The following is a 57,671-nucleotide window of genomic DNA, read 5'->3' as shown; positions in this document are numbered from 1 at the left end:
AAAGAGTAAATTAAGAAACGAATAGCATAAGCCCCAAAAGTAAATTGTAAAATAATAATAGCTAAATTAAAGTAAGCTCCAAATGTTTTTTTTAGGACATATAAAAAAATTGGATATCCTGCAGATCTTAGAATAATCATGTTTAGATAACCAGAAGAATCTTTAAAAGTAAGTATCGGCTTATTTACCACAAAAAGGAATACTGCAATTAAAATAGAAATTATAATATATTTGAATTGCTTTTCTGTTACTTTGTAGTTATTGAACATTTGTAGCTAATTAGATTCGCTAAATTAACATTTGCTAATTTAGTTAAGCATAAATATAAAAGAATTTTTAATAATAGTATTAGATATTAAAATACAGACATTTTCAAAAAAGCATAGAGAACTTTGGGATCAATTTATTTCCCAAGCAAAAAATGCTACCTTTTTGTTTTATAGAGATTTTATGGAGTACCATCAAGATAGATTTGATGATTGTTCATTGATGATTTATAAAAACGAAAAACTAATTGCTGTTTTACCTGCTAATTTTGTAGATAATAAAGTCTATTCGCATCAAGGATTAACGTATGGAGGATTGGTTGTTTCAGAAAAACTAAAATTAAAAGATGTTGCAGCCTGTTTAAAAGTTGTTTTAAATTACTATAAAGAAAAAGGTTTTCAAACACTACAATTAAAGCAATTTCCTTCTATTTATAGTCTAGTACCTAATGATGAAATGCAATATCTAATGTTTGTTTTACAAGCAGAATTAATAAAAAGAGATACCCTTTCGGTTTTAAACTTAAAACAGAAACCAAAACTATCTAAAGATAGAATAGCAGGAAATAAACGAGCATTAAAACAAAACTTGGTGGTTAAAGAGGTTGAAACATTTGATGCCTTTTGGAATACCATTCTAATTCCAAATTTAAAGGTAAAGCATGAAGCACAACCTGTTCATAGTTTAGAAGAAATTAAATATTTAAAAAATAAGTTTCCGGATAAAATTAGACAATTCAATGTATATAAAGACGACGAGATTGTTGCAGGAACTACTATTTTTGAAACAAAACATGTTGCACATTCGCAATATATTTCTGGTAATGCAGATAAAAACACAATTGGAAGCTTAGATTTTTTACACCTTTATTTAATTAATGATATTTTTAAAAATAAGTTGTACTTCGATTTTGGAATCTCTAATGAAAATCAAGGAAAAAACATAAACCAAGGATTACAATATTGGAAAGAAGGATTCGGAGCAAGAACGATTACACAAGACTTCTATCAAATTGATTTGGATAATTGGAATAAATTAGATACCATTTTTATATGATTAAGTTTCTAGATTTACATAAAATGAATGCGCGTTTTGAAACGGAGTTTCAAGAACAATTCAAACTTTTTTTAGATTCAGGTTATTATATTTTAGGAAAGGAAGTTGCTGCTTTTGAAACCAATTACGCTAATTACTGTGGCACAAAATATTGTGTTGGTGTAAGTAATGGTTTAGATGCTCTAATTTTAATTTTTAAGGCATACAAAGAACTAGGGCTATTACAAGATGATGATGAAGTTATTGTTCCTGCTAACACATATATAGCAAGTATTTTATCTGTTTTTCATACAGGATTAAAACCTGTTTTTGTGGAGCCAGATATAGCTACCTATAATATTTCGGTTAGCGAAATAGAAAAAAATATTACGCCTAAAACAAAAGTAATTCTAGCAGTGCATTTATACGGACAACTAGCAGATATGTCTAGTATTAATAGACTTGCAAAAAAACATAATTTATTAGTTATTGAAGATGCTGCACAAGCACATGGAGCCAAACACATTAATAAAGCAGGAAATCTTAGTGATGCTGCAGCTTTTAGTTTTTATCCTAGTAAAAATCTTGGAGCATTAGGTGATGGAGGAGCAGTAACAACTAATGATGCAGATTTAGCAGAAGTGTTAAAAAAACTTAGAAATTATGGTGCTTCAAAAAAATATTTAAACGATTTAAAAGGATTTAATAAAAGACTAGACGAAATTCAAGCCGCTTTTTTAAATATTAAGCTTCAAAAATTAGATGAAGATAATGCAAAACGTCGTGAAGTAGCAAAACGTTATATTTCAGAAATTAAGAATAAAAAAATAACGCTTCCATATTATGATAATTCTAAAAATCATGTATTTCATGTTTTTGTTATTTTAGTAGAAGATAGAACAAGTTTTATTAATTACTTAAAGGAGAATAAAATAGAAACGTTAATACATTATCCTGTAGCTCCTCATAAGCAAGAAGCATTAAAAGAATTTAAATCTTTAAAATTACCAATAACAGAGTTAATTCATAAAAACATTGTAAGTTTACCTATAAGTCCTGTTATTTCAAGACAGGAGGTTACCCAAATCATACAAACTATTAACGCGTATTAATTGAAAAACAAACAACTACTTTTTGAGGCACAAATTAATTTTGTAATAAATCTGTACCTAAAAAAAACAGTTAACTTAAACAGATGAGAACTTTATTAAAGTATATAAATAATAATGTTTTATTTAAAGTTGCTTCATTAAATTCTGTAGCAGTATTAACTAAAATAATCACAGGTTTTTTAACCTCTAAAGCTATTGCATATTTTGTTGGTGCAGAAGGAATGGCTTTAATTGGTAATATGCGTGATTTTTTGCGTTCTGCACAATCTATTTCTATACTTGGGCTTTATAATGGTGTTGTAAAATATATAGCAGAATTTAAAAACAAAACACTAGAGTTAAGTAGAACCTTATCTACAGCTTTTTATCTAGGTTTTATTTCTACTTTTTTGGTCTCCTTTTTTTGTTATTTTAATGCACAAAGCATTAATGACTACCTGTTTCCTATATATAATGACTATGCATATGTAGTAAAAATATTTGCTGTTGCATTGCCATTTTATACGTTAAATATGTTTTTGTTTTCCATTTTAAATGGGTTTTCAAAATATAAAATAATACTCATAATTAGTATTATAGGACAAGCTTTAGGTGCTATTGTAACAGTACTTTTAATTTGGTTAAATAAAATAGATGGAGCGCTTATAGCCATTGTAATAGCAGAGTCATTAGTTTTATTAATAACATTGGTTGGTATTTCTAATCAACGTAGTTTGGTGCCATTAATTAAGGTAAAAAATGTTAGATTTTCATCTATTAAGAAATTAAGCTCTTATTCTGTAATGGCATTGTTTTCAGCAATAGTTTTACCTTTAGTAGCAATTGTAGTTCGTACTTATATTATAGATAATGTTAGCCATCAAGCAGCAGGTTTTTGGGAAGCAATGAACAGAATTTCAAAATACTATTTAATGTTTGTAAGTTCATTATTAACTTTATATATACTACCACGTTTATCTGAAATTGATAACGTGAAAGAATTTAGAAAAGAAGTTTTCGGGTTTTACAAAACGATAATTCCCATTTTTGCAAGTGGTTTAATTATTGTCTATTTACTTAGATCTTATATTATTGCTATTATTTTTACAGCAGAATTTAAACCTGTTGAAGACTTGTTCTTTTGGCAATTATTAGGTGATTTTGTTAAGGTGTTGTCCTCTGTTATTGCTTATCAGTTTTTAGCAAAAAATATGTTTTGGCACTATATAATTATTGAGGCATTTTCAGTACTATTAATGTATTTAGCAAACATATATTTTATAGACTTGTATGGTGTTAAAGGAGCTACAATTGCACATTTTGTAACTTACGTTATTCATTATGCAATCATATTATTGATTTTTAGTAATTCCTTATTTGGAGTCATACCAGAAGATTATGAAGATAGTAACTAGTGTATTTTTCTTTTTTAAAAAGCTACATTATTCTTTTTATTCTAATAACAATAGAAAAAAAGGGAAGTATAAAGCGCATCAACCAGTAGTTATAAGAGGTAAAGGCGTTGTTAGTTTTGGTAAACAGGTTTCTTTTGGAGTTATTAATTCTCCTTATTATTACAATACCTATGCTTATATTGAAGCTAGAACCGAAAATTCAATAATAGAATTTGGAGAAAATGTGAATATTAATAATTCTTTTTCAGCTGTTTCTGAAAGAAAGATTGTTATTAAAAACAATGTTTTAGTTGGTTTTAACTGTGCAATTACTGATAGTAATTTTCATGATTTAAATCCAAAAAACAGAAAAATTACAGATCCAAATCCTGCAGAAGTGCGCATTGAAGATAATGTGTTTATTGGTAACAATGTTACCATTTTAAAAGGTGTTACAATTGGTAAAAATACTGTTGTTGCAGCTGGATCAATAGTAACTAAAAGCTTTCCTGAAAATGTTGTAATTGGTGGATCTCCAGCAAAAATTATTAGTCACTTAGATTAGTTAGTAACAGACCAAGTTTCTAAGTATTTTTTAGCTATTAAAACGTAATGATGTTCTTTTTCAATAAATGCTCTAGCATTTTTAGAGATTTCAGCAATTTTTTCAGGATGTAATATTAGCCATTCTAGTTTTTCAGCAATTTTTTCAGCATCAGGCAAAGCATTAATAGCAACTGTGTCTTCTTTTAAATTGTAATAATTAAGCCATTCTTTTTCTGCTCCAGTAAATACTACTTTTCCTTTTGCCATTGCTTCTAATGCATTATAGCCTTGGTCATAGGCAAATACTTGGTCAAGAAGGATATGGGCAGAATTATAAGATTTTATATATTTAGAATAAGGAAGACTTCGAGCTTCAATAATATCAATTTTAGAAGCATATTTACCTTTAATTATTTGTAAAGCTTCATCAAATATATCATTTCCTTTTTTGTAGTAATTCCTGTCATTTATGCCATGAAAAATCACAATCTTATTTGTAATATTTATGGGTTCTACTTTTATTTTATCTGTATTTATTGGGTTCGGTATTAAGCCAATATATTTATTGTGATTACGCATTGGTAAATGATAATCTAAGTCGCTTGAAATTACACCTTGAATGTTTTTAAAAACATAATCATGTAGTTTTTTAAAAGGCTTTGTTTTCCATTTTAATACATTCCAGTAATTAGTTTTAGAAACTTTATTGTTTTCATATGGAGTAAAAATGGAGTATCTAAACTTCTTGTTAAAAGCATAATTTACACTGATGTAATCGGTGCCACAAGACAATAAAAATACTTTTTTGTTGTGTTTGAAAATATGTTGTAATAAGGTGATCTCTAATTTCGGAATCGTACAAAAAGGGTTTTCATTTATTAATTGAACAACATCATAATTAATAAGCTTGCCTTTGTGTTTATTAATTTGTCTTTTAATACTTAAAGAAGTAATGTCTAGAGCTGTTAATTTATATATGGTTTTTTTAATAAATAGAAGGAAACCTTTACTGTATGAATTTTTAATATAAATATCAACAGGATAGTTTTTAAAGTCGTCACCAAAACCAATAATAGTAACTTGCATTCCAAGAGATTCTAATCCTTCTTTTAAAGAATTGTGTAATCTGCTATATTCTCCTAGTAATAAAATTTTCATTTACTATATTTGGATTCTAAATTATTTTCTTTTGCAAAATAACAATAAAAAAATTTGTATTGTAACATCTTCTCTTGGAAAAGGTGGAGCAGAGCAATCAACGGCTCTTTTATCTAAAATGCTTGTGCAAATTGGTTATCAAGTTCATTTAGTTACCATTTTAAATATTATTGATTATGATTATTCTGGGGAGCTTTTAAATTTAGGAAGGTTAAAAGACCAGAAGGATGGTTTTTTTGCTAGAATTAGTAGATTGAGTGTGTTTAAAAAGTACTTAAAGCAACATCAATTTGATTTTATAATAGATAATAGAACTAGAAATTCTTGGTTTAGAGAAACGGTTATTTCAAAAATAATTTACAGACCTTATAAAGTCATTTATGTTTTGAGGAGTTATAACCTTGATTACTATTTTCCTAAAAATAAAATATTAGCAAAGTTGTTATATAAAAATGCTTCATCAATTGTAAGTGTTTCTGAAGAAATTAAGCAGTTAGTAGAGAAAACGTATGGTTTTAAAAATGTATCAACAATATATAATCCAATTGAAAACAATCCACTGTGTTTAGATGAAATTGTTACATTAAATTACAATTATATTTTAGCTTATGGAAGATTGGATGAAGATGTAAAAAACTATACTCTTTTATTTGAAGCATATAAAATTTCATCACTTTCAAAAGAAAATATAAAACTAGTGCTTCTTGGTTCTGGTAAAGATTTATCGCTGTTGAAGCAAAAAGTTGACGAGTTAAAATTAGAAAAAAGTATTTATTTTATTCCATTTAATAACAAACCTCTAGAAATAGTTGTTAAAGCTAAATTTGTATGTTTAACTAGTAGGTTTGAAGGTTTTCCTCGCGTTCTAATAGAATCGCTATCTGTTGGAACTCCAGTCATTTCTGTAAATTGTAAATCAGGACCAAGTGAAATTATTACTAATAAAGACAATGGACTGTTAGTAGAAAATTATGATGTAAACGAGCTGGCAGATGCAATGAATAGTTTTATCTTTGATAAAAGGTTATATCAACACTGTAAAGCAAATGCAAAACAAAGTGTTGCTAAGTTTTCTGTAGAAGAAATTTCTAAAGATTGGAAAAAATTAATTGAAAGCAAATGAGTTACACAACGATAAAAAATATAAAAATTATTGATATACCTAAGCATACAGATGAAAGAGGTAACCTTGGAGTAATTGAAAAAGAGCTTATTCCTTTTGCAATCAAAAGAGTATATTATCTCTATGATGTGCCAAGTGATGCTTATAGAGGAGGTCATGCTCATAAAGAGCAATTAGAATTATTGGTTGCTTTAAGTGGTAGCTTTAACGTTATTTTAGATGATGGTGAGGTCAAGCATTCTATTACACTAAAAAAACCAAATAAAGGGTTGTTAATACCTACAGGGATTTGGCGTGAGCTTGAAGATTTTTCTTCAGGATCTGTTTGTTTAGTCTTAGCTTCAGGTGTTTTTGATGAAAGCGATTATATTCGCGATTACAAAGATTTTGAGTTATTTAAAAGGACTTAAATTAATATGAAATTTTCGTAATACATTTCGTGTCTGTATTAAAAAAAGTAAGAAGCTTTTATTGCAAACTAATAAAAAACGCTGTTTTGCATTTAAATTGCTTTTGTTTAAATGTTTTAAATACAAATGCATCTGCTTTTTATTTCCTACAAGTTTGTATTGTAATGCAATAGAAAATCTATTTAAATCTATATATTTTTTTAAGGAAGCATTGTTTTTTGCTGCAGCTTCATATACATCCAGATTTATAAAATTTCTTAAATTGGTGTTGCTATTCGATATTCTGTTATCTGCATGTAAATTATAAATAGCTGTTACATTATTATTAAAAGCAACAGGATGTTGTAGTGCTATTTTAATCCATAAATCGGTGTCTTCACCAGCACCTAGCGTAATGTTTTCATCAAAACCATTACAATCTTGTAAAATGTTTTTAGGTACCATTACAGCAGAAGTCCATGCTATACAGCTATACATGCTAGATTTAAAATAATCGCTAACAATACCATTAAATGCTTTTGGTATATCTATATAATGCGATTCTAAAGTGATTTTACCCATTTTTTTCACATAAGCATTTGCGTATAAACCACAATTAGGAAAATCTTCAGCTAGTTTTTTTAGTTGTTCTAAGTGATTAGGTAACCATAAATCATCGGCATCTAAAAAAGCAATATAATCTGCATTTGCTTTTTCAATTCCGTAATTTCTAGCATGAGAAACTCCTTGGTTTTTAATGGTAAAAATCTTTATTCTAGAATCGGTTAGCGAGTTTAAGCGTTCAATACTAGCGTCTGTAGAACCATCATTAACTATAATAAGTTCAAAGTCTTTAAAATTTTGTTTAAGAGCACTTTGTACTGTTTTAACAATAAAGTTTTCTTTATTGTATAATGGAATTATAATAGAGAATAATGGCATGTACTAGGTGTATAAAAAACAAAGGTAGCTTAATCTATATAAATCAAAAATGTATAACGAAGGTTTTTTTGAAAGTAAATTTTTTTCAAAAGAACCTTTAAAGTTTTTATAAATAAAAGCAAATAGATAATGAAGCTTTAAGCCTTTAAGTTTAAAAAAGACTCTTGTAATTAGTGTGTAATTTTTAGGTATTAAGTTTTGTTTTAAAAATAAATGTAAGGCATCCACAGACTCTATAGATTTTTTTAAAAACATGCTGCTTGTTTCTAAACCTAAATGATATGTTGGATTATTTATATGTTCTACCTTCATTTTTTTTAATTTTAAATGATAAGAAAACAAGGTGTCTTCATGTCTTAAATTAGGTATTTCTTCATCAAAAGTAACCTGGTTAAAAACTTCTTTTTTAATTAAAAAATTGAGTGTTAAAAAGCTTAAATAAGTATTTTCTTTTCTTTTGTTTGTAGCTAATGCTTCGCGTTCTCTACCATATACCCAACGTAATAAATGGTTGTTGTCTGGTTTTTTTTCATCGTACAAAATACCTCCATAAATTACTTGTGATGTTTTGCTAATAGACTTAAAATAAGTAGCAATAAAATCACTGTGTTTGGGTAGTACATCTGCATCTAAAAAAAGCAACCACTCAGACTTTGCGTCTTTAGCTAAAAGATTTCGTATAGCGCTTCTACCAATATTTTTTTCAAGCAAAAGATACTTTGTGTTATCTAGTTTGTTTATTTCTTTATTGGCCTTAATAATACTTGTATCTGTTGAGCCATCATCATAACATAAAATTTCAAAAGAAACATCAAGCTTTTTTATTTGCTTGTACACTTCGTTTACAAGTGCGCTTATGTTGTAGTTGTATGTTGGTATTAAAATGGAGAGCATGAATGCTTTTTAGAATTATTCAAAACTAACAATAAATTATCTAATCTGTTTGCTAATGGTATAGTAATTGTAATTTTGTTACTATGAAAAAAATATGTCTTAGCTTTTTATCTGTTTTCATTGTTGCTTTTACTTTTGCACAACAAGAGTTTCATGTATTTCCTAAAAACCATAAAATAACACCAGGAACTGCTACAGGAAACGGTTCTTTACAAAATCCATGGGATTTACAAACAGCCTTAACCCAATCTAGTAAAGTAGTTTCTGGAGGTGACACCATTTGGTTGCATGAAGGTGTTTATAATGGTAGATATAATAGTACGCTAAATTGTACTACTGCAAATAAATATATTACAGTAAGTGCATATCCAAACCATAGGGTTATTTTAAACGGAAATGTTTCTTCTATAAAAAAACAAGTAATAGAAATTAAAGGAAATAATTTAATATTCAAGAATTTTGAAATCACATCATTAAATGACTTTTCTAGAATAGAAACAGACAAAGATTTTTCAAGATGTGATGGGGTTAATCATACCTCTGGTGGTAATTGTAAGTTTATTAATTTAGTTATTTATAATAATCCGGGTTCAGGGTTTAATTCTTGGAAAAGAACTTCTAACGCAGAAATTAATGAGTGTATTATTTTTAATAATGGGTTTTTTACTAAAAAAAGAGGAGGGGGAGTTGGTATGTATGTTCAAAACTCTAGTGATAAAGAAAGACAGATATTTAATAATATTGTCTTTAACAATTATTATAAAGGAATTGAAGTTTGGTCTGCTAATAAGGATGCCAAAGAAGCTTATGTTAAAAATGTAACGCTATATAATAATGTGTTGTTTAACAATGGTTTACCCGCGGGGTCTTATAGGGATAACATTATTGTAGCTTCAGATGATGAAAATGAAGTTAATATTGCTAAAAATATTACTATAAGTAATAATGTTTTATATCATAATACAAACCTTACTAAGGAAATTGAAAATACAGAAGCTCCGTCATTAACATTGGGTTTTGATAAAAAAGCACCATTAGAGAATGCAATAATAAAGAATAATATTATTATTGGAAGAAAAAATGCATTGAGAGTGTTGTATGTTAAGTCTATGCAGTTTAATAATAATGTGGTTTATAGTGGTTACGTAAGGATTAATGAATCTACATTAGAACATATAATTGATGATAATTGGAATTTTAATAATAATAGCTATTATACTAGAAGAACAAAGCCAATACGTATAATAGGCTCAAGAGATTATTTGTTGAATGAATGGAAGTCTAAATACAAATTAGATGAAAATAGTGGAAGCTATAATTTTAAAGATTTCAACTTAGCCAACGTTTTAGATATAACAAAAAGCCAATATAAAACCAATAGTTTTAGAGTGGTGCTTTTTAATAAAGAGGAGCAGGATGTAGTGGTTGATTTCTTAGAATACCACATGGAAAAAGGAAGTAGTTACACCATTACAGATGTTGAAAATTTAAACACAGTTATAAAAACAGGAACGCTAGCTGAAGATGCTAAAATTACAGTGCCAATGCAAGCAGAAAACGCAATAGAAACTAAAACCTTAAATAATTTTGGTGTATTTATTATAGCGTTTACTAATGCCAAAAAGGCAACAACTACAACAACAAATAAAGAGGAAGAACCAAAAACAGAAAGTGGTTTGTCTCGCTTTTTTAAATGGTTGTTTTAACCCTTGCGTTGTACCACTTCATAAATCTGATTTTCATCACATTTTAACGTTTTACTTGGGTATTTTAATAACAAGGCATAATCATGGGTAGCCATTAAAATGGTATTTCCATTTTTATTAATTTCTTGTAAAACTTCCATAACCTCAATGCTGGTTTGCGGATCTAGATTTCCCGTTGGCTCATCTGCAAGAATCAATTCTGGATCATTTAATAAAGCTCTAGCAATTGCAACACGTTGTTGTTCTCCACCAGAAAGTTCATGCGGAAATTTAAAACCTTTAGTTTTCATGGCAACCTTATCTAAAACTTCATCAATTCTTGTTTTCATTTTAGACTTGTCTTTCCAGCCTGTAGCTTTTAAAACAAATAATAAATTGTCGTTAATGGTTCTATCTGTAAGTAGTTTGAAATCTTGAAAAACAACACCCAATTTTCTTCGTAAAAACGGAATGTCTTTTTCTTTTAATTTACGTAAATCATAATCTACAATATGTCCTTCGCCTTCTGTTAAAGCTAAATCTCCATAAAGAGTTTTCATAAAACTACTTTTTCCAGATCCCGTTTTTCCTATTAAATACACAAAGTCTCCTTTATTGACTTCTACATTAACATCAGAAAGCACTAAGTTGTTTCCTTGAAAAATAGAAACATCTTTTAATTGTAAAACAGGGTTTGACATAAAATTACATTGTTTTTAAGAGTTGTAAATGTATTATTAAAAAGTTAAAACATAAAAGTTATACTTTAAAAGTTTTCTTAAAGCTGTAGCTAATTTTTAAATATAATATATGGTTCTGCTTTGTAACTTACCTTATACGTGTTTAAGTTATTTTACTTGTTTGTAAAAATGAATCCATAAACAGTATGTAGATAAACATGGCCTATTTTTCATTCATTTTTAATAAGTCAGTGAATAATTATAACAAAATTCTAACGTTATCATTTACATATTGATTTATCTTTGATTCTTTAATAAAAAAAATAGTCCATGACTAAAAAAAATCTTCATTTATTCCTTTTAGCTATTGTTTGTAGTTTTCAGCTTATGGCACAAGAAACTGCTGTTTATACAAGTGATCTTGTAGACTACCAAAGAGCGTTAACACTATATAATAATCAGCAATATTTAGCAGCACAGTCTTTATTTAATCAAATAAAAAGAACTGCAAAAACAGATGTTTTACAGAGTGATTGTGCTTTTTATATAGCCAATTGTGCAGTGCGTTTAAATCAGCAAAATGCAGATCAGCTAATGGAAGATTTTGTAGCAGATTATCCTACAAGTACCAAACGTAATACAGCGTATGTAGATGTAGCAGATTATTATTTTGTTAATCAAAAATATGCCTATGCTAAAAAATGGTATGATAAGGTGGATGAAAGCGGATTAGCATCAGCCGAAAAAGAAAGATATAATTTTAATAATGGATATGTAGCTTTTGTAACCAAAGACTATAAAACAGCTAAAACCTATTTAAATCGTGTAGAAAACTCACAAAAATATGGGTCGCAAGCAAAGTATTACATTGGTTATATGGCATATGAAAGTGATGATTATGACAAAGCTAATCAGTATTTTGACCAAGTAGGAGATGACGAAAAATACAAAGAAAAACTCTCTTACTATCAAGCAGATTTACATTTTAAGCTTGGTAAGTTTGAAGAAGCTATAGCCTTAGCCAAAGAGCAATTACCAAATAGTGATACTAACGAAGTTTCACAACTTCATAAAATTATTGGTGAAAGCTATTTTAACTTACAAAAATATGCCGAAGCAATTCCGTTTTTAACCCAATATCAAGGAACCAATGGCAAATGGAATAATACCGATTATTACCAATTGGGTTATGCTTACTACAAACAAAAAGATTACGAAAAAGCTATAAAAGAGTTCAATAAAATTATTGGTGGTAATAATAGCGTAGCACAAAATGCATACTATCACTTAGGAGAGAGTTATGTAAATGTAGATAAAAAACAGGAAGCTTTAAATGCTTTTAAAAATGCTTCCGAAATGGATTACGATTTAAAAATTCAAGAAGACGCTTGGTTAAATTATGCAAAAATTAGTTATGAAATTGGTAATGCTTATCAATCTGTTCCGCAAGTACTAGCGACGTATTTAGATACATATCCAGATACAGCTTATCAAGAAGAAATTGAAACCTTATTAATAGACTCTTATATTACCTCAAAAAACTACAAAGAAGCTTTAAATCTTTTAGAAGGAAAAAAGAGCTATGAAAATAAAGTAGCATACCAAAAAGTAACTTTTTATAGAGGAATTGAATTATATAATGAAAACAAATTTCAAGAAGCAGAAGCGCTTTTTGATAAATCTTTAAAAGAACCACAAGATGCTACATACACTGCAAGAGCAACTTTTTGGAAAGCAGAAACCGATTTTAATCTTACCAATTATGAGGATGCTTTACTAGGTTTTAAACAGTTTGAACAACAAACAGCAGCAGCAAATACTCCAGAACAAAAAAATCTAGAGTATAATATAGCGTACACCTATTTTAAACAAAAAAATTATACGCAAGCAATACAATATTTCAATTCATTTATTGCTAAAAAAAAGGATGACACAATAAGATTAAATGATGCCTACCTACGTTTAGCAGATAGTTATTTTGTTTCTAGTCAGTACAACGATGCTATTCAAGCTTATAATAAAGCAATGAAGCTAGGAAAAATAGAAACCGATTATGCCTTTTTTCAAAAAGCTTTAAGTGCTGGTTATGCTGGAAATGATGCTACAAAAATTTCAGAATTAGAAGACTTTATTAACCAATACCCAACATCAAAATTAAGAGATGATGCCATGTATGCTCTAGGTAATTCGTATGTAAAAGCAGGAAATACCAACAAAGCAATGCAAACGTATGATCGATTAAATAACGAGTATAAAAATAGTTTGTTTGTACCAAAAACATTGCTTCGTCAAGGGTTAGTACATTATAATGCTAGCGAAAATAATCCTGCTTTAAGTAAGTTTAAAAAAGTAGCAGCAGATTTTCCTAACACAGCAGAAGCAAACCAAGCAGTTGCAACAGCGCGTTTAATTTATATTGATATAGGAAGAGTAGATGAGTATGCTTCTTGGGTACAAACCTTAGATTATATAGAGGTTACTAATGCAGATTTAGATAATACTAGTTATGAAGCTGCAGAAAAGAAATATTTAGATAATGATACAGATAATGCCATCAAGCAGTTTAATAGTTATTTAAATGAGTTTCCAAACGGATTACATGCTTTACAATCGCATTTTTATTTGGCGCAATTGTATTTTAAGAAAGATTTAAAAGAAACAGCAACACCACATTTTAAATATGTTACGCAAGCTTCGCAAAGTGAATTTACTGAAGAAGCCTTGTTGCGTTTGGCGCAAATTTATACCGAAAGCAAAAACTGGCAAGATGCCATTCCTGTACTAACAACACTAGAAACAGTAGCTAGTTTTCCGCAAAATGCTGTTTTTGCACAATCTAATTTAATGAAAGCCAATTATGAATTAGAAAACTATAGTCAAGCTGTGGCTTATGCCGAAAAAGTATTGTTACAAAACAGTTTAGATAATAAAATTAAAAGCGATGCACATGTAATTATAGCACGTTCTGCAATACAAACAGAAGATGAAGCTAAAGCAAAATTAGCCTATGCAGAAGTAGAGCTTACAGCAATAGGCGAAACAGCAGCAGAAGCTTTGTTTTACAATGCATATTTTAAAAATAAAGAAGGAAGCTATGCAGCTTCAAATACTGCTATTCAACGTTTAGCAAAAGATTATTCTGGTTATAAATATTATAGCGCAAAAGGTTTAGTGCTTATGGCAAAAAATTATTACGCTTTAGAAGACGCTTTTCAAGCAACTTATATTTTAGAAAGTGTAATCAAAAATTTTGCAACATTTGAAGATATCGTTGCAGAAGCTCAAACCGAATTAAGTAAAATAAAAGAAGAACAGGCAAAAACAAATTCTTCTATCGTTCCAGAAGATTAAATTTCTGCAAAAGCAGGAGTATTGTCTTTAAATAAGATAAAGTATAAGTCATGCTAAGCGAAGCCATAGCATCTTAAAGTTTAAAATAAATAGCAAAAATATGCGAAAGCAAAAAAATAAAATTTTAGTATTCTTTTTAATAATGGTATCTACCTTAGGGTTTTCTCAAGAAAGAGATCAAGATACCTTAAGTACAGATGTTATTCAAGTAGTAAAACCATATACTCCTACAATATCTGATGCTTTTAAGGTAAAAGAAGTGCCTTCTTTAGATGATGAAACTACAACAGCCAAAAAAGAAATAAAATATAATATTTTCTCTTTTCCTGTGGCTTCTACATTTACACCAGCAAAAGGTAAAGCTGCTGTAGTAGATAAAGAAAAACCTGCAAAATTATATGATAATTATGCCACACTAGCAGCAGGAATGTATACCTCTGTTTTAGGTGAGGTGTATTTAAATCATGCTATTAGTAGAACCGAAAGTGTTGGTGGTTATATTAGCCATCACTCTTCTCAAGGCGGAATTAGTGATGTGCTTTTAGATGATAATTTTTCAGATACTAAATTAAGTGCCAATTATGCTAGAAATGAACGCGACCTTTCTTACAACATAGAAGGTGGTTTTTTACATCAAAAATACAATTGGTATGGTTTACCACAAGGTGTATTTAGCCAAGAAGAAGCCGATGATATTGGTGATGTAGACCATACATTTTATGGCTTTAACCTTGGAGGAGATGTTACTTTTACAGGCGCTTATGTAAAAGAAGCAAGCGTTTTGTTTAGAAGATTTAGTGATAATAATAGCTCAGGCGAAAACAGGTTTTTATTACAAACAAATGGCGATATTTCTATTCAAGATTTAGACTTTAATGTAGCACTTAGAGTAGATTATTTAGGCGGAAAATTTGAAAGAAATTATTTTACAGACGAAGCATTAAATTACGGAAACTTTAATCTTGGTTTATCACCAACGTACCAATTAGTGCAAGACGATTTAACCCTAGATTTAGGAGTTTCTCTATTTTATTTAAACGATACAGAATATGGAGATAACAAGTTTTTTATCTATCCCAATATTAAAGCATCGTATAGAATGGTAGACGAAATATTAATTGCTTATGGAGGTATTCAAGGAGATTTAATACAAAATACGTATTATGATTTTGCACAAGAAAATCCTTTTGTGTCTCCAACTTTATTTATTACACCAACAGACCAGAAATACAATGTTTTTGTAGGTTTAAAAGGAATGGTGTCTAACGGAATAAGTTATAATATTAAAGGAAAATATATTGCAGAAAGTGATAAAGCAATGTTTAAAAATAACCTGGATGCATCAGGAGATGAAAATTATATGAATGGAAATTCGTTTGGTTTAGTCTATGATGATGTTTCTACTTTTGCCGTTTCAGGTGAAATAAATGCAGATATAAACAGAAATTTCACCTTAGGTGTAAAAGCAGAATATTTTGCATATAATGTTGATGAGGAAGCCGAAGCATGGAATCTACCAAGTTTAAAAGCAAATCTGTTTTTAGATTATCAAATAAATAAACAATGGTTTGCAGGAGCAAATCTGTTTTTTGTAGGCGAAAGAAAAGACCAAGAGATTGTGACTACGTTTCCTTTGGTAGCTTATCAAACAACTACTTTAAAAAGTTATTTTGATGCCAATGCGCATGCTGGTTATCATATTAATGAAAGACTTTCGGTATTTGCAAAAGCAAATAATATTGCTAATCAAGAATATAAAAGATGGCAAAACTATCCTGTTCAAGGATTTCAGTTTTTAGCAGGAGCAACCTATAAGTTTGATTTTTAATAACATTGTAACAAACGTAGAAACAAAATATTCTCTTAATAAAACAGAAATAAAGGGAAATAAACGGAAATAAAAGGAGTAATAAACAAAGCGTTCTTAAGAGAGCGCTTTTGTTATTTTTGTACATTACGTAATTAAAATTTTAATAGCATATTTCACAAAGTCTTAATATCTCAACAGACGATCTAGAACAAATAAAAAAGCATGAATAAATATTTTTCACTTCTTGGTATTCTACTAATTTTTTCCTGTAATAAAGGCAAACAACAAGTAGACTCTATAATTACCAATGCAAAAGTATATACTGTAAATACAAACTTTGAAACAGCAGAAGCATTTGCAATAAAGGATGGTAAGTTTGTAGCTGTTGGTACATCTAAAGACATTGAAAATAAATTTCAAGCAGACACTATAATAGATGCTAAAGAGCAAACTATTGTTCCAGGACTTATAGATGCACATTGTCATTTTTACGGATTAGGTTTGTTTGAGCAAACCGTAAATCTGGTTGGTACTACAAGTTTTGTAGATGTAGTAAAGCGCGTTACAGATTTTCAAAACCAAAAAAATAAACCATTTATTACTGGTCATGGTTGGGATCAAAACGATTGGGAAATAAAAGAATATCCAAACAAAGCTTTGTTAGATCGATTATTTCCAGATATTCCAGTTGCTTTAACAAGAATAGATGGTCATGCTATGTTATGTAACCAAGCAGCTTTAGACTTGGCTAAAATTACCAAAAACACAAAAGTAGCAGGAGGAGAAATACTACTTGAAAAAGGAGAGTTAACAGGTGTTTTAATAGATAATCCTATGGCTTTGGTAGAAGCTATTTACCCTAAACCAACAAGGCAAGCACAAATTACAGCATTACTAGATGCACAAGAAATTTGTACTAATTTAGGGCTTACCACAGTTTCAGATGCTGGTTTAAATAAAGAGGTCATTGAGTTGATCGATAGTTTACAACAAGCCAAAAAACTTAACACAAGAGTGTATGCTATGGTTAGTAATACCAAAGAAAATCTAGATTATTATTTACCAAAAGGAAAAATAAAAACCGAAAAATTAAACGTACAATCGGTTAAGGTATATGCAGATGGTGCTTTAGGATCTCGTGGTGCTGCTTTAAAGCAAGAATATTCAGATATGCACAATCATTTTGGCGCTATGGTTATTGGTCTTGAAGATTATAAAAAACTAGCAATACGAATAGAAAAAGCAGGCTATCAATTAAACACACATGCTATTGGTGATTCTGCTAATAGATTTGTATTAAATACCTATGAAAAAACATTACAAGGCAAAACAGACAGACGTTGGCGCGTAGAACATGCACAAGTGTTAACAGGAACTGATTTTAATTATTTTAAAAACGAAAATATTATTCCTTCTGTACAACCAACACATGCTACAAGTGATATGTATTGGGCCGAAGAACGCTTAGGTAAAGATAGAATACAAACAGCTTATGCGTATAAAACACTTTTAAATAAAAGCGGAAAAGTAGCCTTAGGAACCGATTTTCCTATAGAACAAGTAAGTCCGTTTTTAACTTTTTATGCAGCTGTTGCTAGGCAAGATGTAAAAGGTTTTCCTGAAAATGGGTTTAATAAAAAAGAAGCACTAAGCAGAGAAGAAGCTTTAAAAGGAATGACTATTTGGGCTGCTTTTGCAAATTTTGAAGAACATGAAAAAGGAAGCATAGAAGCAGGGAAGTTTGCAGATTTTATTATTTTAGACAAAGATATTATGCAAGTACCTGATGCTAAATTGCCTAATATAAAAGTGCAACAAACTTTTATTGATGGCGTGGCACAATAATTGCTATGTCTGTAAACATAAAACGTACTATTCTTTAAAGATGAAAAAAATATATACTCTAGTATTAGCAGTAATGGTATCTGCAACAACTTTTGCACAAGTAGATGCTTATAGTGAAGACGTAAAACAATGTATTAAAAGTAATGGTACCTATGCGTATTATGAAAACGTAGTAGAGCAAATGTTTAGCATGTTGCAAGAGCAATATGCAGCACAAAACGTTCCTGAATCTGTTTGGGTAGAATTAAAGAGTCTTAAAACAGAATCCTTAGAAGAGTTAAGTCAAATGGTGGTTTCTGCATATCGTGGTCATTTTACACATGAAGACGTAAAAAACATGAACGCCTTATATGCTACTAAAGCAGGACAAAATATGTTTAAAGATGCTAGTAAACTTACCGAAGGAGATAAGGTGGCTTTAACCGAGTTTTACCGAAGTGATACAGGACAAAAAATTACAGGCTCTCAAGATTCTATGAATGATGCCATGAGCAAAATATCAGAAATGTGGAGTAGTGGTTTTTATAGAACTATTGTAGATAAGTTAAGCGAAAAAGGGTTTAACCTATAGTCTTAATGAAATTAAAAATAATTTCTTTATTTACATTTCTATTTGCTTTTACAACGTATGCTTGTTCCTGTAGTTATGGTACTGTTTCTAGTAGGCTAAATGGTTTTGAAAATGTTTTTACTGCAAAAATTATTCAAGTTTTAGAATACCATGATAATACTTCAAGGGCTAAAAAGGTAAAAGTAGAAGTTCTAGAAAACTTTAATAACCAAGTAAACACAAATATTATTTGGTTCTCTAAATCGCTTCATGGTTGTCCTGTTCCTAATCCTGAAAAGAATTCAAAATGGCTTTTTTATATTGCAGAAGCACAAGATGGAAAGCTTTCTGTTGCGGCTTGTAATCCTTCTGTATCCTTTAAAAATGACAATGCTCCTGAAGAATTACAAAAAATAAGAATTGTAAAAGGGTTAATGCAAACGCAGGAAGAAACATTAAATTTTAATAATGTTTTAGAAATAAATTCTGCTTTTTTCACACCAGACTATAGTCGTTCTAAAAGATATGCTTTTGATGATGATTACGGACTGTACGTATTAAATTATCAAGAGAATACTGCAACTTTAAAATCTGTAGAAACCTTAAAAAGCCTAGGAGCAAGTTTAGATGAAAAAGTGCTAAACTATTATAATACCAAGTTTAAAATACAAAAATATGGTAGATTAAAATCTAATTTGAAAAATGCAGATTTTAAACTCACCATTGTAGTATGGAAAACTAAAGCGTAAGCTTTGCTAGATAATCAAAATGTTCTCCTTCTTGCAGTAATTTGCATTGTAAGCCAACAGAAGTACAAGCAGTAAGTAGCGTGTTAAAATCTAAATACAACCATTTCATTGGTTTTTCATTTTCGCCTTTATAGCTTAAAAAATAATCTAATTCGCCATAATAGTTCGCTGTAGTATCCATCCAAAATCCACCATCTTCATCTTCATACATATATTTAATGTCACTAGAGTCTATTAAAATTTGTCCTCCTGTATTTAAAATGCTTTTTAAATGCTTTAAATAGCTTGCTACTTGTTGTAATTCTTGAAAAATTCCGGTACCATTCATAAGCAATAAAATAGTATCAAAAGAGTCTGTTTCGTTTAAAATATCTTTTACTTCCGCATTTTTAACACCTCTTTTTTTACAAACTTCTATAGCACCTTCAGATATATCAATAGCTTTTACTTCAAAACCTTTTTCTTGTAAATACAAACTATGGCTTCCTGCTCCAGCGCCAACATCTAAAATTTTTCCGCTAGAAACTTGTAGCGCTTTTTGTTCTAGTTTAGGCATTTCTGTAAAACCTCTAAAAAGATACGGAATAGGTAATTTATCTTCGTCACTTATATTAGTTGCAGTAATAATGTCTTCTGTATAATTTCCGTTTTGGTAGTCTAATAAAGCTTTTCCAAATAAATCTTTTTCCATAAAATTGTCATTGCTAGATATTACACGAAGCATCTTAAAAAGCTGTCGAGGTTATCTGTTGTTATTTACTATTATTGATACACTAAGCACAGACAAAGTGTTTCAAAAAATATTACTTTTGTTCTATGGAAGAATTTTTAAAACAACTCCCAAAGTTGGCCAAAGATAAGCATAAGGAGAACAAAACCTTTTTTACAAAGCTAAAAAAGAAAACGCCTAAGAATTTAGATTATATCATGCAAGATTTACATGCTGAAGAATTTGAGCGTACAGACTGCTTAACTTGTGCTAATTGTTGCAAAACAACAGGTCCTTTATTTACAGATAAAGATGTAGATAGAATTGCAAAGCATTTTAAGCAAAAACCACAGCAGTTTATTGCCAACTATTTACGTGTAGATGAAGAAAATGATTACGTTTTACAATCGGTACCTTGTACTTTTTTAGGAGCAGATAACTATTGTTCTATTTATGATGTGAGACCAAAGGCATGTAGAGAATTTCCGCATACAGACCGAAAAAAGTTTCAGCAAATTTCAAACCTTACTATTAAAAATGTGGCTATCTGTCCTGCAGCTTTTAATATTGTAGAAGAAATGAAACGTAGAATAAAACTGTAAAAGCACAATTGCTAATTGTGGTATTTTACAGAACGAACTTACTTCTATATCTACAGAAATTCTATTCTATTTTACAGACAGAATAATTGCTAGTATTTGGTGAGAATTATTGCACATTTAATAGAAAAAACGGCAATACATTAAACGTAATTGAATACGGAAAATAAATGTGTAATAAATTCATAATGCAGAAGAATGTTTAGTGTTTGTAAAGCTTTTTAAGCGAATTAATGTCTTTTGTTTCAGACGGATAACATTTTATCTGTGATATTTGGTATTCAACGAATATTCATAACAATTACCAAATAAGGCACCTTTTTTTTGTAAATTAATATAATCTTTGAACGGAAATTTGATTAGTAGCTATTATCAAAATTCAATAAAATGATTAAAATTTACAACGTAATGAAAGAGGGGAAAGTTACGCTACTATGTTTATTTATGTTCTTAATGATAACTAGTTTATCGTTTGGTCAAAACACAGTATATTCTACAATTGCAAAAAATATAAACTCAGAAGCTAATAGTTTACAACACAATTTAAATAAAGCAGGTGATACGCTACATTTAAGTAGTGACTATAATTTATATAAAGTTGAGTTTATAGGAAACTATGAATCTAAGGTTTTTGAAGTAGAAAGAGGTAAGAAAAAAGCGAGCATACCTTTAGCATCTGTTCCTGTAGGAGAGTATACTATTGCTGCTTTTCAAATTGAAAGAAGTGATGATATATATCAATATCAAAAAACAATAGTTTTTAGAATTTCTAGACTTTTACCAATTGAAACACCTCTATTAGAAGAAGAATTAATTGCTGAGGTTGTACCAGAATCAGAACCAGAAGCTCTAGAAGAAAAAGAAACACTTAAACCAACAATTAAAAAGGAAGAACCTATAGTTAAAAAAGAAGAAGCGTTGGTTGCTGAGGTTACAGAACAAACTAAAAAAGAACCTCTAGTAAAAGAGAAAAAAGAAGCTCCTGTTACGCCTAAAAAAGAAGCCGTAAAAAAAGAGCGAATAAAAAAGCACAAGGCCAAAAAAGAAACCGTAAAAAAGCAAAAAGTAAAAAAGGAAGTAACTGCAAAAAAGAAAACAAGAGTTGCAACCAGTACGCCTAAGCCTGTAAAAAAACAGATAAAACCTGTAAAAAAGGTACAAGAAAAATCAGTGGTTAAAACCAAACCAGCTAAAGATACAAGAGTCACTGAAACTAAAAAACCTAGTTTAGACTCTACTGTATATAAAAGTTATAATCTTACAAATGCTAGAGGAGGACGTTATGTGGTTCAATCTCGTGCAGAGTATAGAGCACAAAACTTAAGACCAAACGGAGAACCATATAACTAGTATAAATTAGTCTCTAAGCAAAAAATAGATTTTGCAAATATTAAAAGCCTTTAGAAATTTTCTAGAGGCTTTTTACTTATACAGTAAATAGGCTTGACGCATCGTATTATAAGCAGCTAAACCTCTAACCCATGTTTTTTTAATTTCGTAAGCGGTGTGTTTTGTTTCAATTTGTTTTTGTAGTTCTTTTGTTCCTGCAAGTTTGGTGAAAAAGGTATTAAAAAAGGCATCTTTATTTGCTGTTGCTTGGTATGCTTCAATAATATAATTTAAGTCTAATCTACTTAAATCTTTACTCGTGCTTAAATCCATACCAAAGCAAACTTTGTTTTCGTGTTTTGGGTATTTAGAACCAGCATTAGGCTTAGGAGTAAAAGTATAGGTGTAATTAAACATTTTGGAGTCTAAAAAAGGGCTTCCAAAAATTTGAAACTGTTTGTCAGTTCCTCTTCCAGCACTAACGTTAGTACCTTCAAAAAAGCATAAGCTAGGATATAAGTTTATTGCCTTTGCATTAGGTAAGTTTGGTGATGGTTTAATAGGTAAATGATATGGCGTATCATGTGTGTAATTTTGCATGGCAATAACAGTAATGTTGCATTGTACACCATTTTCTAACCATTTTTGACCATTAATCATTTTAGCATACTCACCAATAGTCATTCCGTGAACCACAGGAACAGGATGCATACCAACAAAACTTTTGTGTTCCATTTCTAAAATAGGTCCATCAATATAATGACCATTTGGGTTTGGTCTATCTAAAATAAGAACAGGAATATTTGCTTCAGCACAAGCTTCCATAACATAATGTAAAGAAGAAATATAAGTGTAAAAACGAGCTCCTACATCTTGAATATCAAAAATTACAATATCTAAATCTTTTAGTTGTGCTGCAGAAGGCTTTTTGTTTTTTCCGTATAGCGAAACTATAGGTAAACCGGTTTTGGTGTCTATACCATCTTTAACCAATTCTCCAGCATCAGCAGTTCCTCTAAATCCATGCTCAGGAGCAAATACTTTTTTTACATCTACTTTTAATGCTACTAAGGAATCTACAAGATGTGTATACCTATTATTGCTAGGTGTTTTATGCAAATCGTCAATTTCACCTTGGTTATACTTAAAAATAACACTAGTCTGGTTGGCAACAATACCAACGCGTTTTTTACTAAGTAATGGTAAATATGCTTCTGTTTGGTTGGCACCAACAAGAATAGGCTTTTTGGTTGCTTTTTCGGTGTTAGGCTTCGCTTGCAGAAGGGTTTCCGCTTTAGAACTATCTGTAGAAGTAATAGTATCTTTTGTTTTTGAATTACTTCCGCAAGAAATTAATATAAAAACAAATAATAAAACTGTATTTTTGAAAACATTAAATTGCATAATCTAGTTTGAATTTCGAGTTTTTTATAGCTAAACGCATTATTAGTAGTAAAGCGTATAAAAGTAGCGTTTCGGCACCAATAATAAAAATTGGAATTGCTGCAATTGCTATTGGTATTATAGTAATGATGATTGCTGTAGCTACAGGTATTGGCTTGCAACAAAAAATTAGAGATAAAGTTTCTGCTTTTAATGGACATATAATTATTTCTAATTTTGGCACTAATAACTCTCAAGAAAGTGATAAACCCATTTCTACCAAACAAGATTTTTATCCTGTTTTTAAAAATGTAGATGGTATAAAAAACGTGCAAGCAGTAGCATCAAAATTCGGAATAATAAGAACCGAAACAGATTTTGAAGCCATTATTGTAAAAGGAGTAGGAGCAGATTATAATTGGGATTATTTTAAAGAGTTTTTAATAGAAGGTAGATTGCCAGATTACTCTAAAGAGCGAAACCAAGACGTGCTTATTTCTCAAAGTTTAGCAAAACGTATGCAGTTTCAGTTAGGCGATAAGTTTTCTACGTTCTTTAAAAAGCAAGATCCAAACGCTTTACCAACACAAATTCGTTATTCTATTGTCGGTATTTACAATTCAGGACTTAAAGAATTTGATGAAACCTATGTACTTGGAGATATACGTCACATACAACGCCTCAATAAATGGCAGCCAGATCAAGTAGGAAGTTTTGAGGTTTTACTAGATGACTACAACCAATTACAAGAAAAATACGTTGCAGTATTTCAAAACACACCTTCCTTATTAAATGCTGTAACTGTAGAACAAAAACACGCTTCTATTTTTGAGTGGATTGGCATTTTCGATAAAAACACCTATGGTATTATAGGCATCATGATTCTTGTAGCAGGAATAAACATGATAACTGCATTACTAGTTTTAATTCTTGAACGTACCAAAATGATTGGTATTTTTAAAGCACTAGGAAGCAATAACTGGAGCATCAGAAAAATGTTTTTATACAATGCCAGCTATATTATTTTAATAGGTCTTTTTTGGGGAAATCTTATAGGTTTGCTCTTGCTTTTTGCACAAAAATATGGCAAGTTTTTTCCTCTAGATCCTAGTGTGTATCACGTTAGCGAAGTACCTGTTTATATAAGTTTAGGCTATATTTTAGCCTTAAACATTGGTACATTTCTCCTTTGTTTACTCATGCTATTAATACCTTCATACATTATCACCAAAATTTCGCCAGTAAAAGCAATTCGTTTTGAATAATTAATTATGGCGTTTACTACTTCGCTTAAGCTATGTAGCACCACGCTTTCCGTTATATCTTTTTATAGTGCCTCAAAAAAGGATGCCACTGCAATCGCTAACGCAACCTAACCAGAAGCTTTATTTTTAATATTAAAATTTCGGCATACCTAACAAAATCAAGAAGTATAACTTTATAAACTAAAAGCTTCTATATTAGTTAAAAGGCTTTCGTAAAATAAAACCACCTTTTCTCTTTTCCCTTTTAACTTTTGCCTTAAATTTGCAAAGCAAAATGAAATTATGGAATACGCAAAAAACATACTAGAAACTATTGGTAACACACCATTAGTAAAACTAAATAAACTTACAGAAGATTTACCTTGTTTGGTACTTGCTAAATACGAAACATTTAATCCTGGAAATTCTGCAAAAGATAGAATGGCCTTGAAAATGATTGAAGATGCTGAAGCAGACGGAAGATTAAAACCAGGAGGAACTATTATTGAAGGTACCTCTGGAAATACAGGATTAGGATTAGCACTTGCTGCTATTATAAAAGGATACAAATGTATTTTTGTAATAAGTGATAAACAATCAAAAGAAAAATGTGATGTATTAAGAGCACATGGAGCAGAGGTAATTGTTTGTCCTACAGATGTAGAGCCAACAGATCCAAGATCCTACTATTCGGTTTCTAAACGTTTAGGAGAAGAAACGCCTAACTCTTGGTATGTAAACCAATATGATAACCCAAGTAATGCAAGAGCACATTATGAAAGTACAGGACCAGAAATTTGGAAACAAACAGATGGTAAGATTACACATTTTGTGGTTGGTGTAGGAACAGGAGGAACCATTTCAGGAATTAGTAAATACTTAAAAGAACAAAATCCTAATGTAAAAGTTTGGGGAATTGATACCTATGGTTCTGTATTTAAAAAATACCACGAAACAGGAATTTTTGACGAGAATGAAATTTATCCTTACGTAACCGAAGGTATTGGTGAAGATATTTTACCAAAAAATGTAGATTTTTCTCTTATTGATGGTTTTACTAAAGTTACAGATAAAGATGCAGCAGTATATACACAAAAACTAGCTTTAGAAGAAGGTATGTTTTTAGGTAATAGTGCTGGAGCAGCAATAAAAGGATTATTACAATTAAAAGATGAATTTAAAAAAGACGATGTTGTAGTGGTTCTTTTTCACGACCATGGAAGTCGTTACGTTGGTAAAATGTACAACAACGATTGGATGAAAGAAATGGGTTATATAGATTAACAATTACAGTAATTAAATAAAAAAACCTCCTAAAATATTAGGAGGTTTTTTTATGTGTAAATCTAAATGGGTTTATTTGTTATGGGTTTGTAGACCATAATGAAGCACCTTTTAACATGGCTCTTCTAGGTAGTTTTAATCCAGCAACAATAAGTTCTGCAAAATCCTCAGGTTGTAATACGCTGTCTTCAGAATCTTTACTAGCAATACCAAGTTCTATAGACATATCTGAAGCAATAGTACTGGGTGTTAATGTACAAACACGAATGTTGTTTTTACGTACTTCTTTCATTAAAGACTCCGACATACCAATAACCGCAAATTTAGAAGCAGAATATGCAGATGTAGTAGCGTTTCCTGATAATCCAGCAGTAGAAGAAATATTAAAAATATCTCCTTTGTTTTTTTCTATTAAGTATGGTAAAACCTCTTTGGTAACGTAATACATACCCATTACGTTGGTTTGTATAATTTGACTCCATTGTGTTACGTCCATATCGTTTAAAGTACCAAAAGCAGCAATTCCTGCATTGTTTACTAAAATATCTACAGTACCTAATTTTTCAATGATTGTTTTAATTCCTTCTTTTACTTCGTCATAATTACTAACATCAAAAACAGCATAAGTAGCATCAACGCCTAAGGTTTTTAACTCTGCTACTGTTTCTATTAAAGCAGCTTCAGTTCTACCAGTAATGGCAATGTCAATTCCTTCTTTAGCAAAAGCTATTGCAGTTGCTCTTCCAAGTCCTCTTCCTCCTCCAGTAATTATTGCTTTTTTGTTTTTTAGGTTTTTCATAGGTTGAATTTTGTGTTAAAAGTGTTGTATTTATGTCTACAAAAATAATGATGTATAGCTTGATAAACTAGATAAAAAGTAATTCTTAACAGCAAATTAATATATTTAGCTTAGCAATGCAGTAAGGCAATTTTATAAAGCTAATGTGAATTTAATTTATTTGCTCTCTTGTAGTATTTTTATAAAAAAGGACGCCATCAAATTATTTGTGCTTGCCTTGTTTTTTTGTCATGTAAATTGCATTATGTAAATTAGTTACATGCAAGAAGACTTTTTACATTATATCTGGAAATACAAAAAGTTTGCGCTAAGCAATTTAAAAACAACAGCGCAAGAGCCTGTTGCTATTTTGCAAATGGGTATGCATAACCATAACACAGGACCAGACTTTTTTAATGCACAAATTAAAATAGCAGACCAACTATGGGCTGGTAATGTAGAAATACATATAAAATCTAGCGATTGGTTTTTACATAACCATGAGCAAGATAAAAATTATGATAATGTAATTTTACATGTGGTTTGGCAACACGATACAGAAATTCATAGAAAAGACAATACCGTAATACCAACTTTAGTACTAAAAGATGTAGTTAGTAAAAGTGCATTGCAGAATTACCAAAAACTGTTTAGTAAAAAGCAAAAATGGATTAATTGCGAAAATGATTTTGCATCAGTAAACAGTTTTGTAGTTAGTAACTGGTTAGAGCGTTTGTACTTTGAACGCTTAGAACGAAAATCGGCAGACATTGCACAATTATTACAAAGTAGTAAAAACAATTGGGAAGCAGTGCTTTTTAAAATGCTAGCTAAAAACTTTGGATTAAAAGTAAATGGAGATGCTTTTTTAAGTCTTGCAAGTTCTATAGATTTTAATGTGATACAAAAACTACAAAGTAAGCAGCACAGTTTAGAAGCCTTACTTTTTGGTCAAGCAGATTTGTTGCAACTAGAGGTTCAAGATTTGTATTATCTAGAACTTAAAAAGGAATACCTATTTTTAAAGCAAAAGTTTGGCTTGTCTAGTCAAGCAGTAATACCATTACAATTTTTTAGATTACGTCCACCAAATTTTCCTACTATACGTATTTCGCAATTAGCAAATGTGTATAGTACACATACCAATTTGTTTTCAAAAGTAATACACGCACAAAATAAAGAAGATCTTTATGCTTTGTTTGCAGTGGGCACTTCCTCATATTGGGAAAACCATTTTACTTTTGGTAAAATAAGTAAAGCATCAAAAAAAATAATTACTAAAGCCTTTATAGATTTACTCATTATAAATACCATAGTGCCAATAAAATTTAGCTATGCCAAACAGCAAGGTAAAGACATAGATAGTGTTATTGTTAGTATTATAAATCAAATCTCTTCAGAAAAAAACAGTATTATAACTAAATTTCAAGAGCTTAATCTTGTAGCAACATCAGCCATGCAAAGTCAAGCATTGCTTCAGCTAAAAAAACAATATTGTGAAAAAAATAAATGCTTGCAATGTGCAATAGGCAATGCCTTGTTAACTAGTGTTGCGTAAAAAAGGGAAAAGTTAGGTTTTAGTGTCTAGTTTTTGGAATTTGAATTTTTTCTTAATAAAATTGGTAGTAATTAAGTAAATTGCAGTCATGAACATTTTCTATCGTATTCTTTTATATTTTCAAAAACACGGTTATTATGTGTGCCAACGTATTGCTGATAGATTGGGTATGCGTGCAAAAGTGGTAAGAACTTCATTTATATATTTAACATTTGTAACTTTAGGTTTTGGATTTGCTTTATACTTATTCTTAGCTTTCTGGATGAAAATAAAAGATATTGTATATACAAAACGAACTTCGGTTTTTGACCTATAATATATGATGAATACTTTTGTGAGAATTTTTAGATCTAGAATTTACACTGCAGTAGCTTTATTAGTTCTGTTACTGTTAATAGGTGTAATAGGATTTAAATATGTATCTCAATATTCCTGGATTGATGCCTTGTACATGACAGTTATTACTATTACAACTGTTGGTTTTGGTGAAGTCTATCCGCTAGATCCTGCATCCAAGATATTTACTATGTTATTAATTTTAACTAGTATAATCATTGTAGGTTATGCCTTAACTGTAATTACAGAGTATATTTTAAGCAGAAATAATTTGGAAGAATTAAAACAAAAAAAGATGCAAAAAACCATAGATGCGCTTACCAATCATATAATTATTTGTGGTTATGGAAGAAACGGAAAACAAGCAGCTAAAAAATTACTAGCGTATAATAAGCCATTTGTTGTTATTGAAAAAGATAAAGAGGTTATAGATAAATTTGAAACTTATGAAGTGCCTTTTGTTTTAGGAAACGCAAATGAAGATGAAACCTTATTAGAAGCAGGAATTGAAAGAGCAGAAACCCTAATATCTGCCTTGCCTAATGATGCAGATAATTTATTTGTAGTGCTTTCTGCTAGGCAAATTAACGCAACACTGCGTATAATTAGTAGAGCTTCAGAAGAAACATCATACAAAAAACTAAAATTTGCAGGAGCTAATAATGTTATACTTCCAGACAGAATTGGTGGAGACCACATGGCTTCTTTGGTAGTAGTGCCAGATCTTATAGAATTTATTGATAACTTAAATATTGTAGGTAGTTCTAATATTAATATTGAAGAAATTGCTGTAGAAAAACTATATGATACTAATACAAGTATAAAAACCATAAAAGACCTAGACTTAAGAAAACGAACAGGTTGTAATGTAATTGGCTATAAAAATGGTAAAGGAGAATATATTGTAAATCCCGAAGCCGAACGCAAATTAGAGGCTAATGCTAAGGTGATTGTGCTTGGTAGACCAGAACAAATTAAAGAATTAAATGCTATTTACAACTTGCATTAGTTCCCTATTTTAACAAGTTATGCTTTAAAAAACCATTTATTTTTAGCATATTGCTGACTTAATTCAAAAATTAACTAACTAATACTTATCATGAAGAAATATCTTCTTTCTATTTTTACATTCATTTTACCATTTATAAACTTTGCTCAAGAGAGTACTTCAGAAAAAATTGATTCCATTTTCAAAGATTATACAGGTTGGTTTGTAAATGCTATTTTTTACGAAATACCTTTTTCGGAAAATTTTCAAATTCCTTGGGTATTAATCGTTTTAATAGGAGGAGCATTATTCTTTACTGTATATTTTAAATTTATCAACTTTACTGGTTTTACTACTGCTTTACAAGTGGTAAAAGGGAAATATGAAGACATTGAAAAACATGGTGTAGATACACTTTATGGTGACCAAACACCAGGAGGAGATGTTTTTGAAACTATTAAAAACGAAGGCGCAGATGGTGAGGTTTCTCACTTTCAAGCTTTAACAGCAGCATTATCTGCAACAGTAGGTTTAGGTAATATTGCAGGAGTTGCAGTAGCTTTATCTATTGGAGGTCCAGGAGCTACATTTTGGATGATTATTGCAGGTCTTTTAGGTATGGCTTCTAAATTTGCAGAATGTACTTTAGGTGTAAAATATAGAGATGTTGGTGAAGACGGAACCGTTTATGGTGGACCAATGTATTACTTAACTAAAGGACTTAAAGAAAAAGGAGCAGGAGGTTTAGGTAAAGTACTAGCTGTATTGTTTGCTATTTTTGTAATTGGTGGTTCTTTTGGTGGAGGAAACATGTTTCAAGCAAACCAAGCAGCAGCACAGTTTACAAAACTTTTTGGCTTAACAGGTGATAACGCTGGATTGTATTTTGGTTTAGGTATGGCTGTTTTAGTAGCTATCGTTATTATTGGAGGTATTAAAAGAATTGCTTCGGTTACCGAAAAAATTGTGCCTTTTATGGCAGGTATTTATGTGTTAGCAGCACTTATTATTTTGTTTGCAAACTTTACACTTATTGATGATGCTTTTGCAGCTATTATTAGCGGAGCATTTACTCCTTTAGCAGGTTTAGGTGGTGTAATTGGTGTTATGATACAAGGTATTCGTCGTGGAGCTTTCTCTAATGAAGCAGGTGTAGGATCAGCTGCTATTGCACATGCTGCAGTACGTACTAAGTATCCAGCTTCTGAAGGTATTGTTGCTTTATTAGAGCCTTTTGTAGATACTGTAGTGATTTGTACAATGACTGCTTTAGTAATTGTAATTACTAATTTTGATGGAGGATTTATGGAGTATGGTGTAAAAGCTACAGAAGGTGTAGAACTTACTGCAACAGCTTTTGATACTGTTATTCCTCACTTTTCTATAGTATTAACCATAGCTGTTATTTTATTTGCTTTTAGTACTATGATTTCTTGGTCTTATTACGGTATGCAAGGATGGGTATTCTTATTTGGTAAAGGAAAAATTACAGATTTAGTATATAAATTCTTATTTTTAATATTTGTAGTAGTAGGTGCTTCTATTAGTTTAGGTGCTGTTATTGATTTTTCTGATGCTATGATTTTTGCAATGGTAGTACCAAATATTATTGGTGTAGTAATGCTATCTCCAGTAATTAGAAAAGAATTGAAAAAATACATGAATGCCATTAATAAAAAAGAAGAGGCTATAGAAGACGGAGCAGAAGATCACGTCGAGAAAATGTAAAAAACATATAATATGAATTTAAAATCCCATTTCCAGTTTACAAACAAACAGAGAAATGGGATTTTTCTGTTATTAGCCATAATTGTTACACTACAATGTGTTTATGCTTTTGTTATACCCAAAGTATTTACAAATACTTACAAAGAAGATATAGTTAATCAAAAACTATTAGAAGCGTTTAAAAAGGAGGCAGATTCGCTTCGTAAAGTAGAAATAGAAAAACGTAAGCCAAAAATATATCCTTTTAACCCTAATTATATAACCGATTATAAAGGCTTCACTTTAGGAATGACAAATCAAGAAATTGATAGATTGTTACAATTTAGAGAACAAGGTAAATGGATTAATTCTACCAAACAGTTTCAACAAGTCACTAAGGTTTCCGATTCGCTTTTAAATAAAATCTCTCCATTTTTTAAATTTCCTGAATGGGTTACTAGTGCTAAACCTAAAGCAAAATTTAAATCCAAAAACTATTCCAATACTCCAAAAACCTTTCAGCAAAAAATAGATTTAAACATTGCTTCGGCTAGTCAATTACAATCTGTCAATGGTATAGGTAAAGCACTTTCGGCTAGAATTGTAGCATACAGAAATAAACAACAAGGTTTTATAGCAGATGTCGAGTTGCAAGAAGTGTATGGTTTAAAACCAGAGGTTATCACAAGACTTACAAATGCGTTTACTGTAAAGACGCCAAAAGCAATAACTAAAGTAAGTTTAAATAAGGCAACAAGAGAGGAGTTAGTTACTGTGCCTTATATAGATTATGAGGTTGCGCATCAAATTTTAGAACAAAGAACGCTACGTGAAGGTTTTAATTCTGTTGATGAATTAACAAAAGTAAAAGGCTTTCCTGTTTATAAAATTGATATAATTAAATTATATTTGGCTATTAACTAGAATATAATAAATTCCTTAAGAATTATGAGCAATATGTACTTCACAGAAGAGCATCAATTATTTAGACAAAGTTTACAAGACTTCTTGAAAAAAGAAGTTGTACCACATATAGATAAATGGGAGAAAACAGGAACTGTAGAACGTTTTATCTGGAAGAAATTCGGAGATATGGGGTTCTTTGGTTTGGCATATCCTGAAGCCTATGGAGGATTAAACTTAGATTTATTTTATACTGTAATTTTATTAGAAGAATTACAAAAAGTAAATTCTGGTGGATTTGCAGCTAATATTTGGGCACATACCTATTTAGCAATGACACATGTAAATAAAGAAGGAAGCCATGAAATTAAAGAAAAATACTTAACACCAAGTATTACTGGAGACAAAATAGGTTGCCTTTGTATATCAGAACCTTTTGGAGGGTCTGATGTTGCAGCAATGCGTACTACAGCTGTTAAGCAAGGAGACTCTTATGTAATTAATGGTTCTAAAACATTTATTACTAATGGAGTGTATAGTGATTACTTAGTAGTAGCTGCCAAAACAGATGTAGATGCAGGACATAATGGTATGAGTATTTTTATTATGGATAGAGATACACCAGGAATTTCTGCAACCAAATTAGATAAACTAGGATGGAGAGCAAGTGATACTGCAGAAATAGCTTTTGATAATGTTACCATTCCTGCAAGTAATTTAATGGGTGAAGAAGGAAAAGGTTTTCCGTATATCATGCAGCATTTTGCTTTAGAGCGCTTAATTATGGGTATTAATGCACATGCTCGAGCAGAATATGCCTTAGAGTATGCTAGACAGTATATGAGTGAACGTATGGCTTTTGGAAAAACAATAGATAAGTTTCAAGCATTACGTCATAGCTTTGTAGACCTTTATGCAGATATGGAAATGTGTAGAGAGTATAACTATATGGTTGCAAATAGATTAAATAATGGAGAATATGTGGTAAAAGAAGCTACAATCTCTAAATTGAAATCTACAAAAATGGCAGATGAAGTAGCTTACCAATGTGTGCAGTTTTTAGGAGGCTATGGCTATATGGAAGAATATCCAATGGCACGACTTTTGCGTGATAGTAGACTAGGACCTATTGGTGGAGGAACAAGCGAAATACTTCGTGAAATTATTGCAAAGATGGTGATTGACAAAAAAGAGTATAAGCCAGCAGCAAAATAAAATAATTAGCTTTTTGGCGAAAATCAATACAATGGTTTTCGTCAAAATAGCTTCTATTAATAAAACATAAGCCATTAGTAAGCCAAAAGCTTCGTGTTTTAACGAATAGAACATGAAATTTTAGGGATTACTACTAAAATGTTTTTTCTTTATGCAATAACTGGAATTTTAGAAGTTTTAAAATCAATACTAATTTCTATTCCAAACCGTTAATCTATCAAAACCGTTCTAGACTTATTAAACTTATACTATGCAATTTAAAAACATCAAACAACTAGTTGTTGTAATATTACTTTTTTTAGGATTTACTAGTTATGCACAAACCGAACTTAAAAATACAGTTTTAGATACATTAGATTCTTTTCCTATAGCAAGTGCAAGTGTGTATATCAAAAACACTACCATTGGTACAGTAACTAATATTGATGGTAATTTTGTATTACAAGTGCCTAAAAAACATGAAAAGGATACCTTAATAATTTCTTCTATTGGGTATTCTACTTATAAAACACCTATACAAGATTTTGATGGTACAACACCTATCTTTTTATCTGAAGAGCAAGCATCATTAGATGAGGTAGTTTTAATAGCAGAACCTAGACCAAAAACAGGTAATGAAATTGTAGTAAAAGCAATTCAAAAATTAGAACGAAACCTTCCAGACTCTTCTTACATTCAAAAAGGGTTTTTAAGACATAAAGAACGAAATAAAAATGAGTTTAAGTGGCTAATAGAAAGTGCTATTTCTGTTTATGATTCTGGTTATGCCGTTAGTAGTGCCGACTATTTAAAAATAAATGTAGACCAAGTAAGAAAAAGTTATGATCTGCGTGATGTAGATAGTATTTTCTCTTATGCAGCATATAAAAACCAAAATTCGAGTAAAAAATTAAAGCCAAAAGATATAAGAAGAAGATCTGTTTCTAAAGAACAATTAGTAAAAGCTATTAAGTGGAACGATACTAGAGTAAACGGATTAGAAAATCTTTTTCAAGGAAAACTAAATTTACTGCGTAATGCAAATAACGCAAAAGCACTATTTGGGGATGATATTTTAAAAACACATCAATTTAAGTTAGATACTATACTTGTAGATAATGAACGTAAATTATATAAAATTAAAATTGAAGGCGCTAAAGAGTTTGTAGGTTTAGATACTAAAGGAATATTTAACGAAGGCTATCAACCTGAAGGTTGGCTATATATTTATTATGATAATTATGCATTTAAAAAAATAGAATATAATCTAGTAGCAGCTTCAGATGCTCAAAAAGTAAGAAGTAAAAGACTTTTTGATACACAAACCAATCATAAACTGGTAATAACATATATGGAGTATAAAAATAAAATGTACCCTAACTATATTTACTATGAAACTCCTAAGTTGGTAAATGTAGGTTTAAAACCAACTTCAAAAATTTCCAAAGAAGAAGAAGCGCGTTATAACAAAGAAGAACGTTACTACTATACAGTACAAGAAATTTTATTCTCAGAAATAATTTTAGATAAAGACGAAATTGCAACAATGCAAAACCAAAAATGGGACCCAGATATCTTTGCTCCAAAACCATATAATAAAGAATTCTGGAAAAGCTATAACGTATTATTAGAAAGCGAAGAAGATGAGCAGCTTATTCTAGATCTTAGTAGAAAGGCATCTTTGTTTGAACAATAATGCAGGTACTCTTCGTTAATTACAAACATCAATAAGACAAGTAAACTAAAATAAAAGTAAAAATATTAACTTTTGTTTTTTAATCTTAAATTCCTGACTATATTTGCAGCCTTAAAAAATCTAAAAGAGAGGAGGTTAAGAACTATGTTAAGAATTCCAGTAAACGAAGGAGAAAATATAGAAAGAGCGTTAAAACGTTATAAACGAAAGTTTGTTAAAACTACAGTTAAAAATCAACTGCAAGAACGTAAGCAATATACAAAACCTTCTATAGCACGTAGAGCACAAGTGCAAAAAGCACAATACGTTCAAGGTTTAAGAGATTTAGAAAATATTTAATATTCTATAAATACACCATATAAAATCCTATTGGCTACTAGCTAATAGGATTTTTTTTGCTTTAAAAATTAAATCCAATAAAACTTTAGTACATTTAACTATTAACTATTAACTATTAACTATTAACTGTAATAATGCCATTTCAATCCTTTCTAGACTATCTTCTGTTAGAAAAAAACTATTCTAAGCTAACGATAAAGGCTTATGCAAAAGACTTGTCAGACTTCTTAATATTCAATACAGACCAATTTGATCAAGAAGGTATAGAAGATGTTAACTATACACAAATAAGAAGTTGGATTGTTTCTATGGTAGAAAAAGAAATTTCAAACCGAAGTATAAATCGAAAAATTTCAGCATTAAACACCTATTATAGGTTTTTACTTAAAATAGGAGAAATTGAAAGTAATCCGTTAGCAAAGCACAGAGCATTAAAAACAAGTAAAAAAATACAGGTACCATTTTCAGAAGCAGAAATAACTATTGTTTTAGATGAACTTAACTTTCAAGAAGATTTTAATGGAATAAGAGATAAGTTAATTATAGAGTTGTTTTATTCTACAGGAATAAGAAGAATAGAATTAGTAGAGTTAAAACTAAATGATATAGATGTTTCAAACAATACATTAAAAGTATTAGGTAAACGCAATAAAGAAAGATATGTACCATTATTACAATCTGTAATAGAAACCATCAAAAAATATAAAGAAGTAAGAAATCAACTAGAAGAAATAACCGATAAAGACTATTTGTTTTTAACACAAAAAGGAGTTAAAATTTATGAAACACTTGTTTACCGTGTAATAAATGAGTATTTTAGTTTGGCATCTACTAAGGTAAAAAAGAGTCCGCATATACTAAGGCATTCATTTGCAACTCATTTACTAAATCAAGGTGCAGACCTAAATGCTGTTAAAGAATTACTTGGTCATACTAGTTTAGCTGCAACGCAAGTTTATACACATAATAGTATAGCAGAATTAAAAAAAGTGTATCTAAACACACATCCAAGAAGTAAAAAATAATGGCATAAATGTTTAACCAATAATAAATTAGAAGTATGAAAGTAAACATGCAATCCGTCAACTTCAATGCAGATCAAAAACTATTAGACTTTATCCAAAAACGAATGGATAAGCTAGATACCTTTTATGATAAAATAATAAAATCCGATGTTTTTTTAAAAGTTGAAAACACAAGTGATAAAGAAAATAAAATATTTGAAGCACGAGTAAGTGTTCCTGGAGATAGCTTTGTTGTAAAAAAACAATGTAAGTCCTTTGAAGAGGGGGCTGATATAGCAATTGCTTCGTTAGAAAGACAGTTGAAAAAGCGAAAAGAAAAGCTAAGATCTTACTCTTGATAAAAATATTTAAAAAAATATTTAAAAAATGTTTTGAATAATTAAATAAATATATACATTTGCAGTCCGTTAGAAATAGCGGGCTTTTTTTATAGCCATCGTGGCATAGAAAAAAAAGCCGATGTAGCTCAGCTGGCTAGAGCAGCTGATTTGTAATCAGCAGGTCGTGGGTTCGAGTCCCTCCATCGGCTCAAGTTCTTTAATAGAGTGAAATATTTATAATTGGGGAGATACTCAAGCGGCCAACGAGGACAGACTGTAACTCTGTTGTTTTTAACTTCGCAGGTTCGAATCCTGCTCTCCCCACTTTTTATTACTAAGCCAGTATGTGGTTTTAAGAAGTGTAATTGTAAATGTTTAGAATTTTAAATAATTGCGAGAGTAGCTCAGTTGGTAGAGCGTCAGCCTTCCAAGCTGAATGTCGCCGGTTCGAACCCGGTCTCTCGCTCTAATATTTAGCCGGTGTAGCTCAGGGGTAGAGCGTTTCCTTGGTAAGGAAGAGGTCACGGGTTCAATTCCCGTCATTGGCTCTTTAAAGCAGTAAAAGAATAATTGAACAATAATATAAATAAGATTAAAATAAATTAAACATGGCAAAGGCAACTTTCGATCGTTCAAAACCACACTTAAATATTGGTACTATTGGACACGTAGATCACGGTAAAACAACTTTAACTGCTGCTATTACTAAAGTATTAGCTGATGCAGGTTTTTCAGAAGCAAGATCATTTGATCAAATTGATAACGCACCTGAAGAAAAAGAAAGAGGTATCACAATTAATACTTCTCACGTAGAATATCAAACTGAAAATCGTCACTATGCACACGTAGATTGTCCAGGTCACGCCGATTATGTAAAGAACATGGTTACTGGTGCTGCGCAAATGGATGGTGCTATTTTAGTTGTAGCTGCGACTGATGGTCCTATGCCACAAACTCGTGAACATATCTTATTAGGTCGTCAAGTAGGAATTCCTCGTATCGTTGTTTTCTTAAACAAAGTAGATATGGTTGATGATGAAGAGCTTTTAGAATTAGTAGACATGGAAGTTAGAGATTTATTAAACTTCTACGAATACGATGGTGATAATGGACCTGTTGTATCTGGATCTGCTTTAGGAGCACTTAACGGTGAGAAAAAATGGGTAGATACTGTATTAGAATTAATGGCGCAAGTTGATGCTTGGATTCAAGAGCCAACTCGTGAGGTTGATAAAGACTTCTTAATGCCAATTGAAGATGTATTTTCAATTACTGGTCGTGGTACTGTAGCAACTGGTCGTATTGAGACTGGTATCGCTAACACTGGAGATCCTGTTGAAATCATTGGTATGGGGGCTGAGAAATTAACATCTACTATTACTGGTATCGAAATGTTCCGTCAAATATTAGATAGAGGTGAAGCTGGAGATAATGCTGGTATCTTATTAAGAGGTATTGAGAAATCTCAAATTTCTAGAGGTATGGTAATCTGTAAACCTGGATCTGTAACACCACACTCTAAATTTAAGGCTGAGGTTTATATCCTTAAAAAAGAAGAAGGTGGACGTCACACTCCATTCCATAATAACTACCGTCCACAGTTCTACGTACGTACAACTGATGTAACTGGAAACATTGCGCTTCCTGATGGAGTAGAAATGGTTATGCCTGGTGATAACTTAACTATTACTGTTGAGTTAATTCAACCAATTGCAATGAATGTTGGTCTTCGTTTCGCTATCCGTGAAGGAGGAAGAACAGTAGGAGCAGGTCAAGTAACTGAGATTTTAGACTAATTATTAGTTTATAAATAAAAAGTTAAGGTGTTCCGTTTTGGCGGAACGCCTTGACTTATATTTACGGGTTTAGCTCAGTTGGTAGAGCACTGGTCTCCAAAACCAGGTGTCGGGAGTTCGAGTCTCTCAACCCGTGCAAATACAAATATTATAATGGCAGGAATTGTAAATTATATAAAAGAATCATTTGAAGAATTGAAAAACAATGTGAGCTGGCCTACTTGGTCAGAAACACAAAGTTTAACTATTCTTGTAGCTGTGTTTTCTATTATTTTCTCATTAGCAATCTGGGGAATAGATACAGTTTTTAGTAAAGTTATTGGGTATTATTTTAATTTAATAAACGGATAATTTTAATATTTATGTCTGAAGGAATTGAGAAAAAGTGGTATGTTGTTAGAGCTGTAAGTGGTCAAGAAAACAAAATCAAAGCGTATATAGAGAATGAAATAGCTCGTTTAGGCTTACAAGATTATGTAGATCAAGTACTAGTTCCTACAGAAAAAGTGATTCAAATACGTAATGGTAAAAAGATAAGTAAAGAAAAAGTTTACTTTCCTGGATACATTATGGTTCAGGCTAATTTAAGTGGAGAGATTCCTCATATTATTAAATCTGTAACTAACGTTATTGGTTTTTTAGGGGAAACAAAAGGAGGAGAGCCTGTGCCGTTAAGACAATCTGAAGTTAACAGAATGTTAGGTAAGGTAGATGAATTAGAAGTAGATACAGACGTAAACGTTGCTATACCTTATACAATAGGAGAAACGGTAAAAGTTATAGACGGACCATTTAATGGTTTTGATGGAAGTATCGAAAAAATTAACGAAGAAAAACGTAAACTTGAAGTGATGGTAAAGATTTTTGGAAGAAAAACACCATTAGAATTAAGTTATATGCAAGTAGAAAAAGTATAATAATTGTTACATAAAGATAGATGTTTCTTTTGCTTCCAATAAAAGAAAACATCGACTAAATTATTTAAAATGGCAAAAGAGTTAGACAAAGTAGTTAAGTTACAAGTAAGGGGAGGTGCAGCGAATCCGTCGCCACCGGTTGGACCCGCTCTAGGTGCTGCTGGAGTTAATATCATGGAGTTCTGTAAGCAGTTTAATGCTAGAACACAAGATAAACCAGGTAAAGTATTACCTGTGGCAATTTCTGTTTACAAAGACAAATCATTTGAATTTGTAATCAAAACACCACCAGCTGCAGTACAATTATTAGAAGCGGCAAAAATCAAGAAGGGTTCAGGAGAACCAAACCGAAAAAAAGTAGCTAAAGTTTCTTGGGATCAAGTGAAAACTATTGCAGAAGACAAAATGGTAGATTTAAATGCATTTACAATTGAGTCAGCAATGAAGATGGTAGCTGGAACCGCAAGGTCAATGGGTATAACCGTGACTGGAAACGCGCCAAATTAATCTATAAAAGAAATTAAAAATGGCAAGATTAACAAAAAAGAAAAAAGAGGCTTTAGCAAAAATAGAAAAAGGTAGAATTTATTCTATTACTGAAGCTTCTGCATTAGTAAAAGAAATATCTAATGCAAAATTTGACGCATCTGTAGATATCGCTGTTCGTTTAGGAGTAGATCCTAGAAAAGCTAACCAAATGGTAAGAGGTGTTGTATCTCTTCCTCATGGTACAGGTAAAGACGTTAAAGTATTAGCATTAGTAACACCAGATAAAGAAGCAGAAGCTAAAGAAGCTGGTGCTGATTATGTAGGTTTAGATGAGTACCTTGACAAAATCAAAAGTGGTTGGACAGACGTTGACGTAATTATTACTATGCCAAGCGTTATGGGTAAATTAGGTCCTTTAGGACGTGTATTAGGGCCTCGTGGTTTAATGCCTAACCCAAAAACAGGTACAGTAACAATGGATATTGCAAAAGCCGTTACAGAAGTAAAAGCTGGTAAAATCGACTTTAAAGTAGATAAAACTGGTATCGTACACGCTGCAATTGGAAAAGCATCTTTTAGTGCTGATAAAATTGAAGGTAATGCAAACGAATTATTAACAACCTTAATGAAACTTAAACCAACTGCATCTAAAGGAGTTTATGTAAAAAGCATATTTATGTCTTCTACAATGAGTCCTAGTATAGCTGTAGATCCTAAAATTGGTTAATTAGTTAAAAACTTTTATTATGACAAGAGAAGAAAAATCACAAGTAATTGAAGAATTAACTGCGCAATTAGCTGATAATGCAAATATCTATTTAGCAGATATTTCTGGATTAAATGCAGATGCAACATCAAATTTACGTCGTGCTTGTTTTAAAGCAAACGTACAGTTAGCAGTTGTTAAAAATACATTACTTGAAAAAGCAATGGAAGCATCAGAAAGAGAATTTGGTGACCTTCCTACAGTTTTAAAAGGAAATACATCTGTGATGTATTCTGAAACTGGAAACGCTCCAGCTAAAGTAATTAAAGCTTTCAGAAAAAAATCAGAAAAGCCTTTATTAAAAGGTGCTTTTATTGAGGAAGCTATTTACATTGGTGATGAGCAATTAGATATGTTAGTAGACATCAAGTCGAAAGAAGAATTAATTGGAGATATCATTGGATTATTACAATCTCCAGCTAAAAACGTTGTATCAGCGCTTCAATCGAGTGGACAAACACTTACAGGTATCTTAAAAACATTATCTCAAAAAGAGGGATAATTTAAAAAGTACGCACTTTTACAATTATATATTAAATTACAAAATTATTAAAACGATAGAAAAATGGCAGAATTAAAAGATTTCGCAGAACAATTAGTTAACTTAACAGTAAAAGAAGTTAATGAATTAGCAACTATATTAAAAGACGAGTACGGTATTGAGCCTGCTGCTGCAGCTGTAGCTGTTGCTGCTGGACCTGCAGGTGGTGGAGACGCTGCTGAGGAGCAAACTGAATTTGACGTAATATTAAAAGCTGCTGGTGGTTCTAAATTAGCTGTTGTAAAATTAGTTAAAGAATTAACTGGATTAGGTTTAAAAGAAGCTAAAGGATTAGTTGATGATGCACCAAGTGCAATCAAAGAAGGAGTTTCTAAAGACGAAGCAGAAGGCTTAAAATCTTCATTAGAAGAAGCTGGAGCAGAGGTTGAGCTTAAGTAAGCTAAACAAGCAAACAACATAAAGGTTTAGGTCTAGAACACGCGTTCTAAGACCTAGACCATTTTGCGTATATAAACATGACGTATACGTTATATATTTTTTTTAATCAAAATTCCGTCCATTGATGTTAGCAAATAAAGCTGAAAGATTAAATTTCTCATCTATTGTAAATAGAACGGAGTATCCAGATTTTATGGATATTCAAATAAAATCCTTCCAGGATTTTTTCCAGTTAGAAACAAAATCTGAAGAAAGAGGAGACGAAGGTCTTTATAATACCTTTCTAGAAAACTTCCCAATAACAGACACACGTAATCAATTTGTATTAGAATTTTTAGATTACTTCATAGATCCGCCTAGATATTCTATTGAAGAATGTATCGAAAGAGGACTTACATATAGTGTACCATTAAAAGCAAGATTAAAGTTATATTGTACAGACCCTGAACATGAGGATTTCGAGACCATTGTTCAAGATGTGTACTTAGGTACAATACCTTACATGACACCTTCTGGTACTTTCTGTATTAATGGTGCAGAACGTGTTGTAGTTTCTCAATTACACCGTTCACCAGGTGTGTTTTTTGGGCAATCGTTCCATGCAAATGGTACTAAATTATACTCAGCAAGAGTAATACCATTTAAAGGTTCTTGGATTGAGTTCGCAACAGATATTAATCAGGTAATGTATGCTTACATTGATAGAAAGAAAAAATTACCTGTAACAACTTTATTTAGAGCAATTGGTTTTGAGCGCGATAAAGATATTCTTGAAATTTTTGATTTAGCAGAAGAAGTTAAAGTATCAAAATCTGGTCTAAAGAAAATTTTAGGAAGAAAACTTGCTGCACGTGTACTTAATACATGGCATGAAGATTTCGTAGATGAAGATACAGGAGAAGTTGTATCTATCGAGCGTAATGAAATAGTATTAGATCGTGATACTATTCTAGATAAAGATAATATTGAAGAAATTCTTGACGCTAATGTTAAAACTATTCTTTTACATAAAGAAAGTGCAGAACAAGGAGATTATGCTATAATTCATAATACACTTCAAAAAGATCCAACAAATTCTGAAAAAGAAGCTGTTGAACATATTTATAGACAACTACGTAATGCAGAGCCGCCAGATGAAGAAACTGCACGTGGTATTATAGATAAATTATTCTTTAGTGACCAACGTTACTCTTTAGGAGAAGTAGGTCGTTATAGAATGAACAAAAAATTACAGTTAGATATTGGTATGGATAAGCAGGTGCTTACCAAAGAAGATATCATAACTATTATAAAATATTTAATTGAGCTTATCAACTCTAAAGCAGAGATTGATGATATTGACCACTTATCTAACCGTCGTGTACGTACAGTTGGTGAGCAATTATCACAACAATTTGGTGTTGGTTTAGCTCGTATGGCACGTACTATTCGTGAGCGTATGAACGTTCGTGATAACGAGGTATTTACACCTATTGATTTAATTAATGCAAAGACTCTATCGTCTGTAATTAATTCTTTCTTTGGTACCAACCAGTTATCTCAATTTATGGATCAAACCAACCCTCTTGCAGAGATTACGCATAAGCGTCGTCTTTCCGCATTAGGACCAGGAGGTTTATCTCGTGAAAGAGCAGGATTCGAAGTACGTGATGTTCACTATACACACTACGGAAGACTTTGTCCTATTGAAACTCCAGAGGGACCAAATATTGGTTTAATATCATCACTTTCAGTATTTGCTAAAGTGAACTCTATGGGATTCATTGAAACACCATATAGAAAAGTAACAGATGGTGTTGTAGATATTAAGAGTAAACCAACTTATCTAAGTGCAGAAGAAGAGGAAGATAAGTTAATAGCACAAGCAACAGTAAAAGTTGATGATGCAGGAACGATTTTACATGATAAGGTAATTGCAAGAATGGAAGGTGACTTCCCAGTAATTGATCCTAAAGAATTACACTATACAGATGTAGCTCCTAATCAAATATCATCTATTTCGGCTTCATTAATTCCATTCTTAGAGCATGATGATGCAAATAGAGCCTTGATGGGATCTAACATGATGCGTCAAGCTGTACCATTATTACGTCCGCAAGCTCCTATTGTAGGAACAGGTTTAGAACGTCAAGTGGCTTCAGATTCTCGTGTACTTATTAATGCAGAAGGAAGTGGTGTTGTACAATATGTAGATTCATTAGAAATTGTAATAAAATACGATCGTACTGAAGATGAAGCAAAAGTAAGTTTCGATTCAGATACAAAAACATATCCATTAACTAAATTCAGAAAAACCAATCAAGGTACTTCTATTAACTTAAAACCTATTGTTAAAAAAGGAGATATAGTTAAAAAAGGTCAAGTGTTATCTGAAGGATATGCAACTCAAAAAGGAGAGCTTGCTTTAGGTAGAAACATGAAAGTAGCCTTCATGCCTTGGAAAGGGTATAACTTTGAGGATGCGATTGTAATTTCAGAAAAAGTAGTACGTGAAGATATCTTTACATCTATACATATAGATGAGTATTCTTTAGAAGTAAGAGATACAAAATTAGGTAATGAAGAGTTAACTAATGATATTCCTAACGTTTCTGAAGAAGCTACAAAAGATCTTGATGAAAACGGAATGATTCGTGTTGGAGCAGAAGTAAAACCAGGAGATATCCTTATCGGAAAAATTACTCCTAAAGGAGAATCTGACCCAACTCCAGAAGAAAAATTATTACGTGCCATCTTCGGTGATAAAGCAGGAGATGTAAAAGATGCTTCTTTAAAAGCTTCACCTTCATTACATGGTGTTGTAATTAATAAGAAGTTATTTTCAAGAGCTATAAAAGATAAACGTAAACGTGCTCAAGATAAAGAAGATATAGCGCAGTTAGAAGCTCTATATCAAAATAAATTTGACGATTTACAAAGTGTTTTAGTTGATAAATTATTTACCCTTGTTAATGGTAAAACAGCACAAGGTATATTTAATGATTTAGGTGAAGAAGTACTTCCAAAAGGAAAGAAATTTACACTTAAAATGTTAAATGCTGTAGATGACTATACACACTTAACTTCTGGTACTTGGACTACAGATGAAAAGACAAATAGTTTAATAGCAGACTTAATTCATAACTATAAAATTAAAGAAAACGATTTACAAGGTTCTTTAAGACGTGAAAAGTTTACTATTTCTGTAGGAGATGAATTACCAGCAGGAATTATCAAGTTAGCTAAAGTTTATATTGCTAAAAAGCGTAAACTTAAAGTTGGTGATAAAATGGCAGGACGACATGGTAACAAAGGTATTGTTGCACGTATTGTACGTCAAGAAGATATGCCATTCCTTGAAGACGGAACTCCAGTTGATATTGTCTTAAATCCACTTGGTGTACCATCTCGTATGAACATTGGTCAGATTTATGAAACTGTATTAGGTTGGGCTGGACAAAAATTAGATCGTAAATATGCTACTCCTATTTTTGATGGTGCAACTCTAGATCAAATTAATGGGTTTACAGATGAAGCTGGAATTCCTAGATTTGGTCATACTTACCTATATGATGGTGGTACAGGAGATCGTTTTGATCAACCTGCAACAGTTGGAGTTATCTATATGTTAAAACTAGGACATATGGTTGATGATAAAATGCACGCTCGTTCTATAGGACCATACTCTCTTATTACACAACAACCTCTTGGTGGTAAAGCACAATTTGGAGGTCAACGTTTTGGAGAAATGGAAGTTTGGGCTCTTGAAGCATATGGAGCATCAGCAACATTACGTGAAATATTGACAGTTAAATCTGATGATGTAATTGGTAGAGCTAAAACATACGAAGCAATTGTAAAAGGTGAACCAATGCCAGATCCAGGACTACCTGAATCATTCAATGTATTAATGCATGAATTAAAAGGTTTAGGATTAGACATTAGATTAGAGGAATAATAAAAATAGTATGCAGTCGCAGTATACCGTTAGCAATTAATAGCTAACTGTATACTGAGACTGAGACTGAATACTAAAAGAAATGGCAAGAAAACAAGATAAGAACACAGTAAAGAGATTTAATAAAATCTCCATTGGTTTAGCATCACCAGAATCTATTTTAGCAGAATCTAGAGGTGAAGTATTAAAGCCAGAAACTATAAATTATCGAACACATAAACCAGAACGTGACGGTTTATTCTGTGAGCGAATTTTTGGTCCTGTAAAGGATTACGAATGTGCTTGTGGTAAATATAAACGTATCAGATACAAAGGTATTGTATGTGATCGTTGTGGTGTAGAAGTAACAGAAAAGAAAGTACGTCGTGATAGAGTAGGACACATTAACTTAGTGGTTCCTGTTGCACACATTTGGTACTTCCGTTCTTTACCAAACAAAATTGGTTACCTTTTAGGTTTACCATCTAAGAAATTAGATATGATTATTTACTACGAACGTTACGTAGTAATTCAACCAGGTATTGCTAAAAATGCCGAAGGTGAACCATTACAAAAAATGGATTTCTTAACAGAAGAAGAATATTTAAACATTCTTGAAACACTTCCACAAGAAAACCAATACCTAGAAGATACAGATCCAAACAAGTTCCTAGCTAAAATGGGAGCAGAATGTTTAATCGAATTATTAGCTAGAATAGATTTAGAAACACTTTCTTATGAGTTACGTCATAAAGCAAATACTGAAACGTCTAAACAACGTAAAACAGAAGCTTTAAAACGTTTACAAGTTGTTGAAGCTTTACGTGAATCTAATGAAAATAGAGAAAATCGTCCAGAATGGATGATTATGAAAGTTGTGCCAATTATTCCGCCAGAATTAAGACCATTAGTGCCTTTAGATGGTGGACGTTTTGCAACTTCAGATTTAAATGATTTATATCGTCGTGTAATTATTAGAAATAACCGTCTTAAAAGATTGGTTGAAATAAAAGCACCAGAAGTTATTTTACGTAATGAAAAACGTATGTTACAAGAATCTGTAGATTCATTATTTGATAACACTCGTAAGTCATCTGCTGTAAAAACAGATTCTAACAGACCATTAAAATCATTATCAGATTCTCTTAAAGGTAAGCAAGGACGTTTCCGTCAAAACTTACTTGGTAAACGTGTAGATTATTCTGCTCGTTCTGTAATTGTTGTAGGTCCAGAATTAAAATTATATGAATGTGGATTGCCTAAAAATATGGCAGCAGAACTTTACAAACCTTTTGTAATTAGAAAATTAATTGAAAGAGGAATTGTAAAAACTGTAAAATCTGCAAAGAAAATTATAGATAAAAAAGAACCTGTAGTTTGGGATATTTTAGAGAATGTTTTAAAAGGACATCCAGTTCTTTTAAATCGTGCTCCTACGCTTCACAGACTTGGTATTCAAGCTTTCCAACCTAAATTAATTGAAGGTAAAGCAATTCAGTTACACCCATTAGTAACTACTGCATTTAATGCCGATTTTGATGGTGACCAGATGGCTGTTCACTTACCATTAGGTCCTGAAGCTATTCTTGAAGCTCAACTTTTAATGTTAGCTTCTCATAATATCTTAAACCCTGCAAATGGGTCTCCAGTAACTGTACCATCACAAGATATGGTACTTGGTCTTTACTATATGACCAAGTTAAGAACTTCAACAGAAGATGTTAAAGTAAAAGGAGAAGGTTTAACTTTTTACTCTGATGAAGAAGTAACAATAGCATACAATGAAAAACGTATTGACTTAAATGCTTCTATTAAAGTAAGAACATTAGATTTTAACGAAGAAGGAGAACTAGTTCCTCAAGTAATTGAAACTACTGTAGGACGTGTAATCTTTAATAAAAAGGTACCAGCAGCAGCAGGTTACATTAATGAAGTACTTACTAAAAAATCATTAAGAAATATTATTGGTGATATTTTAAAAGTTACTTCTGTACCAGAAACAGCTGCATTCTTAGATGAAATTAAAAGCTTAGGTTATAATTACGCATTTAAAGGTGGTTTATCTTTTAGTTTAGGAGATATTATTATTCCGCCAGAAAAACAAGGAATGATTGATAGCGCCAACGTAAAAGTTGATGGTATTATGGGTAACTATAACATGGGACTTATTACCAATAACGAACGTTATAACCAAGTTATTGATATCTGGACTTCTACCAATGCAGAATTGACAGAATTGTCAATGAAACGTATTCGTGAAGACCAACAAGGATTCAACTCGGTGTATATGATGCTTGATTCTGGAGCTCGTGGATCTAAAGAACAGATTCGTCAGCTTACTGGTATGCGTGGATTAATGGCAAAACCTAAAAAATCGAATGCAGGAGGAGGGGAAATTATTGAAAACCCGATTCTTTCTAACTTTAAAGAAGGTCTTTCTATTTTAGAATACTTTATATCAACACACGGTGCACGTAAAGGTCTTGCCGATACAGCACTTAAAACTGCCGATGCAGGTTACTTAACTCGTCGTCTGGTAGATGTGTCTCAAGATGTAATTGTTAATACTGAAGATTGTGGAACTTTAAGAGGTGTAGAAATTGAGCCATTAAAGAAAAACGATGAAATAGTTGAAACTTTAGAAGAAAGAATAGTAGGCCGTATTTCATTAAACGATATATATAACCCATTAACAGATGAGTTATTAGTTGGAGCTAATGAGTTAATTACTGATGAAATTGCAAAAGCAATAGGTAACTCACCAATTGATAAAGTAGATGCTCGTTCACCATTAAGTTGTGAAGCTAAAAGAGGTATTTGCGCTAAATGTTATGGTAGAAACCTTGCAACAGGTAAAATGGTGCAACGTGGTGAAGCAGTAGGAGTTGTGGCAGCACAATCTATTGGAGAACCAGGAACACAGTTAACATTACGTACTTTCCACGTAGGAGGTATTGCAGGTAACATTTCTGAAGAAAATAAACTTATTGTTAAGTTTGATGGTGTTGCAGAAATTGAAGATCTTAAAACTGTTAAAGGTGAAGATAGCGAAGGTAATACAGTAGATGTTGTAATCTCTCGTACATCAGAACTTAAACTAGTAGATAAGAAAACAGGAATTACTTTAAGTACAAACAATATACCTTATGGTTCTTTTGTTTACGTTAAAAACGGAGATAAATTAACTAAAGGAGATGTAGTTTGTCAATGGGATCCATACAATGGTGTAATTATTTCAGAATTTTCTGGAAAAGTACGTTATGAAAATATTGAACAAGGTATTACATACCAAGTAGAAATTGATGAGCAAACAGGTTTCCAAGAAAAAGTAATTTCAGAATCTAGAAACAAAAAACTTATTCCTACACTTCTTGTAGAAGATAGTAAAGGAGAAGTAATACGTTCATACAACTTACCAGTTGGCGCTCACATTATGATTGATGATGGAGAAAAGATTAAAGTTGGTAAGGTATTAGTGAAAATACCACGTAAATCTGCAAAAGCAGGGGATATTACTGGAGGTTTACCTCGTGTAACAGAGTTATTTGAAGCACGTAACCCTTCTAACCCAGCAGTTGTAAGTGCTATTGATGGTGTGGTATCTTTTGGTAAAATTAAAAGAGGTAATCGTGAGATTATTGTAGAGTCTAAATTAGGAGATATTAAAAAGTACCTAGTTAAATTATCAAACCAAATTCTTGTTCAAGAAAATGACTTTGTTAAAGCTGGTATGCCTTTATCTGATGGTTCTATAACACCTAACGATATTCTTAATATTAAAGGACCTTCTGCAGTACAACAATACTTAGTAAACGAAGTACAAGAAGTATATCGTTTACAAGGTGTAAAAATTAACGATAAGCACTTTGAGGTTGTTGTAAGACAAATGATGCGTAAAGTTAAAATTATTGACTCTGGAGATACTATTTTCTTAGAAGATCAACTAGTACATAAATCTGATTTCATTGAAGAAAATGATGAAATCTTTGGAATGAAAGTTGTTGAAAATGCTGGAGATTCTGCTACTTTAAAAGAAGGACAGATTGTTTCACCTCGCCAATTAAGAGATGAAAACTCTATCTTACGTAGAGAAGATAAAGCATTAGTAGAAGCTAGAGATGCTAAACCAGCAACTGCTACTCCTATCTTACAAGGTATTACAAGAGCATCATTACAAACAAAATCATTTATATCTGCAGCTTCTTTCCAAGAAACTACTAAGGTATTAAATGAGGCTGCTGTAGCTGGTAAAATAGATACTTTAGAAGGACTTAAAGAAAATGTAATTGTAGGACACAGAATTCCAGCAGGAACAGGAATGCGTAACTATGACAACATTATTGTAGGTTCTAAAGAAGAATTTGACCAAATGATGAAAGCAAAACAGGAGGTTAACTATAACTAATAGTTTTCATTTCTGCGCAGGCAGTAATCACTTAATTTGAAACGAAAGTTTTAATATAATAACAAAAAGTCCTGTTTTTTAACAGGACTTTTTATTTAAAATAAAATTAATAATACGGTTTCCGTTTCACGGAAACGAAAACAAGTTTACCATGGCAGAAGAGAAAAATAAAAAAACAGGACAAATCAATATAGAATTAGACGAAAAAATTGCAGAAGGAACCTATTCTAATCTTGCAATAATTAATCATTCTGTATCTGAGTTTGTAGTAGATTTTGTTAGTATAATGCCTGGAACACCTAAAAGTAAGGTGAAGTCTAGAATTATATTAACTCCACAACATGCAAAACGTTTAATGAAAGCTTTACATGATAATGTTGCTAAATTTGAAAGTATGCATGGTGAAATTAAAGATTATGAGCAACCTCCAATTCCTCTTAATTTTGGACCAACAGGAGAGGCTTAATCTATACTTAATGAGAAATATGATAGTGAAATAAAAAGGTTGCTACGCTATTACCATTTAGTAACTGTACACAACATTTTATTTCAGGTATAAACAAGATAAAAAAAGCGCAAAACTTAAGTTTTGCGCTTTTTTTTATTTTATAACCATTTTCTCTAGTTGTTTCGTGCCTTGTTTTATAAATTCAATAAAATAAAGCCCTTGTTTTAAATGGGGTAATTTTAGCTCGTTTCCGCTAAATGTAGACTTGGTATAAATAAGTTGTCCTAAATTGTTGTAAACCTTTATTTTAGTAGCTTCTAATGGCTTGTAAAAGGATACTGTTTGGTCTGTAACAGGATTGTTAAAAGTTATGTTAGTATCTATAGATTGTACATCTGTAATAGATAGTGTAGAACAAGTTTCAGAAAGGCTATTAACATTTTCAAGTATTTCTCCAGGAGTTAGATCTTTTCCTGAAAAAGCAGGATAAGATTTATGGTATTTTTCACCTCTAAATATACTATTCGATTCAAATATTTCTGCATTAGTAGCAAATTGGTTAAAAATTGTTTCACCTACAGGGTTTCTATACATCCAAACAATATCTCCATTTTGTGATATTTCTGAGAGTCTTCCTTTCTTAGTTTCACACAACAGAAGATTACCATTTTCTAAGGCATGTACTCCACTTTTCTTATTTTCATAAACGGTTTCACCTAGTATATCTCCACTCCAAGACCAAAAATAATCTGCTGGTAAAAATGAATTACTTTCTAACATATAGTCATTATTTAAATCCAATGAAGGAGATATAATATGTATAGAACTAAAGGTATTACTACCATCGCTATTGTTGTTAAATACCGTTATTTTATTTTCATTCACATAGTTTTGGCTAATCCATTTTGCATCATGTTGAGCATATAATTTTTGCTGTGCAGCTGTACCTTGTCTGTAAACCTGCGGATTTCCCCAACGCCATAAAAAATCACCTCCTTTATTTTGGTTTCCACCACTATGGCTTGCTGCTTCTGCTGTTGTTGTGCTATGGTCAATGATATATATTTCACTAAGTGTACGAGAAGAAAAAAGAATTTGATCTAATTGAGCATTGTAATCAATACTATTTAAATGCAACCAATTAGAATGGTCAATACTAGCATCAGTATAATTAAAATCTATTAATTGTGGATTGGTACTTACTGCGCCATAATTACTTTTAGTGCTATCGAAATCTTGTATTAAGTGGTCTGCAAAACGCCATTCCCAAACAATATTAATTGCATTGGTACCAACAGGTTGTATTTCTATAATCTTTTCTGAACTTAATGGGCCATTTAATAGTGCAGGATTTTTTCCTAGTGCTATTTGTTGTGCTTCGGTAAGCGTTTCTTTTACTAGATATAATATATTTCCGTTAGGAAGTGGTTCAATATCATGATGCTGGGTTATCCCGTTGCTAATAAGTAGGTTGTAACTCCATACTAGGTTGTCATCCCAATCTCTAATTTCAACTCCTGTAGCACCAACTCTTAAAAGATTACCGTTTTCTAGTAAATAGCAAGTGAATTTTGGTGTATCACTAAAGGTCCAAGTATTTATGCTTCTACCACAGTTATCTACTAAATAAACCGAATTGCTGCTTTCAGGAGTAAATAGTGTGTAACCATCATAGGCTTCGTTTGTATTTTCTAATAATCCTATTGTGTTTTGACTAAATAGAGAATTACTAAAAATAAATATTAAAATAAAAAAGGGTAATTTAATTTTCATAATTTTTTAAAATTTAAAAATATAGAATACAAAAATTTCTAAAAGCAAATCTCTTTGTTTTTTAATCGTAAATCATAAGTATAATTTATTTTAAAATTTATTTAAATAAAAATAAGTTATACGTGCTAAAAAAACGACTTATTTAAAAGGAGTTTAATACGTTTATTTTTAAAACCAATATATTTACCTTGCGTGAGATTAAATACGTTGTTAAATGGTTTTAAAATTAAAATTTATTTAAATTCACTAATAAAATGAAATTTTATACTAGGATATTTTTGTTGTGTCATTTGTAGTGAAAATGCAGAATCTGCTAAAAATACTAACTGATCACTTTTGTCTTTTGCTAAAAAGCGCTGTTTTACTCGTAAAAAGTCTTTGTATTCTTCACTCTTTATATCTTCGGTTTCTACCCAACATGCTTTAAAAACATTTAAGTTTTCATAGGTACATTTAGCACCATATTCATGTTCTAATCGATATTGTATTACTTCATATTGTAAGGCTCCTACTGTACCAATTACCTTTCTACCATTAAGTTCTAGTGTAAATAATTGCGCAACACCTTCATCCATTAATTGGTCAATTCCTTTATTTAATTGTTTCGATTTTAAAGGATCTGCATTATTAATATATCTAAAGTGTTCTGGAGAAAAACTTGGTACTCCTTTATAATTAAGTACTTCGCCTTCGGTTAAAGTATCCCCAATTTTAAATGTACCAGTATCTTGTAAACCAACAATATCTCCAGGATACGAAACATCTACAATTTCCTTTTTTTCAGCAAAAAAGGCATTTGGACTTGAAAACTTAACCTTTTTATTGTGTCTAACATGTAAATAAGGAGTGTTTCTTTTAAAAGAACCTGACACTATTTTTATAAAAGCTAACCTATTTCTGTGGTTAGGATCCATGTTAGCATGAATTTTAAATACAAAACCGGTAAAATTTTCTTCATCAGATCTAACCAAACGTTCTTCACTTTGTTTTGGTCTTGGTTTAGGTGCAATTTCAACAAAACAATCTAACAACTCTCTAACTCCAAAACTATTTAAGGCAGAACCAAAAAATACGGGTTGTAGTGTACCATCTAAATAGTCTTTGTTATTAAAACTTGGGTAAATACCTTCTACTAATTCTATTTCTTCTCTTAGAGTTTCTGCAGCTGTATCTCCTACTAATTCATTTAATTCATTAGAGTTTAAATCAGAAATTTCTATGGTTTCTTCAATATTTTTACGGCTATCACCACTAAATAAGTTTATATTCTTTTCCCATATATTATAGATACCTTTAAAGTCATATCCCATACCTATAGGAAAACTTAAAGGCGTTACTGTTAAGCCTAGTTTTTGTTCTATTTCATCAAGAAGTTCAAAAGCGTCTTTACCTTCACGATCCATTTTGTTTATAAAAACAATCATTGGTATATTTCGCATTCTACAAACTTCTACTAGCTTTTCTGTTTGCTCTTCAACCCCTTTTGCAACATCAATTACTACAATTACACTGTCAACAGCAGTTAAGGTTCTAAAAGTATCTTCTGCAAAATCCTTATGTCCAGGTGTGTCTAAAATATTAATTTTTATTCCATTGTATTCAAAAGCCAATACAGAGGTTGCTACAGATATTCCACGTTGTCTTTCAATTTCCATGAAATCACTAGTAGCTCCTTTCTTTATTTTATTGCTTTTAACAGCTCCAGCTTCTTGTATTGCACCACCAAAAAGAAGTAGTTTTTCTGTAAGTGTTGTTTTTCCCGCATCTGGATGTGATATAATTCCAAAGGTTCTCCTGCGATTTATTTCGTCTATAAATTTCATTAAAAATTAATTTTAGCAAATATAAAAGGAATACGTTGATTAGTTAAGTATAAAATAATTTATTTGAGGTTATTCATCCATTTGCCAAAAACCAGAATGTTTTTAATCGTTTTATTTAGCTACTTATCGGGTTTTATTATGCGTAAAATACCATTTAAGTCTATTTCTATTTTGAAAAAATACGTTTGAGGTGATTAGCCTTATATTTTTTGCTGTTTATCGAATAAAAACATATTAACTTTTGATTTGAGTTTTTATTTCTCTTAAGTGTATACTTATACCTCATTATTTAAATATTGAAAAATGATAGCTTAATATTTTAAAAGTAACACATTCTAAAAGTGTTAAATTATTTATTAATATAAGCTTAATACCAATACGTAATTTGTATTGGTTTTTGTTTTGAGATCTATATCGTTTTTTTAATAAAACTATTAAAAAAGTATAAAATAACTTTACCATTTATAACATGAAAATATCTACTCGATTTTCGATTTACTTAATTAAATTCAAAGATTTTTTATTTTTATTTTTATTGCTTTTTTGCATCATAAATGTAAATGCGCAATCATATCCAATTTTCCCTAATACCCAAGTATTAATTCAAGGTACAGACAATCAGCCTGGAGCAGTGTATTTGATAGAAGATGTACAGCTTGTGGCTAATGGAGGTCAATATGATGTAGATGCAATCTTAACCATTGTGTCTTTTACAGGAACACCAGTAGTTAATAGTGTAGATGATACTCAATTTGTACAAAATAGATTTGAACCTGTAATCACTTATGATACACCTGGTGATGCTGTACGTTGGAGAGTAGAGTTTATTGTAGCTGGTTCTGCAGATAATGATCTTTCAGAAGCAATCCCTTTTTCTTTAGATTCATATAGTCTTGAAATTATTGATTTAGATGCCGAAGAGTGGGCAGAAGTTATTGTTCCAGATAGTTATGAATTAGCAGGAACCTCACAACCTCAAACAATAATAACAGCAGGGCCAGGTGTAATACCTAACTCTATTCGTTTTACAAGTGCTAATGTTACAGATGCAGGTGTAAGCGAGCAAAATACAAGGTCTGTTGTTAAAATTAATTATACAAATGTTAGTGTAGTAGATTTTACGTTAGGTAGAGATAATAATAACCCATATACTACAAGAAATATTTCTGTAAGTTTTCTTGGGGAAGTAGTGTTTAATAATCCTGAGGTGGTAGAGGTCAATGAACCACCTGTAGTTCAAGATCAAACAGGAAGTACTGACCAAAATACACCTACTTCTTCTATAGATTTATTGTCAGGAGCTTCTGATCCTGAAAATAACATAGATGCATCAACAATTTTCCTTGTAGATCCAAATGATGCTACAAATTTTGGTGAACCTGGTAGAGATTTAACGATACCTAGTGAAGGAACTTATGTGGTTGATAATACTGGAAATGTAGTTTTTACACCAGTTGCCGGCTTTTCAGGTAATGCAATTGTCGATTTTACTGTAGAAGATGTCACCGGAGCAACATCTAATGTAGGAACTTTAACTGTAACAGTAGCAGCACCAGCAGTGGACCCTTGTGATGCTAATGCTTCAGGAAATCCAGATAATGATAATGATGGAGTTTCAGATAGTTGCGATTTAGATGATGATAATGATGGTATTTTAGATGAAGATGAAGGTGGACAGTTTTGTGTAGATGATTCTGATACAATAAATACTCCAGGTTATTCACTTAATACATTGTTTAATTCTTCGCAATCAGATAGCCCTGTTACTGTAAATAATTTGGCCAATGGCTTATTTAATTTTACAGCAACTTTAAATGGAGCTGCACAATGGCAAAATGAAAGTGGATCAGCGCCGAATAATGGTGGAGGTGTACAAATTAAAGATAATGAAGGTGTGTTAGTAGGTGATTATTTATATATGCAACCTATAAATACTAGCAATGCAGGTGTAAACTACGCTACTTATGAATTAACGTTCCCTAATCCAGTAACAAACTTTTCTTTTACATCTGCAGGTTTAAATGTAAGAGATACTTTTGAGATTACTGCATTTAATGGAACAACACCAGTTTCCATAACGACTTCAGATTTAAGTAGTTTTACTCCAGTAACAGGTTGGGAATTTTCTAACTTAGGTAATGGAGTTAAAGTAGTAGGTAATAATAATGACGGAGGAACCGATGTAGATACTAATAGTTTTACTACAACAATTAGTGGGGAAATAACAAGAGTATCTATTCGTTCTTATAAAAACAATAGTAGTACTTATGGTTCTACAGTAACAACAGCTATAACTACTCTTAGTTTTTGCTCAACAGGACCATTTTTAGATACAGATAATGATTCAATTCCTGATTATTTAGATGTAGATTCTGATAATGATGGTTGTCCTGATGCTTTAGAAGGTGGTGATGATATTGTTGCAGGAAATGTAAATGCCGATGGTACACTAGATGGTACTATTGATTCTACAACAGGTGTTCCAAATAATGTAAATACAATTAATGGTCAATCTGTAGGTAGTTCTGTAGATGCAACAGTTAATTCGTGTGTTGGTGACATCAGCGGAATTGTATTCGAAGATACCAACGGAAACGGAATTCAAGATGCAGGAGAAGCAGGAATCGAAGGTGTAAACGTAGTCATTACAGATGTAAATAATAACGAAACTACAGTTATCACAGGAACAGACGGAACTTGGACATTAAATGACATTCCAGTAGGAGAAGCAACCGTAGATGTTGATGAAAGTACCTTACCATCCGATATTACAAATACCTTAACTACTACAGGATCCGATCCAGAAACTATAATAGTAGCAGACGGAACAAATGCAACAGAAGATGATGGATATGCACCAGCAGTAGGAGATTTAAGTGGAGTTGTATTTGAAGATATCAACGGAAACGGAATTCAAGATGCAGATGAAGAAGGAATCGAAGGCGTAGATGTAGTAATTACAGATATTGACGGAAACGAAACAACTGTAACTACAGGAACAGACGGAACCTGGACAGCAACAGATCTTCCAATCGGAGCTGCAGATATTGATGTAGATGAAACTACCTTACCAGCAGATGTAAGTGATACTTTAACTACAACAGGATCTGATCCAGAAACAGTAACAGTACTAGAAGACGAAGAAACGGAAACAACTAATGATGGTTACGCACCAGTAACAGCAGAGTTAACCGGAATTGTATTCGAAGATACCAACGGAAACGGAATTCAAGATGCAGATGAAGCAGGAATCGAAGGCGTAAGCGTAGTCATTACAGATGTAAATAATAACGAAACTACTGTAACTACAGGAACAGACGGAACATGGACAGCAACAGACATTCCAGTAGGAGAAGCAACAGTAAATGTAGATGAAACTACCTTACCAGCAGATATTACAGATACCTTAACTACTACAGGTTCAGACCCAGAAACTATAATAGTAGCAGACGGAACAAATGCAACAGAAGATGATGGATATGCACCAGCAGTAGGAG

General features: G+C 31.2%; 47 protein-coding genes and 5 tRNA genes (1 of these 52 running past the window's edge). 42 read left to right on the top strand and 10 right to left on the bottom strand.

The window, feature by feature from the left end; translation table 11 throughout:
* Positions 1 to 269 carry the start of a hypothetical protein gene (locus ACFSSB_RS07485; RefSeq protein ID WP_379902680.1) on the bottom strand. Its footprint begins 1,024 nt before the window's first position, so 269 of the gene's 1,293 nt are visible here — the first part of the coding sequence; its start codon is at positions 267 to 269; its stop codon lies off the left edge, out of view.
* A gap of 181 nt (positions 270 to 450) precedes the next feature.
* Here ACFSSB_RS07485 and ACFSSB_RS07480 point away from each other — a divergent pair, with 181 nt between their 5' ends.
* From ACFSSB_RS07480 to ACFSSB_RS07465, 4 genes are all read left to right on the top strand, one after another.
* Positions 451 to 1,323 (top strand): GNAT family N-acetyltransferase, encoded by an 873-nt coding sequence (locus ACFSSB_RS07480; protein ID WP_379902677.1) that lies wholly within the window; start codon positions 451 to 453, stop codon positions 1,321 to 1,323.
* Complete coding sequence (locus tag ACFSSB_RS07475; protein ID WP_379902674.1) at positions 1,320 to 2,414, top strand: DegT/DnrJ/EryC1/StrS family aminotransferase; 1,095 nt, start codon at positions 1,320 to 1,322, stop codon at positions 2,412 to 2,414. The genes ACFSSB_RS07480 and ACFSSB_RS07475 overlap by 4 nt, the downstream gene beginning before the upstream one ends.
* 83 nt (positions 2,415 to 2,497) lie before the next feature.
* Positions 2,498 to 3,808 (top strand): O-antigen translocase, encoded by a 1,311-nt coding sequence (locus ACFSSB_RS07470; protein WP_379902671.1) that lies wholly within the window; start codon positions 2,498 to 2,500, stop codon positions 3,806 to 3,808.
* The gene (locus ACFSSB_RS07465; RefSeq protein ID WP_379902668.1) at positions 3,792 to 4,352 is read left to right on the top strand and encodes an acyltransferase; all 561 of its coding nucleotides are present in this window, start codon (positions 3,792 to 3,794) and stop codon (positions 4,350 to 4,352) included. Before ACFSSB_RS07470 ends, ACFSSB_RS07465 begins: the two co-directional genes overlap by 17 nt.
* Here ACFSSB_RS07465 and ACFSSB_RS07460 read toward each other — a convergent pair.
* A complete protein-coding gene (locus ACFSSB_RS07460) occupies positions 4,349 to 5,491 on the bottom strand; it encodes a glycosyltransferase (RefSeq protein WP_379902666.1) in 1,143 nt (380 codons plus the stop codon). The genes ACFSSB_RS07465 and ACFSSB_RS07460 overlap by 4 nt on opposite strands.
* 31 nt (positions 5,492 to 5,522) lie before the next feature.
* Between ACFSSB_RS07460 and ACFSSB_RS07455 the strand changes: the two genes are divergently transcribed.
* Together ACFSSB_RS07455 and ACFSSB_RS07450 are read left to right on the top strand one after the other, a co-directional pair.
* The gene (locus tag ACFSSB_RS07455) at positions 5,523 to 6,614 is read left to right on the top strand and encodes a glycosyltransferase (RefSeq protein ID WP_379902664.1); all 1,092 of its coding nucleotides are present in this window, start codon (positions 5,523 to 5,525) and stop codon (positions 6,612 to 6,614) included.
* Positions 6,611 to 7,024 carry a sugar 3,4-ketoisomerase gene (locus ACFSSB_RS07450; RefSeq protein ID WP_379902661.1) on the top strand — a complete coding sequence of 138 codons (414 nt, stop codon included), beginning with the start codon at positions 6,611 to 6,613 and terminating at the stop codon, positions 7,022 to 7,024. The genes ACFSSB_RS07455 and ACFSSB_RS07450 overlap by 4 nt, the downstream gene beginning before the upstream one ends.
* Here ACFSSB_RS07450 and ACFSSB_RS07445 read toward each other — a convergent pair.
* Both ACFSSB_RS07445 and ACFSSB_RS07440 read right to left on the bottom strand, forming a co-directional pair.
* The gene (locus ACFSSB_RS07445; RefSeq protein ID WP_379902658.1) at positions 7,007 to 7,945 is read right to left on the bottom strand and encodes a glycosyltransferase family 2 protein; all 939 of its coding nucleotides are present in this window, start codon (positions 7,943 to 7,945) and stop codon (positions 7,007 to 7,009) included. The two genes, ACFSSB_RS07450 and ACFSSB_RS07445, sit on opposite strands and share 18 nt — an antisense overlap.
* A gap of 3 nt (positions 7,946 to 7,948) precedes the next feature.
* Positions 7,949 to 8,839, bottom strand: a complete 891-nt coding sequence (locus ACFSSB_RS07440; RefSeq protein WP_379902656.1) for a glycosyltransferase family 2 protein — start codon at positions 8,837 to 8,839, stop codon at positions 7,949 to 7,951.
* Between the two features lie 83 nt (positions 8,840 to 8,922).
* On the opposite strand from ACFSSB_RS07440, the gene ACFSSB_RS07435 reads away from it, so the two are divergent.
* Complete coding sequence (locus ACFSSB_RS07435; RefSeq protein WP_379902653.1) at positions 8,923 to 10,545, top strand: hypothetical protein; 1,623 nt, start codon at positions 8,923 to 8,925, stop codon at positions 10,543 to 10,545.
* Here ACFSSB_RS07435 and ACFSSB_RS07430 read toward each other — a convergent pair.
* A complete protein-coding gene (locus ACFSSB_RS07430; protein WP_379902650.1) occupies positions 10,542 to 11,225 on the bottom strand; it encodes a cell division ATP-binding protein FtsE in 684 nt (227 codons plus the stop codon). The two genes, ACFSSB_RS07435 and ACFSSB_RS07430, sit on opposite strands and share 4 nt — an antisense overlap.
* A 309-nt stretch (positions 11,226 to 11,534) precedes the next feature.
* On the opposite strand from ACFSSB_RS07430, the gene ACFSSB_RS07425 reads away from it, so the two are divergent.
* The 5 genes from ACFSSB_RS07425 (at position 11,535) to ACFSSB_RS07405 (ending at position 19,509) form a co-directional block, all read left to right on the top strand.
* Positions 11,535 to 14,555, top strand: a complete 3,021-nt coding sequence (locus tag ACFSSB_RS07425; protein ID WP_379902646.1) for a tetratricopeptide repeat protein — start codon at positions 11,535 to 11,537, stop codon at positions 14,553 to 14,555.
* A gap of 100 nt (positions 14,556 to 14,655) precedes the next feature.
* On the top strand, positions 14,656 to 16,383 hold the full coding sequence (locus ACFSSB_RS07420) for a TonB-dependent receptor (RefSeq protein WP_379902644.1): 1,728 nt from the start codon (positions 14,656 to 14,658) through the stop codon (positions 16,381 to 16,383).
* A gap of 204 nt (positions 16,384 to 16,587) precedes the next feature.
* Positions 16,588 to 18,210, top strand: coding sequence for an amidohydrolase (locus ACFSSB_RS07415; RefSeq protein WP_379902641.1), 1,623 nt, complete (start codon positions 16,588 to 16,590; stop codon positions 18,208 to 18,210).
* A 40-nt stretch (positions 18,211 to 18,250) separates the two neighbouring features.
* Positions 18,251 to 18,781, top strand: a complete 531-nt coding sequence (locus ACFSSB_RS07410) for a DUF2059 domain-containing protein (protein ID WP_379902638.1) — start codon at positions 18,251 to 18,253, stop codon at positions 18,779 to 18,781.
* A 5-nt stretch (positions 18,782 to 18,786) separates the two neighbouring features.
* Entirely contained in the window at positions 18,787 to 19,509 is a 723-nt protein-coding gene (locus tag ACFSSB_RS07405; protein ID WP_379902636.1) for a hypothetical protein, read from the top strand.
* On the opposite strand, the gene ACFSSB_RS07400 is transcribed toward ACFSSB_RS07405, so the two are convergent.
* Complete coding sequence (locus ACFSSB_RS07400; protein WP_379902635.1) at positions 19,499 to 20,200, bottom strand: class I SAM-dependent methyltransferase; 702 nt, start codon at positions 20,198 to 20,200, stop codon at positions 19,499 to 19,501. The two genes, ACFSSB_RS07405 and ACFSSB_RS07400, sit on opposite strands and share 11 nt — an antisense overlap.
* A 125-nt stretch (positions 20,201 to 20,325) precedes the next feature.
* On the opposite strand from ACFSSB_RS07400, the gene ACFSSB_RS07395 reads away from it, so the two are divergent.
* Positions 20,326 to 20,820 (top strand): YkgJ family cysteine cluster protein, encoded by a 495-nt coding sequence (locus tag ACFSSB_RS07395; protein ID WP_379902633.1) that lies wholly within the window; start codon positions 20,326 to 20,328, stop codon positions 20,818 to 20,820.
* 384 nt (positions 20,821 to 21,204) lie between these two features.
* Positions 21,205 to 22,167, top strand: coding sequence for a hypothetical protein (locus tag ACFSSB_RS07390; RefSeq protein ID WP_379902631.1), 963 nt, complete (start codon positions 21,205 to 21,207; stop codon positions 22,165 to 22,167).
* Between the two features lie 72 nt (positions 22,168 to 22,239).
* Here the strand turns inward: ACFSSB_RS07390 and ACFSSB_RS07385 are convergent, their stop codons facing one another.
* The gene (locus ACFSSB_RS07385) at positions 22,240 to 23,550 is read right to left on the bottom strand and encodes an exo-beta-N-acetylmuramidase NamZ family protein (RefSeq protein ID WP_379902629.1); all 1,311 of its coding nucleotides are present in this window, start codon (positions 23,548 to 23,550) and stop codon (positions 22,240 to 22,242) included.
* Positions 23,551 to 23,558: 8 nt separating this feature from the next.
* Between ACFSSB_RS07385 and ACFSSB_RS07380 the strand changes: the two genes are divergently transcribed.
* Both ACFSSB_RS07380 and ACFSSB_RS07375 read left to right on the top strand, forming a co-directional pair.
* Positions 23,559 to 24,794 carry an ABC transporter permease gene (locus tag ACFSSB_RS07380; protein ID WP_379902626.1) on the top strand — a complete coding sequence of 412 codons (1,236 nt, stop codon included), beginning with the start codon at positions 23,559 to 23,561 and terminating at the stop codon, positions 24,792 to 24,794.
* A gap of 282 nt (positions 24,795 to 25,076) precedes the next feature.
* Positions 25,077 to 26,057, top strand: a complete 981-nt coding sequence (locus ACFSSB_RS07375) for a PLP-dependent cysteine synthase family protein (protein ID WP_379902624.1) — start codon at positions 25,077 to 25,079, stop codon at positions 26,055 to 26,057.
* Positions 26,058 to 26,136: 79 nt separating this feature from the next.
* On the opposite strand, the gene ACFSSB_RS07370 is transcribed toward ACFSSB_RS07375, so the two are convergent.
* On the bottom strand, positions 26,137 to 26,856 hold the full coding sequence (locus ACFSSB_RS07370; protein ID WP_379902622.1) for a 3-ketoacyl-ACP reductase: 720 nt from the start codon (positions 26,854 to 26,856) through the stop codon (positions 26,137 to 26,139).
* A gap of 259 nt (positions 26,857 to 27,115) precedes the next feature.
* Here ACFSSB_RS07370 and ACFSSB_RS07365 point away from each other — a divergent pair, with 259 nt between their 5' ends.
* The 25 genes from ACFSSB_RS07365 to ACFSSB_RS07245 all read left to right on the top strand — a co-directional run bounded on the left by ACFSSB_RS07365 (position 27,116) and on the right by ACFSSB_RS07245 (position 50,596).
* Entirely contained in the window at positions 27,116 to 28,393 is a 1,278-nt protein-coding gene (locus tag ACFSSB_RS07365) for a DUF2851 family protein (protein ID WP_379902620.1), read from the top strand.
* An 88-nt stretch (positions 28,394 to 28,481) separates the two neighbouring features.
* The gene (locus ACFSSB_RS07360) at positions 28,482 to 28,709 is read left to right on the top strand and encodes a PspC domain-containing protein (protein WP_215967236.1); all 228 of its coding nucleotides are present in this window, start codon (positions 28,482 to 28,484) and stop codon (positions 28,707 to 28,709) included.
* A gap of 6 nt (positions 28,710 to 28,715) precedes the next feature.
* Positions 28,716 to 29,738, top strand: a complete 1,023-nt coding sequence (locus ACFSSB_RS07355) for a potassium channel family protein (protein ID WP_379905663.1) — start codon at positions 28,716 to 28,718, stop codon at positions 29,736 to 29,738.
* 90 nt (positions 29,739 to 29,828) lie between these two features.
* A complete protein-coding gene (locus ACFSSB_RS07350; RefSeq protein ID WP_379902617.1) occupies positions 29,829 to 31,445 on the top strand; it encodes an alanine/glycine:cation symporter family protein in 1,617 nt (538 codons plus the stop codon).
* 12 nt (positions 31,446 to 31,457) lie between these two features.
* Complete coding sequence (locus tag ACFSSB_RS07345; protein ID WP_379902614.1) at positions 31,458 to 32,348, top strand: ComEA family DNA-binding protein; 891 nt, start codon at positions 31,458 to 31,460, stop codon at positions 32,346 to 32,348.
* A gap of 24 nt (positions 32,349 to 32,372) precedes the next feature.
* Positions 32,373 to 33,542, top strand: coding sequence for an acyl-CoA dehydrogenase family protein (locus ACFSSB_RS07340; protein WP_379902611.1), 1,170 nt, complete (start codon positions 32,373 to 32,375; stop codon positions 33,540 to 33,542).
* 250 nt (positions 33,543 to 33,792) lie between these two features.
* Positions 33,793 to 35,217 carry a carboxypeptidase-like regulatory domain-containing protein gene (locus tag ACFSSB_RS07335; RefSeq protein WP_379902608.1) on the top strand — a complete coding sequence of 475 codons (1,425 nt, stop codon included), beginning with the start codon at positions 33,793 to 33,795 and terminating at the stop codon, positions 35,215 to 35,217.
* 144 nt (positions 35,218 to 35,361) lie between these two features.
* A complete protein-coding gene (gene rpsU, locus ACFSSB_RS07330; RefSeq protein ID WP_379902606.1) occupies positions 35,362 to 35,556 on the top strand; it encodes a 30S ribosomal protein S21 in 195 nt (64 codons plus the stop codon).
* Positions 35,557 to 35,690: 134 nt separating this feature from the next.
* Positions 35,691 to 36,581 (top strand): tyrosine-type recombinase/integrase, encoded by an 891-nt coding sequence (locus ACFSSB_RS07325; RefSeq protein ID WP_379902603.1) that lies wholly within the window; start codon positions 35,691 to 35,693, stop codon positions 36,579 to 36,581.
* Positions 36,582 to 36,616: 35 nt separating this feature from the next.
* Positions 36,617 to 36,919 carry a ribosome hibernation-promoting factor, HPF/YfiA family gene (hpf, locus tag ACFSSB_RS07320; protein WP_379902600.1) on the top strand — a complete coding sequence of 101 codons (303 nt, stop codon included), beginning with the start codon at positions 36,617 to 36,619 and terminating at the stop codon, positions 36,917 to 36,919.
* Positions 36,920 to 37,036: 117 nt separating this feature from the next.
* Positions 37,037 to 37,110 (top strand) — tRNA-Thr (locus tag ACFSSB_RS07315).
* A 33-nt stretch (positions 37,111 to 37,143) separates the two neighbouring features.
* Positions 37,144 to 37,225, top strand: a tRNA-Tyr gene (locus tag ACFSSB_RS07310).
* A gap of 69 nt (positions 37,226 to 37,294) precedes the next feature.
* Positions 37,295 to 37,367, top strand: a tRNA-Gly gene (locus ACFSSB_RS07305).
* 10 nt (positions 37,368 to 37,377) lie between these two features.
* Positions 37,378 to 37,449: transfer RNA gene (locus tag ACFSSB_RS07300), tRNA-Thr, on the top strand.
* Positions 37,450 to 37,509: 60 nt separating this feature from the next.
* Positions 37,510 to 38,697, top strand: coding sequence for an elongation factor Tu (gene tuf / locus ACFSSB_RS07295; RefSeq protein WP_379902597.1), 1,188 nt, complete (start codon positions 37,510 to 37,512; stop codon positions 38,695 to 38,697).
* A gap of 63 nt (positions 38,698 to 38,760) precedes the next feature.
* Positions 38,761 to 38,833, top strand: a tRNA-Trp gene (locus ACFSSB_RS07290).
* Positions 38,834 to 38,850: 17 nt separating this feature from the next.
* Positions 38,851 to 39,048 (top strand): preprotein translocase subunit SecE, encoded by a 198-nt coding sequence (gene secE, locus ACFSSB_RS07285; protein WP_379902594.1) that lies wholly within the window; start codon positions 38,851 to 38,853, stop codon positions 39,046 to 39,048.
* Positions 39,049 to 39,059: 11 nt separating this feature from the next.
* Positions 39,060 to 39,614: a transcription termination/antitermination protein NusG gene (gene nusG / locus ACFSSB_RS07280; RefSeq protein ID WP_379902592.1), complete on the top strand. Its 555-nt coding sequence runs from the start codon at positions 39,060 to 39,062 to the stop codon at positions 39,612 to 39,614.
* A gap of 69 nt (positions 39,615 to 39,683) precedes the next feature.
* On the top strand, positions 39,684 to 40,121 hold the full coding sequence (gene rplK, locus ACFSSB_RS07275) for a 50S ribosomal protein L11 (protein WP_215967225.1): 438 nt from the start codon (positions 39,684 to 39,686) through the stop codon (positions 40,119 to 40,121).
* Between the two features lie 19 nt (positions 40,122 to 40,140).
* On the top strand, positions 40,141 to 40,830 hold the full coding sequence (rplA, locus tag ACFSSB_RS07270; protein WP_379902589.1) for a 50S ribosomal protein L1: 690 nt from the start codon (positions 40,141 to 40,143) through the stop codon (positions 40,828 to 40,830).
* 19 nt (positions 40,831 to 40,849) lie between these two features.
* Positions 40,850 to 41,371 (top strand): 50S ribosomal protein L10, encoded by a 522-nt coding sequence (gene rplJ, locus ACFSSB_RS07265; RefSeq protein WP_379902587.1) that lies wholly within the window; start codon positions 40,850 to 40,852, stop codon positions 41,369 to 41,371.
* A gap of 63 nt (positions 41,372 to 41,434) precedes the next feature.
* The gene (rplL, locus tag ACFSSB_RS07260; RefSeq protein WP_379902584.1) at positions 41,435 to 41,809 is read left to right on the top strand and encodes a 50S ribosomal protein L7/L12; all 375 of its coding nucleotides are present in this window, start codon (positions 41,435 to 41,437) and stop codon (positions 41,807 to 41,809) included.
* Between the two features lie 124 nt (positions 41,810 to 41,933).
* Positions 41,934 to 45,746, top strand: coding sequence for a DNA-directed RNA polymerase subunit beta (rpoB, locus tag ACFSSB_RS07255; RefSeq protein ID WP_379902582.1), 3,813 nt, complete (start codon positions 41,934 to 41,936; stop codon positions 45,744 to 45,746).
* 82 nt (positions 45,747 to 45,828) lie between these two features.
* Positions 45,829 to 50,130 (top strand): DNA-directed RNA polymerase subunit beta', encoded by a 4,302-nt coding sequence (rpoC, locus tag ACFSSB_RS07250; protein WP_379902579.1) that lies wholly within the window; start codon positions 45,829 to 45,831, stop codon positions 50,128 to 50,130.
* Between the two features lie 151 nt (positions 50,131 to 50,281).
* Positions 50,282 to 50,596: a DUF3467 domain-containing protein gene (locus ACFSSB_RS07245; RefSeq protein ID WP_379902577.1), complete on the top strand. Its 315-nt coding sequence runs from the start codon at positions 50,282 to 50,284 to the stop codon at positions 50,594 to 50,596.
* A 135-nt stretch (positions 50,597 to 50,731) separates the two neighbouring features.
* On the opposite strand, the gene ACFSSB_RS07240 is transcribed toward ACFSSB_RS07245, so the two are convergent.
* Entirely contained in the window at positions 50,732 to 52,351 is a 1,620-nt protein-coding gene (locus ACFSSB_RS07240; protein WP_379902574.1) for an aryl-sulfate sulfotransferase, read from the bottom strand.
* 233 nt (positions 52,352 to 52,584) lie between these two features.
* On the bottom strand, positions 52,585 to 54,174 hold the full coding sequence (locus tag ACFSSB_RS07235; protein WP_379902571.1) for a peptide chain release factor 3: 1,590 nt from the start codon (positions 54,172 to 54,174) through the stop codon (positions 52,585 to 52,587).
* 469 nt (positions 54,175 to 54,643) lie between these two features.
* Here ACFSSB_RS07235 and ACFSSB_RS07230 point away from each other — a divergent pair.
* Positions 54,644 to 57,671 (top strand): SdrD B-like domain-containing protein (locus ACFSSB_RS07230; RefSeq protein WP_379902569.1); only part of this gene is annotated, 3,028 nt, incomplete at its 3' end.

The organism is Lacinutrix gracilariae (assembly GCF_042684485.1).
Classification (GTDB): Bacteria; Bacteroidota; Bacteroidia; order Flavobacteriales; family Flavobacteriaceae; genus Oceanihabitans; species Oceanihabitans gracilariae.
The sequence above is the reverse complement of the archived record's forward strand: the minus strand, read 5'-3'. Positions and strand labels throughout refer to the sequence as shown.

Bases quoted from the DNA above. Each gene is read 5' to 3' on its own strand.
- ACFSSB_RS07480 (WP_379902677.1), top strand. From the start codon at position 451: ATGGAGTACCATCAAGATAGATTTGATGATTGTTCATTGATGATTTAT.
- ACFSSB_RS07475 (WP_379902674.1), top strand. From the start codon at position 1,320: ATGATTAAGTTTCTAGATTTACATAAAATGAATGCGCGTTTTGAAACG.
- ACFSSB_RS07470 (WP_379902671.1), top strand. From the start codon at position 2,498: ATGAGAACTTTATTAAAGTATATAAATAATAATGTTTTATTTAAAGTT.
- ACFSSB_RS07465 (WP_379902668.1), top strand. From the start codon at position 3,792: ATGAAGATAGTAACTAGTGTATTTTTCTTTTTTAAAAAGCTACATTAT.
- ACFSSB_RS07460 (WP_379902666.1), bottom strand. From the start codon at position 5,491: ATGAAAATTTTATTACTAGGAGAATATAGCAGATTACACAATTCTTTA.
- ACFSSB_RS07450 (WP_379902661.1), top strand. From the start codon at position 6,611: ATGAGTTACACAACGATAAAAAATATAAAAATTATTGATATACCTAAG.
- ACFSSB_RS07445 (WP_379902658.1), bottom strand. From the start codon at position 7,945: ATGCCATTATTCTCTATTATAATTCCATTATACAATAAAGAAAACTTT.
- ACFSSB_RS07440 (WP_379902656.1), bottom strand. From the start codon at position 8,839: ATGCTCTCCATTTTAATACCAACATACAACTACAACATAAGCGCACTT.
- ACFSSB_RS07435 (WP_379902653.1), top strand. From the start codon at position 8,923: ATGAAAAAAATATGTCTTAGCTTTTTATCTGTTTTCATTGTTGCTTTT.
- ACFSSB_RS07430 (WP_379902650.1), bottom strand. From the start codon at position 11,225: ATGTCAAACCCTGTTTTACAATTAAAAGATGTTTCTATTTTTCAAGGA.
- ACFSSB_RS07425 (WP_379902646.1), top strand. From the start codon at position 11,535: ATGACTAAAAAAAATCTTCATTTATTCCTTTTAGCTATTGTTTGTAGT.
- ACFSSB_RS07420 (WP_379902644.1), top strand. From the start codon at position 14,656: ATGCGAAAGCAAAAAAATAAAATTTTAGTATTCTTTTTAATAATGGTA.
- ACFSSB_RS07415 (WP_379902641.1), top strand. From the start codon at position 16,588: ATGAATAAATATTTTTCACTTCTTGGTATTCTACTAATTTTTTCCTGT.
- ACFSSB_RS07410 (WP_379902638.1), top strand. From the start codon at position 18,251: ATGAAAAAAATATATACTCTAGTATTAGCAGTAATGGTATCTGCAACA.
- ACFSSB_RS07405 (WP_379902636.1), top strand. From the start codon at position 18,787: ATGAAATTAAAAATAATTTCTTTATTTACATTTCTATTTGCTTTTACA.
- ACFSSB_RS07400 (WP_379902635.1), bottom strand. From the start codon at position 20,200: ATGGAAAAAGATTTATTTGGAAAAGCTTTATTAGACTACCAAAACGGA.
- ACFSSB_RS07395 (WP_379902633.1), top strand. From the start codon at position 20,326: ATGGAAGAATTTTTAAAACAACTCCCAAAGTTGGCCAAAGATAAGCAT.
- ACFSSB_RS07390 (WP_379902631.1), top strand. From the start codon at position 21,205: ATGATTAAAATTTACAACGTAATGAAAGAGGGGAAAGTTACGCTACTA.
- ACFSSB_RS07385 (WP_379902629.1), bottom strand. From the start codon at position 23,550: ATGCAATTTAATGTTTTCAAAAATACAGTTTTATTATTTGTTTTTATA.
- ACFSSB_RS07375 (WP_379902624.1), top strand. From the start codon at position 25,077: ATGGAATACGCAAAAAACATACTAGAAACTATTGGTAACACACCATTA.
- ACFSSB_RS07370 (WP_379902622.1), bottom strand. From the start codon at position 26,856: ATGAAAAACCTAAAAAACAAAAAAGCAATAATTACTGGAGGAGGAAGA.
- ACFSSB_RS07365 (WP_379902620.1), top strand. From the start codon at position 27,116: ATGCAAGAAGACTTTTTACATTATATCTGGAAATACAAAAAGTTTGCG.
- ACFSSB_RS07360 (WP_215967236.1), top strand. From the start codon at position 28,482: ATGAACATTTTCTATCGTATTCTTTTATATTTTCAAAAACACGGTTAT.
- ACFSSB_RS07355 (WP_379905663.1), top strand. From the start codon at position 28,716: ATGAATACTTTTGTGAGAATTTTTAGATCTAGAATTTACACTGCAGTA.
- ACFSSB_RS07350 (WP_379902617.1), top strand. From the start codon at position 29,829: ATGAAGAAATATCTTCTTTCTATTTTTACATTCATTTTACCATTTATA.
- ACFSSB_RS07345 (WP_379902614.1), top strand. From the start codon at position 31,458: ATGAATTTAAAATCCCATTTCCAGTTTACAAACAAACAGAGAAATGGG.
- ACFSSB_RS07340 (WP_379902611.1), top strand. From the start codon at position 32,373: ATGAGCAATATGTACTTCACAGAAGAGCATCAATTATTTAGACAAAGT.
- ACFSSB_RS07335 (WP_379902608.1), top strand. From the start codon at position 33,793: ATGCAATTTAAAAACATCAAACAACTAGTTGTTGTAATATTACTTTTT.
- rpsU (WP_379902606.1), top strand. From the start codon at position 35,362: ATGTTAAGAATTCCAGTAAACGAAGGAGAAAATATAGAAAGAGCGTTA.
- ACFSSB_RS07325 (WP_379902603.1), top strand. From the start codon at position 35,691: ATGCCATTTCAATCCTTTCTAGACTATCTTCTGTTAGAAAAAAACTAT.
- hpf (WP_379902600.1), top strand. From the start codon at position 36,617: ATGAAAGTAAACATGCAATCCGTCAACTTCAATGCAGATCAAAAACTA.
- tuf (WP_379902597.1), top strand. From the start codon at position 37,510: ATGGCAAAGGCAACTTTCGATCGTTCAAAACCACACTTAAATATTGGT.
- secE (WP_379902594.1), top strand. From the start codon at position 38,851: ATGGCAGGAATTGTAAATTATATAAAAGAATCATTTGAAGAATTGAAA.
- nusG (WP_379902592.1), top strand. From the start codon at position 39,060: ATGTCTGAAGGAATTGAGAAAAAGTGGTATGTTGTTAGAGCTGTAAGT.
- rplK (WP_215967225.1), top strand. From the start codon at position 39,684: ATGGCAAAAGAGTTAGACAAAGTAGTTAAGTTACAAGTAAGGGGAGGT.
- rplA (WP_379902589.1), top strand. From the start codon at position 40,141: ATGGCAAGATTAACAAAAAAGAAAAAAGAGGCTTTAGCAAAAATAGAA.
- rplJ (WP_379902587.1), top strand. From the start codon at position 40,850: ATGACAAGAGAAGAAAAATCACAAGTAATTGAAGAATTAACTGCGCAA.
- rplL (WP_379902584.1), top strand. From the start codon at position 41,435: ATGGCAGAATTAAAAGATTTCGCAGAACAATTAGTTAACTTAACAGTA.
- rpoB (WP_379902582.1), top strand. From the start codon at position 41,934: ATGTTAGCAAATAAAGCTGAAAGATTAAATTTCTCATCTATTGTAAAT.
- rpoC (WP_379902579.1), top strand. From the start codon at position 45,829: ATGGCAAGAAAACAAGATAAGAACACAGTAAAGAGATTTAATAAAATC.
- ACFSSB_RS07245 (WP_379902577.1), top strand. From the start codon at position 50,282: ATGGCAGAAGAGAAAAATAAAAAAACAGGACAAATCAATATAGAATTA.
- ACFSSB_RS07240 (WP_379902574.1), bottom strand. From the start codon at position 52,351: ATGAAAATTAAATTACCCTTTTTTATTTTAATATTTATTTTTAGTAAT.
- ACFSSB_RS07235 (WP_379902571.1), bottom strand. From the start codon at position 54,174: ATGAAATTTATAGACGAAATAAATCGCAGGAGAACCTTTGGAATTATA.